Here is a 57671-nt window from a genome sequence, read left to right as displayed (position 1 = left end):
TGGCCAGAAGTTCAATTTGGAATTCGACATACTAACCCGGGACATGATCGAGACGTCGCGATCTGGCAACCCATTCAATGACAAAGACCGACTGATCGTCCGGCTTGATGTTCTGGCGCGCAACGAGGAGCTTCAGGAGAAGCTCATGAGCGCACGCGAATGGGACCTGATCATCTGCGACGAAGCGCATCGCATGTCGGCCACCTATTTCGGGGGTGATGTAAAGTATACGCGCCGCTACCAAGTCGGCCAGAAGCTCGGCCAAGTCTGCCGGCATCTGCTCCTCATGTCGGCGACGCCGCACAATGGTAAGGAAGAGGACTTCCAGCTCTTCATGGCGCTGCTCGACGGCGACCGCTTCGAGGGCCGCTTCCGAGACGGTGTCCACTATGCCGACACCGAAGACATGATGCGGCGGCTGACGAAGGAGGAGCTGCTCAAGTTCGACGGCAGGCCGCTCTTCCCCGAGCGGCGGGCCTATACCGTCAAGTATGAGCTCTCTAAGGGGGAAGCCGCACTCTACACCGCCGTTACCGAGTATGTCCGTACCGAGATGAATCGCGTGCAGCGGTTTGCCGAGGGGGACGGGAAGAAGCGCAACAATGTCGGCTTCGCCCTGCAGATCCTCCAGCGACGCCTCGCTTCCTCACCAGCAGCCATCTACCAGTCGTTGAAGCGCCGCCGCGAGCGGCTAGAGGCTGAGCTCGGCGAGGCGCGGCTTGCTGCCAAAGGACGCCGCGCTGGGATTGCGGAGCCCGCGGTCAGTCCCGACATGCTGGGAAACATCGAGGAATATGGTCAGGAGGAGATCGACGAACTCGAGGATCTGATCTCGACCGGCGCAACGACAGCGGAGACGGTTGAGCAACTCGCGTTGGAGGTCGAGACGCTGAAGGGCCTCGAGTCCAAGGCGCTGGGCGTGCTTCGCTCCGGTGTGGATACGAAATGGACCCAGCTCAATCGTATTCTCGACGACGACCTGATGATCGACGCCGCCGGGAATCGCCGTAAGCTGATCATCTTCACCGAGCCCAAGGACACGCTCCATTACCTGCTTGACAAGGTGCGCGCGCGCCTCGGCATTCCGGAGGCCGTGGACGTGATCCACGGCGGGGTGTCGCGCGAGGAGCGTCGCAAGGTGATCGAGCGGTTCATGCAGGACAAGGACCTGCTCGTGCTGATCGCCAACGACGCGGCCGGAGAAGGCGTCAACCTCCAGCGCGGGCACTTAATGGTCAACTACGACCTACCGTGGAATCCCAACAAGATCGAGCAGCGGTTCGGCCGCATCCACCGAATCGGGCAGACCGAGGTCTGCCACCTCTGGAATTTGGTCGCCGCCGACACGCGCGAGGGCGAGGTGTATGCCCGCCTCCTCGAAAAGCTGGAGGCCGCGCGCGAGGCTCTGGGCGGCCGTGTCTATGATGTGCTCGGCGAGCTGTTCGAGGGCACGGCGCTCAAGGATCTGCTTTTTCAAGCGATCCAATATGGCGAGCAGGAAGAGGTGAAGGCGCGTCTTTTCCGCCAGGTTGATGGCGCGGTTGATCAGGCGCATCTGCTCGAGCTGCTCCGCCGGAGGGCGCTGACCAACGACACCATGCCGGAGGCTAAAGTCGAGGAACTGCGCCTCGAAATGGAGCGGGCCGAGGCGTTGCGCCTTCAGCCCCATCATATCCAGAGCTTCTTCGTCGAGGCCTTCCAGCATCTCGGCGGCCGTCTCAGGCGCCGCGAAGAAGGGCGTTGGGAGATCACCCACGTTCCGGTGCGCATTCGCGAGCGTGATCGCCAAATCGGCACTGGCGCGCCCATCCAGAAGCAATATGAGCGGATCTGCTTTGAGAAGAGCCAGATCAACCAGCAGCCGGTCGCCGCCTTCATCTGCCCGGGCCACCCGCTGCTCGAGGCCGTGATCAGCCTCATTCGCGAGCAGTATGAGCAGATCATGCGCCAGGGCGCGATCCTGGTGGATGAGACTGATCCGGGCGAGGTGATCTCCGCGATCTTCCTTCTGGAGCACACGGTCCAGGACGGGCGCACTACGAGTGCCGGCAAACCGCATGTGATTTCGCAGCGGCTCCAGTTCGCAGCGATCAACAAGGCGGGTCAAGCACTCAACGCCGGAATTGCACCGCACCTCAACCTACGCCCGGCCACAGTAGAAGAGGTCGGGAGCGTACGCGACCTGCTCGAGGAGAGCTGGCTGACGAGCGAACTGGAAAAGATGGCCATCCGCTTCGCAACGGTGGAGCTAGCGCAGGCGCATGTCGCCGAAGTCAAGGCTCGCCGTTTGCCCGAGATCGAGAAGGTAGAGCAGGAGGTTCGATCCCGCCTCAAAAAGGAGATTAACTATTGGGATTCACGAGCTTTTGAGCTGAAGGAGGAAGAGAAGGCAGGCAAGAAGACGCGTCTCAACTGGCAGAATGCGCAGCGGCGCGCCGAGGAACTGGCGGAACGCCAGAAGCGCCGGATGGATCAACTCCAGCAGGAGCGGTTCATCTCTTCGCAGCCGCCGCGCGTCCGGGGAGGCATGGTGGTCATCCCGCGAGGTCTTCTGGACGCGCGAAAGACGCCTAACGTTCCGACCCATTTCGCAGAGGATCCGGCGGCCCGCAAGGTAATCGAGCTTGCCGCGATGCAGGCGGTCATGGCGACGGAACGCGCGCTGGGGCACGCTCCGGTCGATGTCTCTGCCCAAAAGATTGGCTACGACATCGCCTCGCATGATCCGAAGTCAGGGCATCTTCGCTTCATCGAGGTGAAGGGCCGGATCGACGGCGCGGATACCGTGATGATCACCCGTCAGGAAGTTATTACGTCGCTCCACGAGCCCGAGAAATTCATCCTGGCGATCGTTCCAATCAAGGACGGCTTCGCCCATGCGCCGCGCTACGTGCGAGGCCCGCTCGTCGAACGGGAGCCGTCCTTCCTCGAAACGGCGATCCAGTTCGACCTTCCGCGCCTGCTAGAGCGGGCGCAAGAGCCGGCATAGGGGGCGTCATGTTCGATATCCGAGACTTCTCCATTCCCGCGTCCATGCCGCTGGAGCACCTTCAATCGGGAGCACCGCGCGGACCTGACTTGGTCGCCACGCTGTCGACGCTGGAGTTACCTCTATGATGGCGGGGCGCGAACTAGAGACCATAAACGCTGCTCCTCCAGGCTATTTTCAGCCGATCCAGGAACGTGCCTCGAAGCGCTGGGACCAGCTTGAAGCGGACCCAGAGCTCGCGGGGCCCTGGCATCAGTTGTTCAAGCAGGTGCAGAGCCCGCGTCATGTCCTCTCCGAGCTGCTCCAGAACGCCGACGATGCCGGCGCCAGCGAAGCGCGCGTGTCGATCGAGAACGAACGCTTCGTGTTCGAGCACAACGGCGGGGACTTCATCGAGGCTCATTTCGCATCGATTTGCCGCTTCGGCTATTCCAACAAGCGCGCACTTCACACGATCGGGTTCCGGGGGATCGGGTTCAAGAGCACGTTCAGCTTAGGTGATCGAGTCGAGCTGTTCACGCCGACCCTGGCCGTCGCCTTCGAGCGAGCGCGGTTCACCCAGCCCTATTGGATCGACGGTCGTTACTTGACGTCCGGAACCACGCGCGTCGAAGTTGGGATCGCCAATCCGCTGCTGCGCCGCGAGGTGGAGAAAAACCTCGATGAATGGCTGAAGAGCCCGGTATCACTGCTCTTCTTCAAGAAGATTCGCCGGCTGCAGATCGGCGATAGCGAGGTGCATTGGCAGAGCCTTGGACCGGGTCCCATCGCCGGGAGCGAATGGATGACCTTGGGCGAAAAGGCGGACGGTCCCTTCCTTCTGGTGCAGTCGGATGAGGAAGCCTTTCCGGCTGATGCGCTCGACGAGATCCGCAAGGAACGCATGCTGGGGGCCGAGGACAGCAGCGACTTTCCGCCTTGCCGGGTCGAGATCGTGCTGGGCGCGAAAGGAAGACTCTACGTCGTGTTGCCGACCGGAGTCGAAACGACGCTCCCCTTTGCGTGCAACGCACCCTTCATCCAAGACCCGGCACGTCTCAAGATTAAGGACCCGGAGACCTCGCCGACCAATCGCTGGCTTCTGAATCGCGTCGGCGAACTCGCCGCCAGCGCGATGATGGAGTGGCTGGTGCAGACCGACACCAGCGCGCGGGATCGGGCTGACGCTTATGGCTTGCTGCCCGATGTGGACCGCGAGGCGACCACGCTCGAAGGGGCCTGTGGCTCGATCGTCGAGCTGGCGTTTGCCGACGCGATTGATGGCCGGCCGATCCTGTTGACCGAGGATGGCGCACTGGTCGCCGCTGATCGCGCGGTCGCCGTTCCGCAGCAGATAGTCGACATCTGGCCGGCCGACCAGGCCATGGCGTTGCTCGACACACAATCACGACCAGCGCTATGCCAGCATGTATCGGCCAAGGACCGGATCAAGCTCGTTCGTTGGGGCTTGGTCGAGGAGTTCTCGAAGGCTGACCTGCTTGAGCGGCTGCGCACCAACCACCTCCCTCGTCCGTCGACATGGCGGCACCTGCTGAACCTCTGGTCCTACATCGCGCCCGAAGTGGCAAGTTGGCAGTACCGTGATCCCGACCGGCTACGAATCGTGCCCGTCCAGGGCAAAGAGGTGCTCTACGCGGCGTCCGAAATCGTCCGGCTCGGCGAGAAGAAGCTCCTCCAATCGGAAGCGGATTGGGAGTTCCTCGCCAGCCACCTAATCGTCCTCAATCAGAATTGGCCCCGCTTCCTCGCCGAGCAGCGCCGCGACAGGGTCGACAGCGATGGTCGAGGTGACCCCATCCAAGGTGCTTTCGCGGTGCTCAAGAAGATCGGTCTGGATGACGCGAGCGACGTCAATGCCGTAATAGAGCGGGTTGCCGCGGACTATTTCGGCTCCGGGCAGCCGAAGCTGGCCGAGTGCGTCCAACTCACCCAGATCGCGGCCAAGCTCGGCGTCACCATCGGTGAATCCTTCCTATATGCCTGCGCCGATTTGAAACTTCGAGCAATCGGCAAGGGTGTCCTGTTCGACGAGAATGGCACGCTGGAGGAGTTGTTGCCGGAGTCGGTCCAAATGACACAACTCCTGCACGCTGACTATGTGGCGAATTTCACGTCCTGCTCGCGAGAGGATTGGCTGCGCTGGGTGTCGTCCGGCCGTTCCGGGCTTCAGACATTCGCGCCGCTCGTCCAGAAGCGGAATAGCATCTATGGGCGCCCGCGTGCCGCTGCGGAGGCGCAGGCACGCGGGCAGCGCCATGCGCTGTACTATTCCTACGTTACCAATAGCTTCGTCATCGAGGACTGGGATTTCCCTGCCGGCTATTGGGAGCATTGGGAGGGGCTGTCGAAGGCCGACCCCGGCATTTGGGCCAAGGTCGTCGGGAAAATTCTGGAACAGCGCGACACCTATTGGTCGCGCGCTGCGAGCGCCCGACTGTCGCAGGTAGCAACCACCGGATCGACCCGATCGACCACTTCGGAGCCTCTGCTGACAGATTGGCTGCTGAAGCTGCGGGCCAAGCCCTGCCTTCCCGACACGCGCAACATAGTCCGGTTGCCGGCGGACCTCGTGCGTAGGACGCCCGAGACGGAAGCGCTGATCGACGTTGAGCCCTTCGTCCACGGGCTGCTTGACCGCGAAACGACGCGCCCGTTGCTTGACCTTCTCGGCGTCCGCAGCACGCCGAGCGGGTCCGGACGTCTGCTCGACCGGCTGCGCGCCTTGGCGAACTCGGACAAGGCTCCAGCGCATGAAGTCGAGAAATGGTATCGCCGCCTCGACCAGATGCTCGACGGATGCTCGACGGCCGACGCCCAGAACATCAAGAACGCCTTCACGAGCGAGAAGCTGATCCTCGCCCAGGACGGGACGTGGGTGACGTCCGGCGGCGTCTTCCTGGCCGGCGATGAGGAGGATGTGCCGGGCGCGGCGGTTATCCGGGCCTCGGTGCTCGATCTCAGCCTGTGGCGCCGCATCGGCATCGCCGAACGACCGTCCGCTGATCTGGCTCTGCGATGGCTCGGTACGCTGGCGTCAGGCAAGGCGCTGTCGGCCGACGACGCCCGCCGTGTTCGCACTCTGATGTCGCGATACCCGACCCGTATCTGGGAGGAGTGCGGCCATTGGGTGAACATCGCGGGCGAATGGGTCGAAACCGACGCACTCACCTATGGGCTCAGCATGCAGAGCCTGTTCACCTATTCGCATCTCCATGATTGGGTGAAGCGCAAGACCGCCGATTTTCGCCAACTCTCGGCCGACATGGTGCGCAACCCGCCATTCTCGTCACTGCAGGCGCTTTCGGATCTCGTCAAGGAACGCTTCAACCAGCCGCCCCTTTTCCCAGGCTTGGAAGATCGGCGCACCTGGCTTACGGCCTTCGGAACGCAGCTTGCGCGGATCGAGCTGGCCGATCCCGTTGAGACCGAGCGCGTGCGGATGGTCGCAACAGCGATCGCGGCGACAAGCTGGGTCGTGGTGCCGAAACTGGAAGTCATACCCTATCTCGACGGGGTGCCCGCAGGCACGGCGCGGCTCACGGATATTCTCTGGCTCGACGGCAAGCTGTTTGTCAGCCCGCTGTCGAAGGCGAAGCTCGCCAAGCGCGTGCCCGAGGAGATCGGCAAGAGCCTGAGCGGGGATGTTCGTGCCGCGCTGGCTTATGCGTTCGAGCGGTCGCCCGAGGACATCAAGGCCTATCTCGAAGAGAACTTCACTCTGGGCCCCGAGCAGAAGGCGGCTGCGTCCGTCGTCGAGCCACCGCCTTCCGTTGCGCCTGTCGGTGCACATGGGGTCAGCGATCCGTCCCAGGATCCCGATAAGGTCGCCCCGCTTGTTGGTGAGGCACCACCAACGGGTGATCAGGACCTGTCAGAGGACGAGGAACCCGCGACCGAGCCCGAGCAGCCGCATCATGACCTCGAAGGCAGGCTGTTGGAGCCGGAGACCGTCAGCCGTCCGCGCACGTCGGCGAAACCGACGCGGCCCAGTGTCATCGCGCGTTTCGCGCTGGCCCTCGGCTACAAGCCGGATGGAGATGATCGCTTCTACCATTTGGATGGAAGTTGGATCGGCCGCGCCAACGGCGCACGCTTTCCGTGGGAGCGGCGCTCGTCGGGTGGCGAGGTGCAGCGTCACTACTATCCGAAGGACCATTGCCTGGAGCGCGAACCGCTTCAGATTGAGGCCGATGTCTGGAGCCTGCTCGACCAGAGGCCCGACGTCTATTCGTTCATTCTCGTCAACCCGGAGGGCGAACCTGTCGAAATGACGGGCGCTCGCCTGCGCGCGCTGCGTGACGGCGGCGAAATCACCATTCACCCTGCAACATACAGGCTGGTTTATGACCTCGACCAATAAGTACAAAAAGAAGCTCATTGAGGTTGCGCTCCCGCTCGAGGCGATTAACGCGGCGTCGGCGCGGGAGAAGTCGATCCGGCACGGGCATCCGTCCACACTGCATCTGTGGTGGGCGCGGCGGCCGCTGGCGGCGTGCCGGGCGGTTCTTTTCGCGCAGCTTGTCGATGACCCTTCAGAATACGCGGGCCAGTTGCTGGACGACCCGGAAATTCGTAAGCAGGCGGAAGCTGACTTGGCCATGCGCCTTAAGGTATGGCAGGAACGCACAGCCGATGCGCCGAGCAATGTGCCCGATACGCCCGAGCCTACGCTGGAGGACTGCGCGGCTGACATTGAGCGCAAACGGCTATTCGAGATCATTGACGAGCTCGTTAAGTGGGAAAGCTCGACGAACGAGGAGGTGCTGGAGCGTGCGCGCACGGAAATCCGGCGCAGCTGCGGCGGCGTTCTGCCGCCTGTCTATGACCCGTTCTCGGGTGGAGGAGCGATCCCGCTCGAGGCGCAGCGGCTGGGTCTGCCCGCTTATGGGTCCGACCTGAACCCGGTAGCGGTCATGATCGGCAAGGCGATGATCGAGATCCCGCCGAAGTTCAAGGACATGCTCCCCATCCACCCTGGCATCAAGGAGCGTTCGTTTTACCGCAACGCCGAAGGGCTGGCGGAGGATGTGAAACACTATGGCGAATGGATGCGCGAGAAGGCGTGGGCGCGCCTCGGGCACTTTTACCCGCAGGTGGACCTTCCTAAGGAACATGGTGGAGGCAAGGCAACAGTGATCGCCTGGATTTGGGCGCGGACAGTTGCTAGCCCAGACCCAGCCTTCGGTGGCGCCCACGTTCCCTTAATCAGTTCATACGTGCTTTCTTCCAAGGCTGGGAAGAAAAATATTATTTCGCCAGTTGTCGACAAAAACTCAAGAGCATATAGATTTGAAATCAAAACCGGGAATTTTGGTAGAGCTGAACTGGATAAAGCTGCGCTTGGAACAAAAGCTGGCAAGGCGCAAGATTTTCTTTGCTTGCTATCTGGCTACCCTATTCCTCGTGATTATATTCGGGACGAGGGTCGATCTGGTCGATTGGGTCTGCGCTTGATCGCGGTTGTCGCTGAGGGAAAGAATAGCCGAATATATCTTCCAGCATCTGAAGAAATGGAAAAGGTTGCAGCCTCCGCAGGAAAGCTTGCGGAGGTTGCTCGTGCGCGCCAGACGTTCTTGTCTGGTAATACTCCGACGAGAGCAATGATTACGGGTGGTGTTTGCTCCGCCTACGGATTGGATGAATGGGGAAAGCTGTTCATTGATCGTCAAATACTCTTGTTTCTGACGCTGGGAGATTTCTTGGATGGCGTACGAAAGCAAGTATTGGCGGATATCAATGGATCGTGGCCCGCAGATGACGACGTTGGCCTTGCAGGCGGCGGCAGTGGTCCCAGCGCTTACGCTGAAGCAGTGAGTGTATATCTGTCATTTGCGATCAATCGTTCAGTCGACAGAGGCTCCTCTATTTGCACTTGGGACAGCTCACCTAAAATGGAGGCTCTCCGCAATACCTTCGCTCGGCAGGCCCTGCCGATGACATGGGATTTTGCGGAAGGTAATCCATTCTCTAATGCCAGCGGTAATTTCCTTGGGAATGTTGATTGGGTCGCAAAAGCTTTGGAGAGGTTCTCACCTGCTGCGCCAGGCACAGTATCCAACGCGGATGCTCAAACTGTTATCATGCCGAAGGAAGTGGTGATCTCCACCGATCCTCCATATTACGACAATATTGGGTATGCCGATCTTTCGGATTTCTTCTACTGCTGGATGCGGCGTAGTCTGCAAAATGTGTTCCCTGATGCCTTTGGGGTCCTGGCAACACCAAAGGCAGAAGAGCTGGTTGCAACTCAGTTTCGTCATGGCAGCAAGGAAGCGGCAGATGCATTCTTCTTGGATGGCATGAGGCGCGCCATTACAAATATGGTCAATTACTCCTCAACAAACTTCCCTGCAGCTATCTACTACGCCTTTAAGCAAAGCGAAATTGATCAGGAAGGCATCAGCTCCACCGGATGGGCTACCTTTCTGCAAGCTGTGGTTGAGGCGGGCTACGCCGTGGTCGGCACATGGCCACTGCGCACCGAAATGGCGAACCGGATGATCGCGTCGGGCACCAACGCCCTCGCCAACTCAGTTGTCCTCGTCTGTCGCAAGAAGGAGGCCACGGCCGAGGTGATCACCCGCGCCGAGTTCATCCGTGCCCTGAAGCGTGAGCTGCCCCCGGCTATCGCCGAGCTTCAGGCCGCCAACATCGCCCCAGCCGACATGCCGCAATCGGCCATCGGCCCCGGTATGGGTGTCTTCTCGCGCTATAAGGCGGTGCTTGAGTCCGACGACAGCCCGATGAGCGTGAAGACCGCACTTCAGCTCATCAATCGTGAGTTGGACGAGTACCTTGGCGGCATCCAGGGCGAGTTCGACGCTGACACCCGCTTTGCTATCACTTGGTTCGAGCAGAATGGCATGGGTAAGGGCGACTATGGCGCCGCGGACAACCTTGCGCGCGCCCGTGGCATCTCGGTCGAAAGCGTGAAGCATGCCGGGATTGTTGAGAGCGCTGCCGGCAAAGTACGCATCCTGGCGCGTGACGAACTGGACGACGACTGGGAACCGGAAGGCGACGCCCACCTGACCGTGTGGGAGTGCCTTCAGCACCTCGTCCGCAAGTACGAGAAGGACGGCATCTCGCACGATACCGCCGTCCTATTGAAGAAGATCGACGCGAAGGCGGAGGCCGTGAAGGACCTTGCCTACTGCCTCTACGACATCAGTGCCAACAAGCGGAAGGATGCGAAGGAGGCCACGGCCTACAACGCCTTGATCGCTGACTGGACGGAGCTGACACGGCAGGCGGCGGCGATTCATGACACGAGCGGGGATCGTCAGATCCGCCTGGATCTCTGAGGGGGAGCGGGACAATGGCCAAGAGCACGCGCCAATATGTTTTCGAGGGCATGGAGCTGCTGCCCGCAGCCCTCATTCCATTCGTCGAAAAGCGGCTGGAAAGCTCGCTCAAGGGGCCTTGGCAGGTTCAGGTTCTAGAGAAGCTGCCGAGTCTCCGCCCCAACAGCAACGGAGAGGTCGGCTGGGACCAGGCCGCGTTGTTCAATGCGATGGACCGCTTTTGGAGCGAAGCGTTCAAGGCCGTCCTCGGCCGCGCGGAGCGGTCGCTGGTCAATGAGCTTGGCGATGTCCGAAACAAGCTCTCGCACAATGAGACCTTCACCTATGACGACGCAGAGCGCGCGCTCGATTCCATGCGTCGGCTGATGGAAGCGATCAGCGCGGGCGAGACCGCTGAGCAGCTCTCGAAGATGCGCGACACGATCCTGCGCACGAAGTTCACCGAGCTTCAGCGCAATGAGGAACGCCGGAAGACCCAGCGCCTTGAAATCTCCGTCGAGACCGTGGCGGGCCTGCTTCCATGGCGCGAAGTGGTGGAGCCGCACCAGGATGTCGCCACCGGCGAATTCCAGCAGGCCGAGTTCGCGGCCGATCTCGCCAAGGTACATTCGGGCAGCGCGCCCGCCGAGTATCGCGACCCGCGCCAGTTCTTCAGCCGCACTTATCTAACTGAGGGTCTGAGCGCGCTTCTGGTCGGCGCGGCAAAACGGCTGTCCGGCAGCGGCGGCGATCCGGTCGTCGAACTGCAAACCAACTTCGGCGGCGGCAAGACACACTCGATGTTGGCCCTCTACCACATGGCAGGGCCGACGCCGGTCCAGGACCTGTCAGGCCTGGATCAACTGCTGGAGAAAAACGAACTGAGCGTGCCCAAGGGCATCAAACGTGCGGTGCTGGTCGGCACCTCGCGCGGGCCGCAGGACGTCCTGAATGCTGAAGGTGGCCGCAAGATCCGCACGACCTGGGGCGAGCTGGCGTGGCAGCTCGGCGGCACCGAAGCCTTCGACATGATCGCGGAGAATGATGCGAACGGCATCGCGCCGGGATCGCACTTGCTCGAGACGATTTTCAAGAAGTTCGCGCCGTGCCTGATCCTGATCGACGAGTGGGTCGCCTATCTGCGGCAGATCTATCGGGTCGAGGGGCTGCCGTCGGGCTCGTTCGATGCCAACCTTTCGTTCGTCCAGTCGCTGACCGAGGCGGTCAAGGCCAGTCCCGGCACCTTGCTGGTTGCCTCCTTGCCGGCTTCGCAGATCGAGGTCGGCGGCGAAGGCGGCCAGGAAGCGCTCGCACGTCTCAAGCAAACCTTCAGCCGTGTCGAATCCTCATGGCGACCCGCGAGCCAGGAAGAGAGCTATGAGATCGTTCGGCGGCGGCTGTTCAAGGATATCCCCGGCGACAAGTTCCATCACCGCGACAACACACTGAAGCAATTCGCGAAGCTCTATCGGGATAACGCCAACGACTTCCCGCAAGGCTGTGCGGACGAAGACTATCGGCGCAAGCTGGAGAAGGCCTACCCAATTCATCCCGAGTTGTTCGACCAGCTCTATACATGCTGGGGATCGCTTGAAAAATTCCAGCGCACGCGCGGCGTGCTGCGCCTGATGGCGCAGGCCATTCACGAACTCTGGATGAACGGCGATCCCTCGGTGATGATCATGCCGGGCAGCGTTGCGATCAGCTCACCGCGCGTCGAGCCGGAGTTGTTGCACTATCTCGACGTGAGCTGGCAGTCGATCATCGCCGCGGATGTCGATGGCACGACGTCGACGCCCTACAAGATCGACCAGTCTGCGCCCAACCTGAACCGCTATTCGGCGACCCGGCGGGTCGCCCGCGCAATCTTCATGGGCACCGCGCCGACGCACCAGCAGCACAACACCGGCCTCGACGACAAGCAGATCAATCTGGGCGTCGTGCAGCCTGGGGAGCGTCCGGCAATTTTCGGAGATGCACTCCGGCGGCTGACCAACCAAGCCAAGTTCATGCATGCCGATCTTGGCCGCTACTGGTACTCGATGTCGGCCAGCCTCAACCGCATCGTGACCGATCGTGCAGCACAGCTCGAGAATGCGCTCGTGTTGATGACGATTGACAGCGAGCTGAGCAAGTACGTGAACGGTCTGGCGGACCGGGGCCATTTCGATGCCGTGCAAGTGGCGCCCGCTTCATCGTCCGAAGTGCCTGATGAAGCCGGAGGCGTACGGGTCGTGGTGCTGGGAGTCGCGCATCCGCACAATGGGCGTGACAGCTCGGAAGCGTTGACCGAGGCGAAGGACATCCTGACGCAGCGCGGCAGCACACCACGCGTTTACCGCAACATGCTGGTGTTCATCGCCGCGGATGCGCGCCAGCTCGACAATCTGAAAGACGCCGTGCGCGCGTTCCTAGCGTGGGGTGAGATCGTCCGCGACACTGACCGGCTCAACCTTACGCAGAGCGACAGCGCGCTCGCCAAGGCAAAGCTGGCCGAATCAAATGAGACGATGAAGACACGCCTCAAGGAGGCGTGGTGCTATCTGCACTATCCGGCGCAGGAGAGCGCGCAGGCCGATGTGGAATGGGTCTCCGGCAAAATTCCGGCGCAGGATGGATTGTTGGCGCGGGCGAGCAAGAAGCTCGTGGCCGAGGAAGGTCTGCTCACCGAATTGGGTCCGGCGCGGCTCGATCGTGACCTTCAGAAATACATCTGGAACGACAAGACGCACCTGTCGCTGAAGGACCTGCGGGAGTACCTCAATCGCTACGTCTATCTGCCGCGAATGAAGAATCAGGATGTCCTGATCAAGGCCGTGCAGGCGTCCATCGGCGGCATGCTGCCCGGCCCCTTCGCCTATGCTGAGCGGTGGGACGAGAAGGCAGATACCTATGTGGGGCTGGCGATCGAGCGTGCCGTCAATGCGGTCGTGGTCGTCGACAGCGATAGCGTGATTGTGAAGCCTGACGTTGCCGAGGTGCACAGGCCAGCCCCCGCGCAGCCCGGCCCGACCAGTGGCCCGGAAGCACCTGGCGAGAATCCGCCGGAGACTGGAGACGAGCCCACGGGAGGAACGCCGGGTTCGCCTCCGTCAGAGAAGAAGCCGACCCGTTTCACAGGGGCTGTCATGATCTCGCCGGAACGGCCTGCAAGGGACATCCATCAGATCGTCGAGGCGATCGTCGAGCAGCTCACGACGCTGCCGGGCAGCCAAGTGAAGCTCAGGCTCGAGATTGACGCAGAAGTGCCGGGTGGTCTTGAACGTTCAAAGGTGCGGACCTTGGTCGAGAACGCCAACACGCTCGGGTTCGTCGAGAAATCGATCGAATGATAGCGATGCACCTCCATCATTCGTCAATCCGGAGGTGTTCGCCAAGTTGTAAGCGGTGGAAGCGGAGATCCGCGACCCTGACGGCGCGGCGTGGGGAGCGACAGGCCCGTGCCGCGCCGCTGGGTGCGGAGCTGAAAGCGTGGCCAGAGAAGCAGCTCGTGGCAGTGTCGCGCAAATCGACGCGGGCCGACGCGATCCGTCATGCGCTCAGTCGTGGGGGCTGACGCTGTTCTTCGGCGACGTGGTCCTGTTGCTGATCCGCCCCATCGCCACGCTTCATAAGCGTCGTCTGGAGGCTGCCTTGCGGGACCGGTGGGCGGCGTGCTGAAAGCTGGAGGTCGGCGCCGCCTCTGGGCGTGGCCGGCTTGGCATCGTGGCAAGCGGCGTGGTTTGCACCGTGGCGGTCCAGCGTATTGAGGTCATCACCGGCGCCGGAGGGCGGCGCAGCGTACGCATTCGGTGAGCCTTTCAGTTACCCACAAGCTGCGGCGCGATCTCCGAACCCAAGGCAATGTCGATCAGGCGTAAGCATCCGCTGAGCGCCGCGATCAGGCTGCTTTCGCCTGCTCGCGAATAGCCTTCCATTCCCAGGGCAGGAGTTCGTGCAGGCGGGTCTGGGGGATGTCGTTGATGCGCGCCAGAACGTCGGCGAGCCGTAAGCGTCCGCCGAGCTACGCGGCGTCGGCGTTTCCGGTGCCGTCGGCGGCCTTGACCCAGTTCCAGGGCAGCAACTCGTCGATGCGGCTGATCTTGTGATCGGCGATCCGGGCGATCACGTCGCGCAGGTACGCCTCGGGGTCGAGGCCGTTGAGCTTGGCCGTCTCGATGAGCGTGTACATCGCCGCGGCTCGTTCACCCCCGACGTCGGCGCCGGCGAACAGCCAGTTCTTCCGCCCCAGCACGACAGCCCGCAGCGCCCGTTCGGCGGGGTTGTTGTCGATCTCCAGGCGGCCATCCTCCAGGTAACGCGTCAGCGCCGTCCAGCGGTTGAGCATGTAACGCACCGCCTTGGCGGTGTCCGACTTGCCGTCGAGCCGCCCCAGCGCGTCCTCCAGCCACGCCTTCAACGCGGCCATCTTCGGGGCGGCCTCGGCCTGACGCACGCGCCGGCGCTCGCCGGCATCCCAGCCGGCGATCCTGGCCTCCACCGCATACAGCTCGCCGATCCGTCGCAGCGCCTCAGTCGCGATCGGCGCCTTGCCCTTGGCCGAGACCTCCACGTCGTGGAACTTGCGACGGCCATGGGCCATGCAGGCCACCTCGATGATCCGGGCCCGCCCGTCGGGGCCCGGTTCGTACAGGCCGTTGAACCCGGCGTAGCCGTCGGCCTGCAGCGCCCCGTGGAAATCCTTCAGGTGGCCGCACGGGTGCTCGCCGCTGCGCCCGGGGCTGTAGCGGTACAGCGCCGCCGGAGGTGATGGGCCGTTCCAGGGGCGATCATCGCGCAGGTAGACCCACAGGTAGCCGGTCTTGGTCCGCCCGGCTCCTGGGCTCAGCACCGGGACCGGCGTGTCGTCGGCGTGCAGCTTGGCGGAGCCGGTGACGCTGGTCGCGATCGCCTGGATCAGCGGGCGCAGCAGCCGGACCGCGTGGCCGACCTGATCGGCCAGGGTGGAGCGGCTCAGCTCCAGGCCCAGGCGGGCGAAGATCTCCGCCTGACGGTACAGCGGCAGATGATCGTCGAACTTGCTCACCAGCAGGTGGGCCAACAGCCCCGGCCCGAACAGGCCGCGTTCGATCGGCAGCGACGCCGGCGCTTGGGTGATCGCCTCGCAGCGCCGGCACGAGAACTTCGGGCGGACGTGCTCGACGACCTTGAAGTGCGCCGGCACGTATTCCAGCTGCCGGGCGCGGTCCTCGCCCAGCCGACGCAGCGCGCCACCGCATTGCGTGCAGGTGCAGGTCCCGCCTTCGGGCTCGTGCACCCGTTCCTCGCGCGGCAGATGCTCGGGCGGCAGCGTGCGCTTGGGCCGGCGCCTGGTGTCGGCGTCCACCGGCGGCGCGTCGGCCTCCGTGACGATGGCGGCCTGCTCGCCTTCGGCGGCTTCCAAGTCCTCCAACGCCAATTCCAGCTGAGCGATGGTCCGGCCCAGCTTTTCCGAGGACTGGCCGAAGTGCATGCGGCGCAGCCGGGCGAGCTGAAGCTTCAGCTTCTCGATTTCCAGCGCCTTGCTCTTGATGCCCTCCAGCGCCGCCCCGAGCGCCGCCTCCTGGGCGTGCAGCCGGGCCGCCTGCTCGGCAACGAGCTGACGCAGCGCCGCGTTGTCGGCGAGAAGCTGGGCGGGATCGGGAGCCATGGCGCGATCTTACCAGGACACCGGGATCCCGACGACCGGTCCGAGGGCGGCTGAGTTACCGTGTCGCGCCCGGCCCGCGCCGGGTCAGCCGGCCAAGTCGGGCTTCCAGGTCCGTTCCGCCGCGCGCCAGTCCAACCCTTCCACGAGCATCGCCAGCTCCGCCGGGGTCAGCGTCACCACGCCCTCGCGCGCCACCGGCCAGACGAAGCGGCCGCGCTGAAGGCGCTTGGCGAACAGGCACAGGCCGTTGGTGTCGTAGTAGAGAATCTTGATCTTGTCGGCGCGCCGGCCCCGGAACAGGAAGAGATGGCCGGAGTAGGGATCCTTCTTGAGAACCTCCTGGACCAACAGGGCGAGGCCGTCGAAGCCCTTGCGCATGTCGGTGGCGCCCATCGCCAGGTAGATCCGCACGCCGGCGGGGACCGGGATCATCGGCGCTCCAGAACGGCGAGGACCCGACGCAGGGCGCCCGCATCGACATGGCGATCGACGCGCAGGCAATGGCCGCTGGGCAGCACGATCTCGATGATGCCGGTTCCGGCGGGCGGAAGGGGCGCCATCTTGTCGTCCGGGATGGACGGCGGGGCGTCGGCGATCCGCACGGGCACGAAGTTCACCGCTGGTTCGGGCGACGGGCTCGCCCGCTCCTCCTCGATCTGCCGGCGCCAGCGGTACAGCAGGCTGACGTTGAGGCCGTGCCGACGGGCCACTTCGGAGGCCACCACGCCGGGCCGGAACGCTTCCGCCACCAAGCCCGCCTTGTCCGCGGCGCTGTAGAACCGGCGCTTCTCCGACCCGGTGATCACCTCGACGCGCTGGTAAGTCATAAGCATAGCCATGGGGCTGGACATAGGACCAAGCCGCGGCCATCCGCGGCGTCCTCACTCAGCCCGCTTCGTCCACGCCCCGCAAGGCGGTCATCGTCGGACGGTTACGGCGAGCCACGCCTGGGGATCGACATCGTTCAGCTTGGCCGTGGTGATCAGGCCATAGAGAACAGCCGCCCTCTGGCCGCCGCGATCGGAACCGCAGAACAGCCAAGCCTTCCGGCCCAAAGCGATCCCGCGCAGGCCACGCTCGGCGGCGTTGTTCGTGAGACACAGCCGGCCGTCGCCGAGGAAACGGGTGAAGCCGTCCCAGCGGGTCAGCATGTAATCCATCGCCTTGGCCACGGGGGCATGGCGGGAGAGCCGGGCACGCTCCGTCCGTAGCCAAGTCTCCAGGGCATCCGCCAGGGGGACGCCGAGTTCCTGGCGCGCGGCCAGCCTCTCGGCCGCCGTTTTGCCGGTCAACGCGCGTTCGAGATCGAAGATGGCGTCGATGCGCTTCACCGTTTCCAGCGCCAGCGGCGAGATCGGCGGGGCATCCTTGCCGCGTTTCGTGTTCGCGGCGATGTCGGCCAGCTTGAAGAAGCCGCGCCGGGCATGCGCCCAGCACAGCGCGGCATGGATCGGCCCCGGCCGGCGGTCGGGTTCGTACAGCCGGTTGTAGCCGGCGAACGCATCGGCCTGCAGCCAGCCCTGGAAGCCGGCCAGATGCCGTTCGGGGTGCTCGCCCTTGCGGTCGCGCGAGTAGTGGAACAGCGCCGCCGGCGGGGCTTGGCCGGAAAAGGGCCGGTCGTCGCGCACGTAGACCCACAGCCGCCCGGTGTCGGTCTCGCCTTTGGCCAGCACCGGCACCGGCGTGTCGTCGCCGTGCAGCCGCTCGGCCACCATCACATGCGCGGCAATCAGGTCGTGCAGCGGCTTCAGCACCGCGGCGGCGGTGCCCACCTGGTCGGCCAGGGTGGACAGGCTGAGCGGCACGCCCTCCCGCGCGAAGCGCTCGGCCTGTCGGTTCAGCGGCTGATGCTGGCCGAACTTCTCGAACAGAATGGTGGCCAGCAGGTTGGGGCCGGCCCAGCCGCGCGGGGTGGCGTGGAACGGCGCCGGTGGCTGGGTGATCGTCTCGCAGGCCCGGCAGGTGAACTTCTCCCGCACCGTCTGGATCACCTTCCACTGGCGCGGGATCACCTCCAGCGTCTCAGTGATCGTCTCGCCCAGTTTGCACAGCTTGTCGGAGCCGCAGCACGGGCAGCTCGCCGGCGTCGGCACAACGACGCGCTCGCGCGGCAGGTGGTCGGGAAAGGGTTGGCGCGACGGCCGCTTGCGGGTGAAGGCCGCCACCGCGGTGGTTTTGGCGGCGGCCTGTTCGGCCGCCAACTCGTCCTCGCTGGCCGTCGCTTCCAGTTCTTCGAGCTGGAACTCCAGCTGGTCCAGCAGGCGCGCCTTGCGCTCGGAGCGCGTGCCGTAGAGCTCGCGCCGGAGCTTCTCGATTTCCAGCTTCAGGCTGGCGATCAGGGCCTCGGTGTTCGAAGCCACCGCCTTGGCCCGGGCCGCTTCGGCTTCCGCCGCGTCCGCCCGCGCCTCGGCCTGCGCCAAGGCGGCGCGCAGGCTGGCGATGTCGTCGGCCAAGGCGGCAGGAGACGTAGCGGCGGTCATGGCGCCAGTTTACCCAGGATCGCCCCTTCGAGCCGCCGCAATCTCCCCTGAACCGGCCCGTCGATTCACCGTGTCGCAGTCACCCCGCGGACTCGGGGCGCCAAGTCTTCTGCGGGTTGCGCCAGTCGATGCCTTCGAGCAGATAGCCCATCTGCCCGACCGAGATCGCCACCGCGCCGTCCGCCGGCGTGGGCCAGGTGAAACGGCCCCGCTCCAGCCTCTTCATGAACAGGCAACTGCCCTGGCCGTCATACCAGATGATCTTCACCAGATCGCCCGATCACGTGACATAGTGCATCCCTCCCTTCAAATTCCGGGCAACCTCATGGTGTCATCTCGTTGATAAGACACGAAATTCCTTGGTCGGCGCTTCTGAATTTCCCGCACGCCTGTCTGCACGGCCTCGGTGCTCAGCGCGTCGACCGGTATCTTCCAAGGGGCCGAGGGCATCAACTGGGTCGCCGGTAGAATGCCTTGGCGGATGAGCCGCTGCACGGAGCCGACGCAGATCCCCAACCGGCTTGCCGCTTCATCGGCGCCGATCGTCGGTGCTGGGTGATCCGCAGGATCGAACGGCGCGATGCCGAGCCGTTCGCGCAGGGCGCACACCTTCACCGTCGTCCAAGTCTCCCCGTCCTCCGTCTTGCAGCGCATCCGGTTCATCGTCACGGCAAGTTCCCGGTCCGGCCATTGACCGCCAAGCTTGCGCATCACCTCCACGGGGCTGGGCCGCCGGTCGGCGGGATAGCGCCCGGTCTTCACCCTGGGAACCCGCACCTCCGTGTGACAGCCTCCCACCCAGTGGATGAGGACGACCGCCTCGTTGGCCGCATCATCGAGGTCGATCACCACCTCATGGACGAGAATATGCGTCAGGCGCTGCCGCGTCCGGGCATCCGTCGTCGGCGCATTCCACGCCGCCGGCAGGTCGTGGGCCAGCCTCATCAAGGCCTCGCGGTCGATCCTGGGGCGTGCCGCTGCTTGCGCGTCCAGGTCGGCGAGGCGCCGCTCGATCTGGGCGACCCGTTCCAGCGCCGTGTTCCACCGCGCCTCCAGTTCGCGCACGACATGGCGCTTGGCCGGATCCACCAGGTCGTAGCGTCGGGCCGCCAGCGAAGCGTCATAGCGCGCGCCCTCGAGGTCGCGCTGCAGCGCCTGCCGGACATCGTCATCGGCTTTGGCCATCTGGTCGGCGGCGAGCAGGGCCGCCTCCACCGCCCGGCCCGACACCGCCTCCAGCATCTGGGCCACCACGGCGCGGTCGATCCGCACGCCGCCGATGCCGATGCACAAGCCGGCCCCGACGTGCGCGTCGTCGCCTCGGCACTGGTAACGGTGGGCGTGGCCAGATCGCATGCCGTAGAACACCCGCATCATCCGCCCGCAATGGCCGCAACGGACAAGGCCGGTCAGAAGAGCCCGCCCGCCCCGGGCGGCTTTCCGGGAAGCCCGCTTCTGCATGTGGGCATTCTCCTGGAGCAGGCGCTGGTTTTCCTCGAACTCGCGCCAAGTGATGTAGCCGTCATGGTGGTCGTGCAGCAGCGCACCCCAGTCCGCCATGGCGCGGTGATGACCGCTGGTCTTGCGCGCGCGCCCGTCGACGGCCGTGGTGCGGTTGCCCGTGCGACCGAACGCGTAGGCCCCGGCATAGATCGGGTTCCGCAGAATTTGCATCACCGAGTGATACGCCGGCGCCCGCCAAAGGATTTTGCACGTGCTCAGGTTGCGCTGCACGACGGGCAGCATGAGCTGCTCTTGGCGGCTCCATAGGAAGACTTGGCGGGCACTGCCCAGTTCGCGGAACTTGGCGAGCACCATGTGGATGGCGCCGGAGACCCGCTCGTCCGGATCGACCTCGATCCGCCCGGCCTCCGTCCAGCAGTAGCCGGGCGGCAGGGTGAAGCGCAACTCGCCCCGACGGGCCTTGCTGTCCCGAGCCTCGAGACCCCGCTGGCGCAGCAAACTCAGTTCGTACTCGGACATGGTGCCCTTCAGCCCAAGCAGGAGGCGATCGTTGACCAGACGCGAATCGTAAACGCCGTCCGGATCGATGACCAACGTCCCAGCGAGGGCGCAGAGGTCGACCAAGTGGTGCCAATCCCGGCCATTGCGGGCCAGACGGGAGGCTTCGAGGCATAACACCGCCCCGACCGAGCCGGCGCAGACGGCCGCCACCAGCCGCTGGAAGCCAGGCCGCTCGACGAGGCCCGAGCCGGATCGCCCCAAGTCGTCGTCGATCACGGTGACGGACACGAAGCCGGCGGCTCGGGCTTGCTCCACCAGGGCATACTGGCGCTTCTGGCTTTCCGTGTTGCCGACCACTTGGCTCATGGTGGACTGGCGCACGTACACGATGGCGCCGCGGCCGAGATGGTCAGGTGTGATCTTGGAATTCATCACCGCCCTCCCTGCTGGTCGTCGACGCTCTGCCGCCCAGAGCCTCCAGAAGCAGATCCGCCAAAGCCTGAATGGCTTCGTGCGGCACCGCCGGCATCGGCAGCGGTGCTGGAGTAGGCGCGAGGTCCAGCGCCAGTTGCCCCCTGGGCGATGCTCGTCTGCTCATCGGCAGCCTCCTTGGCAGGTGAGGTGTCCGATGATGCGCTTCCGTCTTGCCCAGGCATCCGGGCCGAGAGGACTGCCGCCAACGCGCCCAAGGCCTCGACCCGGACCATGGGTGGGCCAAGCGTCACCATGGGCCGGCAGGCGACCGCGTCGCACATCCACGCCGGCAGTTCGCGGTTCTGCCCCGGCCGTTCCTCGAGCCAGACGATATCGCACCCTCCGCGTGTCTGACGCAAAACGATGGGGAGCCGTCGCCCGAAGAGCGGATGCCACGGGTACTCAACTCGGACCGACTCGAATTGGTATGCGGAATGACGGTTGATGTCCGCGGCGGCCGCGGAAGATGAAGAGATGGCCGCTGTGCGGGTCTTGGGCGAAGCGTTCCTGAACCAGCAACGCCAGGCTCGCCCAGCCCTTGCGCATGTCGGTGTGCCCGGTCGCCAGCCACACCCGCACTCCGCTCGGCACCGGGATCATGCCAGGGCACCGATGACGGCCGCCGCCAGGGCCGGGTCGACCGGCCCTTCCAGACGTAGGCGTGCCCCACTGGGCAGGATGACCTCGAGGATCGCCGGGCTCGTGGCTGGCGTCGCTGGAGGCGGCACTGGTCCAGGGGGCTCCGCCACCGGCGGTTCCGTTACGGTCGGCTCCGGCGTGAGGGTCACCGCGACGAAGTTGGACGGTTCGGCCATGGCAGTCCCGGTAGCCTTCATCAGCCCCCGCCAGCGGTACAGCAGGCTCTCGTGAACACCCAGCCGGCGGGCCGCCTCCGTCACCACCACCCCGGGGCGGAACGCCTCCTCGACCATCCGCACCTTCTCCGCCGGCGTGTAGTTGCGCCGCCGCTCCGTCCCCGTCAGAACCTCGACCCGCTGGTAAGCCATGACGTTTGCAACTCGTTTGCGTCCGCGCGATGACGCGCCACGCAAACCTCAGACGCCGGCCCCTACTTTGCCAAGGCGGTGCTCACCGGATGCGCACGATCAGGCGAGACATACCCCGCCACATGGGCGAGGACCGCGCCCGGCAGCTGGAGTACGTGCCGGCACACTTCAAGGTGGTCGAGCACGTCCGCCCGAAGTTCTCGTGCCGGCGCTGCGAGGCGATCACCCAGGCGCCGGCGGCGCTGCCGATTGAGCGGGGCCTGTTCGGGCCGGGGCTGTTGGCGCACCTGCTGGTGAGCAAGTTCGACGATCATCTGCCGCTGTATCGCCAAGCGGAGATCTTCGCCCGCCTCGGCCTGGAGTTGAGCCGCTCCACCCTGGGCGATCAGGTCGGCCACGCGGTTCGGCTGCTGCGCCCGCTGATTCAGGCGATCGAGACCAGCATCACCGGCTCCGCCAAGCTGCACGCCGACGACACGCCGGTCCCGGTGCTGAGCCCGGGGGGCGGGCGGACCAAGACCGGCTACCTGTGGGTCTACCTGCGCGATGATCGACCCTGGAACGGCCCGCCGCCTCCGGCGGCGCTGTACCCCTACAGCCCCGGGCGCGGCGGCGAACATCCGTGCGGCCACCTGAAGGATTTCCACGGGGCGCTGCAGGCCGACGGCTACGCCGGGTTCAACGGCCTGTACGAACCGGGACCCGACGGGCGGGCCCGGATCATCGAGGTGGCCTGCATGGCCCATGGCCGCCGCAAGTTCCACGACGTGGCGGTTTCGGCCAAGGGCAAGGCGCCGATCGCGGCCGAGGCGCTACGGCGGATCGGCGAGCTGTATGCGGTGGAAGCCAAGATCGCCGGCCAGGATGCCGACGAGCGCCGGCGCGTGCGTCAGGCCGAGGCCGCCCCGAAAATGGCCGCGTTGAAGGCATGGCTGGAGGACACGCTGGGGCGGATCGACGGCAAGTCGGACACCGCCAAGGCGGTGCGTTACATGCTCAACCGCTGGACGGCGCTGACGCGTTACCTGGACGATGGCCGCCTGGAGATCGACAACAACGCCGCCGAACGGGCTCTGCGGGCGGTCGTGCTGGGGCGGAAGAACTGGCTGTTCGCCGGCGCCGACGTCGGGGGTGAACGAGCCGCGGCGATGTACACGCTCATCGAGACGGCCAAGCTCAACGGGCTCGACCCCGAGGCGTACCTGCGCGACGTAATCGCCCGGATCGCCGATCACAAGATCAGCCGCATCGACGAGCTGCTGCCCTGGAACTGGACCAAGGCCGCCGACGTCACCGGAAACGCCGACGCCGCGTAGCTCGGCGGACGCTTACGATCTTCCTCTTCAGGGCGGCGGTGCCCTTGAACTTGGTCCGGGTCCAGAACTTGACGGCGCCGGGGCCCAGCGGCAGGCCCTCGGTCGTGACCGCCAGACTCGCGTGCATCAGCGTGCATGCGGAACCGTCCCTCTTGGTCCTGACCGCTGTTCACCCGGACGGTCTGACCGATCTTCTCGGGATGCTCGCGCTGGAAGGAGAACTCCGTGGTGTCCTGAATGACCAGGAGGGGGCCGGTAGTCGCGGCGACCCGCTGGCGGGTCGAGCCGAAGTGGCCGGCGAGAATGACCGCTTCGCTTACCCGGTCATTGGCAAAGAACCGGTAGGCTGCCTTGGTATTGGCCCAGTCCTGGCAGGCCAAAGGGATGCTGTCGCCCATTGCCCCGGCCATCTGATCGAGCAACGTGCTCAGGCGTCGGCCCAGACGCTCATCGGCAAAGTGACAGCCGGCGAGTTCATCCTCAATCCACGCGTTTGATCCCGTGGCCATCGGCACCTCCCGAACATCGTTCGATGCCAACAGGCTGGAGACCGCCCGGGTTCGAGGCGGGGGCCGCCGTCACCGACTGCGCGGCCGGATGTGGGTAATTGAAAGGATCACCGGATGGATACGCAGGGTGCGGCGCCGGAACTCGACAATAACGGCCTCCTCCAGCTCCGTGAGCACAGTGCTGCGTGGCCGGCGCGGCCCCATGGGGAGATCCGCTGTCGTGGTGCGCTGGCGCCATTTGGCCACCGTCTTCGGGTTCAGCCCGTAGCGGGTGGCCAGGGCGCGGGTCGTGTCTTGCGCCGCACCTGTCGTGGTCGGACACGATACTGTCAAACCTCTTAAGGAACTGGACTGAGGCCGACTTGGCGAACATCCGCAAGCCTGCCGTGCTGATTAGCCAAGCGATCGTGACTATCAACATCATTTGGCGCGAGTAGATCCCTGCGGCGGCAACTCCGGTGGCGATCGTGCCAAGCCATATACCGGATAGGTTAATATTTATGGCCGCACTCTCCACTGCTAGTCGTCGGAGGCTGAATGTGCGATGCTTATGCCCGCTTTGATAGGGGGCATTATGGCTGACGGTTACGAGCAGAGAAATCGCAAGCGTGCGCATCTGGAACGGGTTTTGTTGGTTTGCGGCGGACAGAATGCCGGAAAGAGTAGCCGCCTGCGGAACATGTTCGTCGATCCGAGATTCGGCACCAAGGGGCACATCCCCGCCCATTCGCGGGTAGTTCCTGTTCGTCTGTCCAGAGAACGGGGGTTGGTCGTTCGGTTCACGTCTCCTCACGAAAGAGGGGAAACTCTGGAGATCTTCCTGGGCAAGATCGACCGCGACCTGGAGCGGGCTTGGTGGAATTTCGGCTTCTGGCGCGCGAACTTCGCCGCCGCAATCCAACCAAACGCGGCGAACCAGATGCCCGACGCGGTTGCCACCTGCAAAGCCATTCGCGACGCTTTCTGGCCGGAACGCGTCCGCCTCGTCCAAATCCATCCTCGGCAAGATGGCGACCCTGGGGACCTGCTCTCGGAAGCTCAGGTGAACGAACTCCGAAATCAGAGCGTTGAAGTGGTCACCATCGACGGGCGGCGACCGGGCGAAAAAAAGCTCGATCCCAACGCCTTTTTCCTCTCTGATTTTTTCGACTTCTCTTGAGATGGCAGCGTGTGGGAGCGGACCTTTGTGCGTGTAATTGGTGACAAAACCTCACCGCTGCACCTGGGTGTGGGCTCGATGTGCGGACTTAGACCAAAGAGATATGATGTTGAGAAACATGCTCGGAGAATTCTTTTCTCCATATGTCCGATTTCTCATCGGAGCTGCGTACAACATCCAGCAGACGTTGGATGGCCTCCATATGTATTCGTCTAATTTTGTGGAATATGACTCTGATGGGATGGTCGCCCACAGCTATTGGTCAGCATCAGAAGCAATGTTCCTTCCTTTTGGCATGTTGCTGATACTCTTCGTCATCATGAGTTTTTGCATCTTTCTCTCCGGTTACGTTATCGGTCGCTGGAAGGGAATGGTAATTTCAGCTCTTGTAATTTGCTCGCCGGGGCTTGCTTCATTGGTGGGAATTATCCCGCGATTTAGCTTTGTTCCCGACGAGTATGTTGTTGGCGGCACGGGTGTCCTGGGCGAGGTTCCGGGAATGGTTCCACTCGTCATACTCGCTCTGTGTATGGGATGGTCGACGGCCATCATTGGCATGGACCTTTTCAGCCTCGGCGAGAGGTACAGGAACATTTTTGACCATCTCTGGTACTCAATGGCGATCATCGCCGGACTTTTTTTCGTAGGAGACAATGCTGCCAGCAGAATCGAAAAAAGCTTGGTAGAGGTTTCGGACTCTAGAAGATTTGCCGCGGGATATCTCGCTCGGCAATTGCGGGACTACAGTGCAGAGTGTCGGGAAAGGGGCAATGTTTCACACATTTCTTGTGCGTGGGCCAGCTTTTCACAGGAAAAGTTGATTGAGTATTCGCTATGGCCGTCGGTCCTGTATCATGACCTTGGTCCGAAGACTACGGCAGAGCTCTATCAGATCGGCTGGAGACACCTGAACGAAGACGAGATCGTTACGTTGCGCAGGGAGATCCAGGAAGGCAATAATGAGAAATGTCCGATCGTCAATCTAGGAAATGGCGTGCGTCAACTATCTAAGCCATCTGATTCATGCCAAAGGCCGCCTTCTGAGATTTGTCGATCATTTCCAGAACCTCTGGATGGATACGACGGAAAGGATGGTTTGACTGCCACCTTGTACGTAGCAAGCGAGTGCATTGTTCCAACCCTGGTCCAGCTCCGGGAGCGCGAAGCGAAGCTGATCGCCAAGCAGCAGGACATGGCGAAGAGCAAGCACATACGCTGGTTGTTCTACATTTGGTTTTCGATATTGGCTGGAGCCAAGGTGGCTAACGCTACGGTCAAGACTTTTGATTTCGACAAGAGGCCAGAGCCGGAAAAGCGGCGGCTTTTTCGGATCGTAAGAGGTGGACTTGGCCGCTTGTGGAGGCTTGGCGCTTCGTTGCCCTTGTTGCTCTGGAAATCTGCGCGCCTCGCTGTGGTATTGTGGCGTCGTTAGGGTGAGGGGCCATGGACTTCCGCATCGCCGATAACCTTCACCGCCAGCGTGATGCAGCTGACCGGGGCCGGGCAGAAGGCGGTGAAGACGTCCGCTTTTGACCTTCAGTCCGCTTTTGACCTTCAGTCCGCCTTTGACCTTCAGTCCGCCTTTGGCCTTCAGATTGAGTTTCCGGCGCTGGGGAGTGAGTGGCTTCGTCCAAGACGTCCGCCGACGAGCGCTCCGCCTCTCGACGCCGTCGCGTCTTCGCCCAACGTCATTCGACGCAACAGCGTCGCTGCGCCGACGCATTCGTGACTGGGTGTCCATACTGGGTGTTGTGATGACGGGGCGGCAATTCACCCGGCAGGAGCTGTACGACCTCGTCTGGTCGCAGCCGATGCGCACGCTCGCGGCCGCGGTCGGTGTGTCCGATGTGGCTCTCGCCAAGGCCTGCCGGCACGCCGGCATTCCCGTGCCGGGGCGCGGTCACTGGGCCAAGACGCGGACGGGAAAGCCGACCACCCGGCGCCCGTTGCCCGCTCGCTTCCCTGGCGCGTCCGAGATTGTCGACGTGGGCGGAAAGCCGTGGCGCGGCTTCGCACCGGAGGTCAGCCTCGAGACGCCGCTGCCGCCGGCGCCGACCTTCGACGAGGACAGGACCGCGCTGACCGAACGCGTCCGCAAGATGGTGGGCACGGTGACCGTCCCACGGCTCGCGACCAAGCCCCATCGGCTGATCGCAACGCTGTTGGAGAAGGACCAAGCGCGCCGTGACGAATACCTCAGAACCGGCTACAGCTTTGACGCGCCACGCCACGATTCCCCGGTCGAAAAGCGACGGCTGCGCATTTTGAACGCCATCTTCCTTGCTGCCGCCCGGGCGGGCTGCCCGGCCTCGCTGGACACCTCCAAGTATCCGCGCAACCCGAACGAGGCGGGCCTGCAGGTGGGCAACCAACACGTCTCCTTCGTCTTGGAACCGATTGGACCGCGGGGGAAGCCATCCTCCGCGAGCCCGCGCGCGCCGCGCATGCGGTTGGTCGTTCCGTCTCGTTCCTACGGAGCTCCGGTGCTGAAATCCTGGGAGGATTCCGACACGGCGCCGCTCGAGAGTCTCATCGGCGCCATTGTGATCGACCTGATCGTCGCCGGCGAAACTTTCCACCGCGAGAACGCCGTATACCGTCACCAATGGCTCGTGCAACGGAAAGCCGAGCTGGAGGAGGCGGAGCGCCGCCGGAAAATCGAGGAGGAGCGCTTGGCCCGCGAGCGGCGGGAAAAGGAAGCGCAAGAGCGGATCGAGCGCCTGGTTGGTCAAGCAACCACACTGCGTCAGGCCGACGCGATCAGGGCCTACGTCCGCCTGGTCATCGACCGTGCCTCCGACCTGCCGGTCGCGCGTGACGACCTGGACCGGTGGGCCGCCTGGGCGTTGACCGAGGCCGATCGGATCGATCCGCTGAAGAACGGAACTCTTTTGGCCGAGCTTCACACCCTTCGCCAACGGCGGTGATCGCGGCACGGACGTGGAGGGAGCGGCTTGGCGGCGGCGTCCTCCGGCGCTGATCTCGCGCCGTGCGGCTTCGACCGAGGCGACGCACGCGCGACAGACTCTCGCCGATGGACATAGAATAGAAATCTGACATACCATGGCGTGTGGTTGGCGGTCTGGCGCGCCGGTTGTGCGCGTTGTGGGCTGCTGGATTTTCAACCCTGTTTACGAGCTGGGGAGCGCACTGATGCCGCGGAAGTCGCGAGGGCAGAGTGAAGCGGGGCCGGATGCGGTTGACCAGCATGTCGGGGCCCGCATCCGGCTGCGGCGCGCGTTGCTCGGGATGAGCCAAACCACGTTGGGGGCGCGGCTCGATCTGTCCTTCCAGCAGATACAGAAGTACGAGAAAGGGGCCAACCGCGTGTCCGCCGGGCGCCTGTGGGCCTTCGCGGCGGCGCTCGACGTGCCGGTGTCCTTCTTCTTTGACGACATGCCGGACGTCCCGCGCGCCGCTCCAGGCGGTCCCGCCGCGGCCGCAGACGGGTGTCCAGCGGACGCGGTGGACGTGCTGGCCAAGCGCGAAACGCTGGAGTTGGTGCGGGCCTACTATGACGTCGCGGATGCGGAGGTGCGGCGCCGGCTGTTCGATCTGGTGAAATCCATGGCGTCAACGCGACGGCGGGTGCGGCACGCCGCCTAGTGCGGATGCTCCTGCCGCTGTGAACAGGTTTGGGGAAGCGCCCAGCATTCGGCTCTCCCCTCCGTCACGAGCCGGCCAATGTTGCCCGGTCCTGCGTTATACGGTCACGACGGCCGCGCACCGGGGCGGCGGTGCCCGCCGCCGTGGTCGCGCTTGCCATTCCGTGTGGCACTGACGGCTCTTCATTCTCGGGTGAAACACCGACATCGATGACCGTGCGCCCATACGGCTTGGCGTCCCAGCCTTCGCGCTGTCCAGGGCCGGCAGCGGACGTGAACAAGTTCACAGACGCCCGTCCCCCGCGCGGTGCACACTCCAAGGTGCGCCGCGCGGGCGGGCCCGCAACCGCCAGCCGGCGCGGTCGCCGCCAAGCCCCACTCCCCCGCGATCCTAATCACTTGGGTTTGGACCGGCGCATGACGGAAGGCGGGGGGCCGAGACACGCAGCGCGACCAGAATGAACGGGCGGGCCTTGGGTGCACCAAGCGCAAAGCGGCGCAGGCCGCGTGTTCGCGCGCGGCGGACGACGGGGCCGGGCGCCGCTCCAGCGTTGTCGGCAACAACGAACGCTCAGGCGCGCCGCCCTGGAGGGCCAATCGCCTTCGCTCAGCGGTGTCGGCTGGCGGCGGATCGCCCGTGAGCCCCGTCGCCGGCCGGTGCGTGGCGCCCCCAGGCTCCGCATGCTTCACCCTTGAAGCTTTTCCTCGCACATACCCCATTTGGGGTATGAAGCCGGACGTCCGCTCCGTCACCTTGAATACACAAGGATGTTGATCGTGCCGAAACGGACCCTGATGCAGTTCGAAAGCTCAATCTGGCGTTTGGCGGATGCCGCTCAGGCAACGGGGGCCGGTTTGGTCGTCTTCGACCAAGAGGATCGCATCATCTATTCCAATGAGGCCAACAATATCCTCTACGAATTCGTCGACTTTGCTCAGCAGCCCACCTACGAAGACGTCTTCCGCGCGTGCCTGGCGCACAAGCGGTTTGTCGAGGCCGAGGCGTATCAGGACCCGGAGCGCTGGCTGGCGGGCGCCCTGCAGTTCCGCCGGTATCATCAGTTCGCTCAATTCATGAAAATCTACCCGGATCAGCGCTCTTACATCGTCACGCACGAGGTCATTCCCGGGGTCGGCAGCTACTTCTCGCGAATCGAGGTGACGGAAAAGGCGAGCAAGCGGGGAGCTCTGTTCGGCCCGATCGCCTGGACGGGCCTGGCGGAATCCCGAGCCGTGTCGACCGCCATCGACACGTTGCCGATCGCCTCGGCGGTGACCACCGCAACCGGGGTGATCCTGGACGCCAACGACGCGATGGCCGCGCTGCTCGACGCGCGCGACGGCCTGCTCGAGGTGGGGGGCCGCTTGTCGGTCGCGCGGCCGGCCGAGCACGACGCGTTCCTCCGGCTGCTCGCCGAGGCGGCCAACGCGACCGGGCATCGCGAACTGGTCATGCGGGTGACGCGCGAGCGCGCCGACACGGCGTATCTGGTGAATGTGTCGCACCAGCCGTCCCCGTTCGGCCGCACCGCGCTCGCCAACATCGTCGTGCTCGACCCCGGCATCACGCCGCCGATTTCGCCGACCATTTTGGCGACGCTCTTCGGCTTGACCGCGGCGGAAGCGCGGGTTGCCGCGGAAATCGGCCGTGGCGCCCGGATCGACGAAATCGCCGAGCGCTACGGCACGTCGCCGCAAACGGTGCGCACCCAGTTGAAGGTCGTCTTTCAGAAAACCGGCCTCGTCCGGCAAGGCGAACTGGTCCGGCTGATCGCCCAGATATCCGCCTTTTTTCGCCCCGTGTTCGAAAAATAACGCAGAAAGGACGCACCCGTCATGCTGAACACCACCGCTGCCAGCCAGCGCGAAACGCTCGCCGCCCTCGACCTGTCCTGGCTGGAGCCGCAATTGATGCGCCGGCACGGCTTCGACGCGGCGCGCGCGGCGCGCGCCGTCCGCCACTACCGGTGCTTCCTGGAGATCGCCGCCGACCACCCGGAACGGCCGGTGGCGCCGCCCGCCGGCGCGGACAAGGCGTGGCACGTGCACATGCTGTACAACGAGCGCTACAACGAGTTCTGCCGCACCGTGTTCGGGACGATCCTCCACCACGACCCCGAGGCTTTCGGGACGCCGGCGTTCGCCCAAGCGTGGGAGTTCACCCGGGCGCAGTTCGCCGAGCGGATGAACGTCGCGCTGCCGGGGCTGGACGGCGCCGCACCGTCCGACGCGGACTTGCGGGCGGAGCAATGCTGGTTGGCCGAACGGAGCAGCGCCGCGGTGACCGATCCGGACCTGCAGGCCGAGCAGTGCTGGGTGGTGGCGCGCGACGTTCGTCACTGAGCCACGCCACCCCCGTGTGCCGGGTTCGCCGCGGCGGACCCGGCGGTTGCCTCACCGGAGCCTGAGATGTCCGAAAACGCCCCGCGGCACAGCCTTTCGTTGCCCGACCTCGGTCCCCTGCGCAGCCAGAACGTCATGATCAACGGGCGCCGCACGAGCATGCGCCTGGAGCCGTTCATGTGGACGGCGCTGGCGGAGATCGCACGGCGGGAAGACCTGTCGATCCACCAGCTCTGCTCGGAAATCGACCGGCGCTTGCACGACGGCCGGCCGGCGCCGGCCGAAGATGGCGGCCGCCCGGGAAAGCGTGCGCCCGACCACTCCTCGCTGACGAGCGCCGTGCGCGTGTTCATCGCCGATTACTTCCTGACCGCGGCCAAGGCCAGCCCGGACTGGAATCAGCCCCCCGCCGAGGCGCCTCACGCGCCGGCGGCGACCGACCGGGCAACTGGACCAACCGGCGAGCCGCGGCGGCCCGTCGTCGGACGCCCGCGGTCGAGCGACGGAGCGCGCGCCGTGGCCTGAACGTGCGGCGGCGATCACGCCTTGCCGCTCACCGGGAAGCGATTACAGTGGTGTCGCGCTCCCCGTGTGCCATCTCGCAAGAGCTTCGCCCCGATGTTCGCCGTCTCTGTTTCGCACCGTTCCGCCGCCGTCCGCCCATCGTTTGTGCGCGCCGCGGCGCTCGCCCTGGCGTTGCTGATCGGCCCGGGGGGCGGGCTGGGCGCGGCCGACCTGCGCGCCCCGGTGCTGCGCACCAACCTGCCCGACGACCTCCCCACCGCCGACCCGGCGGCCTTTCTCGGCGCCACCGGCAGCCGGGTGCTTGGCCTGGTCTACGAGGGGCTCACCGCGGTCGCGGCCGACGGCGAGCTGGTGCCGGCGCTCGCCGTGGGCTGGGAGCCGCTCGACGGCGGTCGCGGCTGGCGCTTTCAGCTGCGCCCCAACGTCCGCTTTCACAGCGGCCGCCCGCTGAGCGCCGCCGACGTCCGCGCCACGTTCGAAGCGCTCCTGACAACGCCGCGCCCCGGCATCGGGGCGACCTTCCTGGTCAAACTGGTCGGCGCGGAGGCTTTTGCCCAGCGGCGGGTTGATCGGCTGGCCGGCTTCACCGAGATCGATCCGCTCACCTTCGAGGTGCGCTTCACCGAACCGGTGGCGCTGTTCCCCCACTACCCCTTCTTGATTTTTGACCGTGCGGCGGTTGGTCCCGACGGGGCCCGCCGCGCGTCCGCCGGCACTGGGCCGTTCCGCCTCACCGACTGGCGGCGCGGCCAGGAGGTGCGCCTGGAGGCCAACCGGGAGCACTGGGGCGGGCCCCCGGCCATCGACGGGCTGCGCTTCCAGATCATCCCCAGCGCCGACACGGCGCTGCTGATGTTCGAGACCGGGGCGCTCGACTTCGTCAGCGTCTCCGACACCGCCCTGCGCCGGGTGGCCGACACGCCGCGTTTGCGCGCCGCCGCGGTGGCCGTGCCGCGCCAGCAGGTCCGCTTTCTCGGCATGAACCAGGGCCTGTACCCGCCGTTTGCCGACCCGCGCGTGCGCGTGGCGCTGGCCCTCGCCCTCGACCGCGCCGCGGTGGTCGACGGGCTCTACGGCGGCTACGCCACGCTGCCCGGCTGGTACCCCCCGCGCGTCCCGGGGCACGGCGCGGACCCCGAGGCGCCACCGCCGACCGACGCCGTCGCGCGGGCTCGCCGCCTGCTCGCCGAGGCCGGCTACCCCGACGGGCGGGGGCTGCCGCCGCTCGACCTCGTCGCCATCGACGCCGGCCGCGACGAGGCGGCCTACTACGCGCACCAGCTGCGCCAGGGCCTTGGGCTTCCGGTCACCGTCCGCACGCGCGACCGCAGCGCCTTCGTCAGCGCCGCCAACGCCGGGGCGCTGGCCTTCTTCTTCGGCGGCTGGTCGGCGGACTATCCCGACCCGATGACGCTTCTCGGCTCGCTGTGGCACAGCGCCAGCCCCTACAACCAGACGCGCTGGCGCGACGACGCGCTCGACCAGCTGCTCGACGGCGCGCGCGCCGCCCTCGATGGCGCCGAGCGCGACCGGCTCTACAAGCAGGCCGGGCGGCGCCTGACCGAGACGGTGCCCGCGGTGCCTTTGGCGGTGCCGATGCACGTGCTGCTGCGCCATCCCCAGGCATCCGGCGTCGCGCCGACGCCGTTTGGCCTCCTCGCGGTGGCCGGCGTGCCGGGGCAACGCCCGGCCCCCGGCCCCTGAGACGGCCCGCGCGGCGAGCGACACGGGACATGCTGAGCTACGCGGTGCGCAAGGTGCTTGGCGGGCTGGCGCGGCTGGCGGCGGTTACGGTGCTGCTGGTCCTCGCCTTCGAAGCCATGCCCGGTGATCCGGTGAGCGCGGCGCTCGGCGCGCACGGCGCTGATCCCGCGCTGGCCGGGCCGGTCGGCGGCGCGCTGGGGCCGGACCGGGCACTCGGTGCCCGTTTGGTTGCCTTTGCCGCGGGGCTGGCCCGCGGCGAGTTGGGGCAGTCGCACCGCTACGTCGGCACCCCGGTCGCCACGCTGCTGGCCGAGGCGGTGCCGGCGACGGTGACGCTGGCCGCCGGCGCCATGGCGCTGTCGCTGCCGGCTGGCGTGGCGCTCGGGCTGTGGGCGGCGGCGCGGGCGGGGCGGGCCGTGGACCGCGTGATCACCGCCGGGCTCACGGCCGCGCTGTCGTTGCCGGCGGCGGCGCTGGCTGTGGCGCTGATCGCCGGCTTCGCCGTCGCGCTCGACTGGCTGCCGGTGGCCGGGTGGGGCGGGGCGGCCTCGGCGGTGCTGCCGCTCCTCGTGCTGGCGGTGCCGGTGGCCGGCCTGCTCGGGCGCCTCGCCCGCGCTCTGGCGGCCGACGCTCTGGCGCGGCCGCACGTGCGGACCGCGCGCGCCAAGGGCCTCCCGGAGCACCGGGTGCTCAGCGCCCACGTGCTGCCGCTGCTGGCGGGGCCGCTGCTGGCGGCGGCCGGTGCGGCGTTCGGCGGTCTGCTCGGCGGCGCCGTCGTCGTGGAAACCGTGTTTGCCATTCCGGGACTCGGCCGGGCGGCGGCCGAGGCGGTGCTGGCGCGCGATCACCCGGTGGTGCTGGGGTGCGCGCTGCTCCTGACCACCATCCACACGCTGGTCGGCCTCGGCGCCGACCTGGCGGCGGCGGCGGTCGACCCCCGCCCGTCGCTGCGGCAGGGCCCCCCGTGACCGGCGGACCAGGACGGCGGGGCGGCGGGGCCGGGGCGCGGGCGATGAGCGCCGCCGTCCTGCTGGCGCTGGCCGCCGTGGCCGTCGCGGCGCCGCTCATCGTGCCTCACGACCCGGCCGCGGTCGATCTGGCGCGCGCCTGGGCACCACCGTCGCCGGCGCACTGGCTGGGCTGCGACGCCCTCGGGCGCGACGTGGTCAGCCGGCTCCTGCTCGGCGCGCGGGCTTCGCTGCTCGTGGCGGCGGCGGCGGCGGTGCTCGCCACGCTGCTCGGCGTGGCGCTGGGGATCGTTGGCAGCCTCGCCGGCCGCTGGGCGGAGGCCGTGGTCGGCCACGCCGTCGACGTGGCCTTGGCCTTCCCAAAGCTGGTGCTCGCCCTGGTGCTGGTCGCCCTGCTCGGGCCGGGCGTGCCGGCCACGGCGGCGGCCATCGGCCTGGCCAGCTGGCCCGACGTGGCGCGCTTGACGCGGGCGCTGGTCGCTGCGGCGCACCGCGAGCCGTACGTCCGCGCCGCCGCCGCCTGCGGGGCCGGGCGCCGCTATGTGCTGTGGCGGCACGTTCTGCCGCACATCCGCGCGGCGCTGCTGGCCCGGGCGGGGGCGCTGGCGGCGCAGGCGGTGCTGGCCGAGGCCGCGCTCGGCTTCCTCGGCCTTGGCGTTCAGGACCCGCTGCCGAGCTGGGGCGGGATGATCCGCGACGGCTTGCCGGTGATCGCCGCCCGGCCGGCGATGGCGCTGGCGGCGAGCCTCGCCGTCTTCACGACGGCGCTGGCCGTCAATCTGCTGGTCGATGGCGTGCGCGACGCCGCCGACCCGCAGCGCATGCGCTGACCGCGGGAACTCAGCCGGCGCTGGCCATCGCGTCGTCGAGCGCCGACGGCCGGAGATCGCCGCGCCCGTGGCCGGCGCGGCGGTGCCCGTCGTCGGTGGCGGCGGTCTGGAAATAGGCGGTGGTGAAGACCCGCAAGGCCGCTGCCGCCCAGCGCGACGGCGTCATGCCGACGCGCGTCCAGGGCCGGATGCCGGCCGCGCGCTCCAGCACGGCGGCGCACAGGTCGTCGACCGGCAGCGCTTCGCGCTGAGCGATGTCCTCAAGGAACCGCCAAAACGCCGCCTCCAGGCGAACGGCGGTCGAACGGTCGTGGTGGTGGATGAGGCGGCGAACCAGCATGCGGGCGTGAACCGGGAGCGGTGGTGCGCCGCGGAGAGCACCACAATCGCGGACCGAAATCAAGGCCGCCGGTTACGCCCGTATGGTGCAGGTTGGTGGGCGTCGGCCAACCGCAGGTCATCCCGGATCAGGCATATATCACCATCAGGAGCAAAGTGTCGGGCGGCGCGCCAAGCCCCCTTGCGTGGGCTCGCGCGCCGCCGTCTCGCCGGGCCGCCCCTTTGCCTCCGTCCACCGACCCCAAGGACCGCCGCGCCGGCGCGGTGCCCTCCGCCCTGCTGCGGGACCCGCTCGACGCGCGCCAACGATTCCGGAGCCGATCATGACCGATGCCTCATTCCCTTCGACGCCTTCCGACCACTCCCGTCCGCGATCCGCCGGCACTGGTCCGACGGTCTGGCTGGTCAGCGGCGTGCTCACCGTCACCGACACCAGCCTGCCCACCGCGCTGCACAAGCTCGCCGATCACGCTCAGCTCTGCGCCGCCGGTTTCGCCACCGCCAACATCGCCGGCGTCATCCTGCACGGCCGCCTCAAGCTGGCTTGGAGCATCGCCGTCCCGGCGGATGAGCAGCTGCCGGGGCTGGTCGACAGCCCCGATCCCGAGGCCAACTACCGCCTGTTGACCATCACCGTCACGCCGAGCGACGCCTGACCGCCAGTGCGCCCGTGGCACGCGCCGGAGACGCCGCCCGTGCCACGACGAACATCGCAATCATTCGCAGCCGTCGGCGACGGGTCGTCGACCGCGGCGCTGGCGACCGAGCATGGTCGTGTCAGGGGAAAGACCTTGTCACCGTCCGCTAGGCGCCCTGCGTCCTCCGCGGCGTCCTCGCTTGGCACGTGGCCGTCGCCGAGCCTGAACACGCCTGGAGAGGCCCGGCCGTCGCGGCAGGCCAAGCGTAACACCGCGTTGCAACAAGGAGACGAAAAGCATGCCTGAGAGCAATGGGGATCAGAAGCGGCGTTCGACGTACGGCGTCGATCCGAAGACGGTCGCGGCCGTCGCCGGCTTCGGGGCTGTGTATGGCGCGATCAAGGCCGCGCTGCTTGGCAAGACCGCCGTCGACATTCTTGGAGCGGCGGCGATCGCCGGCTGGGCCGGTGTCATCGTCGGAGCCGTCGCGACCGTGCACCGAAAGGAGGCTTCCCACGACGGGCCGGTCGCCGAGGCCGCACAATCGGGATGATCGGTGGCCAGGGCCGGCGCCAGCCGGCCCTGCCTTGGACCGCTGAAGGTTTCTCAGCAAGGTGAACGATTGGCCCGCCGGAGTGGCCGACAGTGATGCGCTGGAAACAGCGTCTGTCCGTCACCGTGCGCAATCACCGAAAGGCACTGTAGGCGAGAGGGCGACGTGCAACAGATTCGTCCGACAATCTCAAAGGCCCGCGCACCGCGGCCTGCGTTGATCCGCACCCACACGGCAACTCCGCACGCTGCACGGAGCCAATGTCGCGCCATTTTCCTTTTTTGAGTTAACTCTCGGATTCGACATTCCTCGTAAAAACAGAACTTTTCTGTTTTTCGCCCCCGCGGTGTCGGGGTTTTGTTCTCTAATATTAGCTCGGTTATTGGTAATAAATAACTTTCTATATCATAGTATTGTACGAGAGTTAACCGCAACCAAGACACCAAGAGGAATACATGTTTAGTCAGCGTTCTCACAGGCAGGACATCATGGACTGCATTAACGCCCGAGTGGAGCACATGATTGACAATCACAGCAAGGTCCTGGCGATCCGCTGCGATGTCCGGTATCCCCAGGGTTATCCGCACGACGGCACCAACGGCGATGTGTCGAAACTCATGAAGCTCGTGAAGGAATCGCACACGGAGCGGAAGGTGGGCATGCACTATGTCTGGGTCCGGGAGCAAGCAACCAGCGAGGTTCCTCATTATCACGCGCTTCTGCTTGTTAATGGGGATCGTGTTCGAAGCCCCTACGGAATTCTGAAGAAGATGGAAGACGTCTGGGGGCGCGTGATCGGCAGCGATCCATCCGGGCTGGTCGATCACTGCAACCACGCACACGATGGGAAACCGGGGATCGGGCACGTGCCGTTGAAGCGGCCCTCCTCCAAGGCGCAGGGCGAAGAGCGCACCCGCCAAGAGGAGCGGTTCAACGCGGCCCGTGCCGAACTCGACGATCGCGCCTCCTATCTCATCAAGACGCACACCAAGGGCGGGGCCCCGAAACGGGTGCGGGAATTTGGAGCGTCGCAACTGAAACCAAAGCGTGGGGAGGCTCCCCAGGACTAATACCAAGTCTCACCGATCCCAACCCATGCCCCGGATCGGGTGTCCGGTCGTGGCGGCTCACGCCAGGCCACATAGGTTCTGATCACTGGGACTTGGTATAAGCGCTCTGTTACAGCGCCGTTGACGCTTTATGGTACTCGGTCACCGGCGCCGATGCGCCGGGGCCGGACCTCAGCCCGCGTCGTGCCGGTTACGGTGGTCCTGCCCGATGTCTGATCTTTTTCAAAGACCACATACTGCATCGTTGCGACGGTGGGCCGCCTCTTCCGGACACCGGAGATTTCCGTTCACGCGACCTCCAAGGGGAGCGTGATCGTCCGTCGTGCTTGGGCGCCATGGATAGGCCGCCGTTTTCCACGCCCTCACTATCAGCCTTCTCGTGGTGAGCGCACGCTCGGCGACTGTGTCGGTTTTTGTCCCTTTTTGTCGGAATTTTCTGACCTTGCTTTCATGCCGGGGAGCAAAGGATTCGACCTTCTGGCGCAACGTTCTTCAGCTGGCTGCTGAAGCAAGGGGAACTGGAAGGAGGCGGCTATGGGCACCGCGCCAAGCATCCAAAATGATCTGTCGCCGGGCGACTTGAGGGGCTGGCGCGGCTCGGACAGGATGTGAAAACGGCCGAGTGGGTGTACGCGATTGCCGCCGCCCTGAAGGGAGACAGCCGGGCGCCAACGCCGGGCTGATGGACTGGGTCGTCGCTCGCTTCACCGCCACACTGCCGATGGAGGTGCGCGCTGTCCTCGTCCGAGATTGTGCCGGCTGACATGCCTCCAGGGCGCGGCACGTTTCGGACAGCCTCACACTTTTGCCCTTCAACGCGGAACTCGAGCGCGTCTCGCTCGATCTGCGCGAACGCTTGACCTGCTCCCCTGAAACTCCTCCGCGCTGAGTTAGAGTCCGTCGAGCAAGGAGACGGACCTGAAGAAGAGCCGGTTCAGCGAGGAACAGATCATCGGGATCCTGCGCGAGCAGGAGGCCGGTAGGCCGACGGCGGAGGTCTGCCGCAAGCACGGGGTCAGCGAGGCGACGTTCTTCCGGTGGAAGGCGAAGTACGGCGGCCTGGAGGTGTCGGAGGCCAAGCGGCTGAAGACGCTGGAGGACGAGAACGCCCGCCTGAAGCGTCTGCTGGCCGAAGCGATGCTCGATAACGCGGTGCTCAAGGACTTGGCCGCAAAAAAATGGTGACGCCCGCGGCTCGACGAGCGGCTGTGGCCCATGCGCAGGCGGCGCATGGGATCAGCCCGCGGCGGGCGTGCGCCCTTCTTGGCGTGGACCGATCGTCGGTCCGCTACCGCTCCCGGCGTATGGACGACGCGCCGTTCCGAGTTCGCCTGCGGGAGTTGGCGGCCGAGCGGCGCCGGTTTGGCTATCGGCGTCTGGGGCTTCTGCTGACGCGCGAAGGGGTGAAGGTGAACACCAAGAAGCTACTACGGATCTACCGCGAGGAGGGGCTGCGGGTGCGCCGGCGCGGTGGCCGCAAGCGTGCCCTGGGCACACGTGCCCCCGTCGCCGTGCCGCAAGGACCGAACCAGCGCTGGTCGCTGGACTTCGTCAGCGACGCCCTGAGCGACGGCCGTCGCTTCCGCATCCTGGCGGTGGTGGACGACTTCACGCGCGAATGCCTGTGCTTGGTGGCGGATACCTCGCTGTCGGGCCGGCGCGTCGTGCGGGAACTGGATGCCATCGCCGCGCGCCGCGGCTGGCCGGCGGTGTGCGTGTCGGACAACGGCACCGAGTTCACCAGCATGGCCATTCTCGCCTGGGCGCAGGAGCGCCGGGTGGAGTGGCATTACATCGCGCCCGGCAAGCCGTTCCAGAACGCCTTCGCGGAGTCGTTCAACGGGCGCCTGCGCGACGAATGCCTCAACGAGACTCTGTTCACCTCGCTCACCCATGCCCGTGCCGTCCTGGAGGCGTGGCGGAGCGACGACAACCACGTCCGACCGCACTCCGGCCTCGGCGGCGCCACGCCGATCGAAGTCGCCACGCGGACGTCGCCGCAACCGGGGCCGGGGCATGCCCCGGCCCCGGTTGCCATCAACGCCCGTTCAGGGCATCACATGAGGGGACTCGCACTCTGAGTGGAGGAAACTTGGGGAGCAGGTCACGCTTCTTGTCGCTGCGGCTCCTCAATGACACCGACGCCGTCGTCCAAGCCTGCATGCATGCCTGGCACACCGTCGCCACGGAACCGGCGGTGTCCGCTCCCTGTGCGCCTATCCCTGGATCATAAAGGCCAGTTCATAGCCTCGCCGGTATCGTCGCCCTCATCGCTGCTTCCGGTGGGATTTCGCCGTTGGGTGTTCGGCGGCTTTGGGACAAGAGGCGGAGATGTGGTGGGAGAGGGCCGGTGTTGCATGTGCGAAATCGCCCGACACGGGCGTGAGAGCCTGGCGACCCGGTGCTCTCACGTCAATCAATGGCTGTTACGGCGCCAAAAGCTGCGATCGGGAATATCATCTGGGCAACTGCCAATTGTCGCTTGAGGAGCCTCGATCCGCTCGGCCAAAGGACCCAACGGGCCATAACCCTGCGATCTACAGGTGCAGGTGGTTGGAACTGGAGCGGCGTGTGCGTGACATCACCAAATCGAAAGGTGTGGGCAGGTCAACGGTGCGGGATTCTGCGGTGTCTCGGTAATTGCCCGCAACTCGCTGGGTATGTCGATAACCCGGCATGAAACAGGGCGGGCTGCCGTGGCCACCCGCCCGCTTCAGGCTGTGCAGCCCAAGCATACGAAGGGATGGGGAGGGGAGGTTTTGGTCCCGGCATTGGAACAGCGTTGATAAGCGCCCTGCCAACACATCTGATACGGACGGCGGGTGGAGGGTTCCATCGATGGGATGTCATGCGCGTTGCTGCCACCAATGGAACCAAGTGATGGCCTTGAGGCGGCCGGGGGCATTGGCGAGCGCGCAGCAACGGTCGGCGAGGGCCTGATCGACCGCCGAGAGATCCTCGAAGAGGGTGTTGGCGACCGCCTCGTTGGACAGCGGCCAGAGATGCTCGGCTGGGTGCAACTCGGGTGAGTAGTGGGGCAGGAACTCCAGGGTGGTGCCCGCCGGGATCTCCACCTCGCCGGCGCCATGCCAGCCCGCCCCATCGAGCACCAGCAGGATGCGCTTGTCCGCTCCCGCTCCGACGTCGCGGGCAAACGCGGTGAGGATTTTGCTGAACAGCGCGGTGCCGACGCCGTCGGCTAGGAACCACACCACCGCTCCGGTGCTCGGGCGCACGAAGCCGTAAATGGACATCCATTCGAAGCGGTGATGCCCATGGACGATGGGGCCGCAGTCGCGCGGCGCCCAAACCCGGCGCAGCACCGGCTTGAGGCCGACGCGATGCTCGTTCATCGCCCACACCGCCAACGGTGTGCCGGGGGCCTCCTGCTGGAGCGCCTGCACGCGGCGGCGGAAGCGTGCCTTGTAGACCTTCCTGTGCCAGCGGATCGGCTTCGGCATGGCGCGGCACTTGGCGCGTGAAGCCGAGGCGGCGCAGGTATTCGGTGCCACGCCGCGACGAGATCAGGCGCCGAGCATGCCGGCGATCCACTGCGCCATCGAGCGCCCAGTCCAGAAGCCGTAGTCGGGCGGCGGCGCCTCCAGGCTATCCCCTAGGCGGCGCTGCTGGCCTGCGTCGAGCGGCGGTCTGGCGCCGGGGTGGAATTAGCGCTGGTCACCCAGCCCCGCAACCCCGGCCTCGTTATAGCGCCCCACCAGAACGCTGATCCAGCGCGGCGTATAGCCCGTCACCTCGGCCACGAACTGCGCCGAACGCCCGCTGCTCAGCAACCAGATGATCTGAAGGTGCGTCCGCTCCGTCGCGTCTTTCGCTTCCTTGTACAGCCGATGCGATTCATCGGCCTCAAGGTGATGAACCAGGTGAACCTTGCGGCCCATCCTCAGACAAGTGGGCCGCCAGCACCTCAAAGGAAGCCTTCACCCGCCGTCCGTATGCGAAAGCAGCGCGATTCATGCCGCGGAAAAAACGGCGGGGTTTACAATAAACCAGGGTGACGCTCTCTTCCCCGGATAAGAATAGGGTGGAAACGGGCACTCTTTCAGATGGCCATGCGCAATCAAGACGGTCAATGCATCAGCCACTCCCTTGTTCAACGTGAATGTACCATCGACGGCACGCAAGGCATCCCGGCGGCGAAACTCAGTCACCCCGCACGATCGCAACCACGCCACCAATTTGATGGCGCACCTCACCGTTCGCTCGGGAAACGCAGAGCTGCACGCGGAGACGCCCGACGCATCAAGGAGCGGTATCAGCGGGCGCCACGCTCGGCAATCGCCGGTCGTGGCGCTGAAAGCGGTGGTGTCCAAGCGTTGGCGCTTCGAAACTGCGGATAGTGCAATTGTGACCAATTCGCATTTGTTCGCCGAACCGATGTGGTGACGGCACGGAATGCCCGGTACAGGCCGGGGAACATCCAGTGCAGAGCCAATGCCTTGCGCCGACAGCGAGCAGAACTCATCCCACGGCATGGAGATCGCGCGGCGTCCATCCGGCTGTGTGCAGTTGTCAGCGACAACGCATGGCCTATGTTTGATGCACACATCGCCGAATCCCAAATCACGTGCCCAAACCTTAAAGCTTTCCGCAAAAGCTTTGTGGAACTCTGCCAGGTGCTGGAAATTTTCTTCGAGCGAAAAGAATGCATGAGGAAATCCGATTTCCACATCCTGTTCTCCAATATACGTTGCCCTTAGAAATGAGGTCTCGGGAACGTTGAGGCGACGGCGGAGCACTGTGTTTAGCATTTCGGAAACGCGGGCTGTTAACACCGGAAGCCGATCGGGGTAGCGGGAAACCCGGAAGGAAAAGTTTCCTGGACCCCAGCGTTGAGGCGTTCCATCCACCTCAAACCGATAGAGCGGGACGGCATCGAACAGCCTGGCACCTTGCTCAACGGCCCACTGCCGCGCCTTGGGCGTATCGGGTATCAGCCCGTTGCCCCAGTTGACGTTGCGGTAAAAATAGAGGTATCGCGGCGCCCCTCGGAGGATTCTCGTTTGGTGTGGCGTCATCGCTGAGTCCCTGCGTTATAGTTATAGGCTAGGCGAAAGCGCGGTGCGCGGGGCCGGCCTCTGCGCCAGCGCTCCTGCTGATGCGCGTAGATCATGAGATCCTCGTGGATCACTTGGAGCCGAAGAAGCAGGTCGACCGCTGCCTGAATCTGCTGCCTCGAATGCCTGGACAGGCAACTTTGGACGTCCTGCACGGAAAAGCCCGCTGTGGCGTACGTGGATGCCCACCTTACGATCTCATCGGCAACCTCCTGGACCTCCCCGTGCTCCGCATGCCAGAAAAAGTTCCGGGTTTGAGCCGCAAAGAAGTGTGCCATGCAGATCGCTTGGCCCATGACGTCGGTGTCGATGCGAGCGCGGCGTGGATCATCGTGCGCAATGCAATGCAACAAACCCGCCAGCCGCAGGACTTTTCCCGGAAGCTTCGCTCCCCACCCCGTGTCGAAGTTCAACGATCGGCAAGGCAGGAGTTCCAGTTCCGCCCAACGCGCAAAGCCCGCGAACAGGGCCTCTGCATTGTCGGTCAGTTCCAACGCGTGGCGGGCCATGCCCGTTGGCAGCGCCGGGATGTCGAGCAGGCGCCTGATCAGAGCGTTATAGAAGTCCAGAGAATGCTGAGGAATAGGGGGAAGTCCAACGCGTCGTGTTCCCATGAGGGACGGAATGCGGACAACGAGGAGCCGCGCCAGCAGCCCGCAGCTGCGAACACGATGATTGCGTGCAAAGCGCAAGGCAGCTTCGGGTTGAGCTGAGATGCAGAGCGAAAAGGCTGGCGCCGGAATCTCCAACAGTGGTTTGTTGACTCGGTCAACCACGATCGGTTCGTGATCATAGCCGTTGCAGAAGAGCGACATGTGAGCGCCTGAGCGTGCGAGCATGTCGAGCAGGCCGGGCTCAGGTTCGTGGCAGGACAGGCGCCCTTCAGTTTCGGCCAGCGCGCGCTTTAACGCAGCAGCGGTTGTATCCTGGAAATAGAGACGAATGGCCGGCCGGCTCTTGCCGTCGTGGCTCCACTGACCGTCCTGCGCGCGCCTTTGCTCCAACCAATTGTGAAGGGGTTGCTTTGCGAGTTTTACAACGGCAGACTTGCGTCCTCCCGGTTCTTCAACGACGACGATGTAGAGGGACAGCGGCTCACGGTGGCCGCAATTCCGGATGATTTCGAATTTGCCATTGACTGCTGTGTTCACCGCGCCGATGGCGTTCAGCATCGTCATGTCTTCAGACACCTGAAGGGTGTGCGCCGCGTATTGCAAAAAAACTTTGAACGATGATGCCGGAAGTGCATCGATCAACTTGGGCCCGGCAAGCGCAAGGCGCCGGTCTTCCAATGGATAGGGAGACACGCTGGGCACGCTTACGGGCAATCCGGCGGTTTTGGCGACACCGAGACGGTCAACGTCGGCCGGCACCACAAATGGCATGCGGTTCATTAGCGCTCTCCTCCGGCCTGGAGCTTGGCCAGAAAGGCCGCAACATCGGTGGCCAGAAACAGGGTGCGCCGGCCGCACTTGGTGGCCTTGAGTTCTCCGGACTTCACGAGTTCATAGATGCTGGTGCGGCCGAGCGACAGGAGGGACGTGGTCTCCGTGACGCTGTAGGCGGCCTTCATAAGGTTGTAGGTGTGGGGGTGCATGGTTTTATAGCCCGTCATCAGGTTGCGGATGACGGGCTAGTGTTCACATGAATGCGCTCGGCGGTATGGGAATATGTCGCCCAAAATCGTTTTCCGTGGAGCGTTACTCCTCGTAGGACAGAATTTTTGACGGGATGTCCAGCCTTGGGATGCCTCCCCCGCGTTTTTGGTCAGCCGGTCGCAGAGGTCGGACGTGTCGAACACGCATTCGTCGCATCAGAGCCGCCCACTGTGCGGTCAGCCTTGGATGTCTGAGGTGGTCCCCGTTTCCCGGACAGTTTAGCGGCTGGGATAAGCTTGGTTCAGGTCTCCATCACGCCGCCAATTCGATGCCGTCCAGGATGCCCATGTAGGTCTCGTCCGGCGTCCTGCCGCCGAGCGCCGAATGCGGCCTCTGGGAGTTGTAGTAGGTGATCCATCGGCCGAGCCCGGCCCGTGCCTCGCTGCCGGTCTCGAAGGCCTGAAGGTAGACGCATTCGTACTTCATCGACCGCCACAGCCGCTCAATGAACACGTTGTCCATCCATCGCCCGCGCCCGTCCATGGAAACCCGGACGCCAGCCTCGGTCAAGAGGCCGGTGAAGCGCGGGCTGGTGAACTGGCTCCCCTGATCGGTGTTGAAGATCTCCGGCCGGCCATAGCGCGCCAGCGCCTCCTCCAGCGCGGCGATGCAGAACTCCACGTCCATGGTGTTCGACAGCCGCCACGCCAGCACCTTGCGCGTTGCCCAGTCCATCACCGCAACCACGTAGAGGAAGCCGCGCCGCATCGGGATGTAAGTGATGTCGGCGCACCAGACCTGGTTGGGGCGGTCGATCACCAGGTTGCGCAGCAGGTACGGCCAGATCTTTTGCTCCGGGTGGGGCACCGTCGTCCGTGGCCGCTGGTAGACCGCCGCCAAGCCCATCTTCGCCATCAGCCGCCGGACCCGTTTGCGGCCGACCTCGTAGCCCTGTCGGCGCAGATGGTGGGCCATCTGCCGCGAGCCGTACCACGGCGTCTCCAGAAACTGCTCGTCGATCAGGCGCATCAGCGCCAGGTTCAACGGCCCCTCGCCACGGATTGGCCCGTAGTACGCGGAGCGGCTGATCGACACCAGTTCGCACTGCCGGACGATCGAGAGCCGAGGGTGCTCGGGCTCGATCATCTGCCGCCTCCGATCGACATTCATCGACCGGAGGCCTTGCGCAAAAAATCCCGCTCCACGACGAGCTGGCCGATCTTGGCGTGCAGCTTCTCGACCTCGGTGGCGTGCGATGCCTCGGCCACCTCCGCCTTGTCCGAGAACACCGCCGCCATGCCCTCCACGGCTTGCCGCTTCCAGGCGTTGATCAGCGTCTGGTGCACCCCGTGCTTGGCCACCAGCTGCGACACGGTCAGATCGCCCCGGATCGCCTCCAACGCCACCTTCGCTTTGAACTCCGCTGAATACCGCTTTCGATTCCCCGTCATCGGGTCCGTCCTTTCCGTCGGGCGAACCAAGCTTATCCAACTGTCCGGGAAACGGGGACCACCTCAGGGCGAACCAAGCTTATCCAACTGTCCGGGAAACGGGGACCACCTCAGTCCTCAGAGCGGGCGAGCTTGACCCATTCTTGAATGGCGGATTTTGAAAGTTTATGCACCTTAACCCCATCAGCGAGCAGGCCGCGCTGACCAAGGTGTCGCTCCGCAATGCGCGCGGCAGCATGGATGAAGCTGTAAGGTCCTTCCGAGTGCACGCGAACATCGGCAATGGCGTTGTAGATGTGCAGTAGGTCGGCAACGAGTGTCGAGAAAAAGGGATCGCCTGGCCGGCCCGTTTTTTTTGTAAACTTTTCTGAAAGCGAGTCGGCGGCTCCTTGCAAAATATCGAGGCTGCGCGCAAAATCCTCTAGACTAAAGGCTTTATCGTAGGTAAACAACGCTTCCTTTTCTATAAAGGCGAATGCGGTTGCAAGGAGATCTGCGTTTTCCACCGATTGCACTGCATCTTCGGCTTCTTCTATGGATTCAAACTCTTCGGCCAAGGAACCTAAATGCCGGGCTGAGAAATTCTCTCCTGTTAGTTTTTCTAGCTCATTGCTAAAGCTTGAAACGGCGTCCCGAATGGCCGCAAAAGTGTTCTTTAGTTCCTTGTGTGTTCTAGCTTTGACATGGCCGTCAATGGCCTGCAGATAAACGTTAATGACATACTCAATGGCCTCTTCTTCAAATTCGAGTAGTGGTCTGCCGATAGCGTCAAACAAAATGACGCGATCTTCATCGTTGAGCTTAGCGTATAGAAACAGGTTTGTTTCCGGGTAGAGTTTCTGAATAGTTTGGGGTTTAAGCATTGAGGTGTCCTTGTTGCTCGGTTCGGCAGCCTTCGCCGGCTGCAAGCATAATACAGGGTGTGGACGTTGCAAATGAACCCTCGTCGTAAGCTTGGAATTCCATCACCCCGTTCGTGCATCGAGTCGCAGGCTTCCGGCCCGCTCGACGCGGTCCCAAAAATCGCTGGGTTTCACCACCGTGACGGAGCGCCCCCAGGTGTACAGGTGCCACGCCATCTCCAGCGCGCCTCCGGCGCGAAAGCGCACGGTGACGCCGCCGTCCGGCTCGTCGTCCAGTCTCTGGCTCGGAGGGAACAGGAACTGGCGCGCTTCGGCGGCGACCGCCGGCGCGAACCGCCAATCCACGTCGAAAGGCTCCTCCTGAAAGACACCGCAGCTGCGCGCGGCCCAATCGTTGTGCGCAAAGTCGTCCCGCCGGAACGGCTGTCCGGTGTCTTCCACCTCCAAAATGTTGGCCAGGCGAAAACTGCGGTAGGCAAAGACGCCCGGGTTGAGACTGAAGGTGAGATAGGGGCGGCGACCGTAGAGGAAGCCGTACGGACACACCCGGTGCCAAGCCTCGCCCGTGTGGCTCCGGTCGCGGAGGCGCACGCGCCGGCAGGCGATCGTCACGGTGCGCAGCGCGCTGACGATGTCCGGGGCGACGGCTTGAACGTCGCCGGCCACACGGCGTGTCGCCGGCGCGTCCTGCTCCTCGACCGCGACCACGACGCTCGCCCGGTGGTGGCCCAAGCCTTCCGTCACCGGCGTCGGTGCGCGCGTTTCCGAGTTGGAGTGGAGGACGCGCGTGTTGCGTGACCCCGCTGGTGCGCCGGATCGCGCTAGCGGGGTCACAACGCGCTGGCGGCCAGCGCCGTGGTTGGCGCTGGCACGAGGAGGCGCAGGTGGAAGGCCGCCACGCCGCCAAGCCACGCCTCCACCTCAGCCGCCAGAGCGTCAGCGGCTTGGGCGATCGCGTCGCGTGCGGGATCAAAAGCCACATCCCACTCTGGATCGCCAACGCGGGCGCGTCCCCAGGGGGAGGGCAGCGCGAGCGACACCGGTACCCACACGGGCGGGGCGGAGAGGGTGGCCATGGCGTCCAACGCGCGACGCGCGAAGGCGGTGACGGAGGCGGCACCGCACACGGGATTGGCCGGCGGCACGGCCGGGCGGAGCACCGTCACCTCCACGCTCGTCAGCCGCACCGGCGCCAGCGCGGCGGCGAGCACGCCGCGCCAGTCGTCGAGGGCCGCCTCCAAGGGCGGGCAGGTCAGCGTCACCAGCGAGTGGCGCAACGACCAGCCCTCCTCCCCTTGGTCCCACCGGGCGCGCACCCGCGGGGTGCCGAGTGCCGCCCAATGGGCGGCGAACACCCCGCTGGGGGACACCAGCGGTCGCCCCGGCCCGGTGTCCGGTTCGGCGTCTCCGTCACGCCGGGGCATCGGCGGGCGCCTTGGCGAACGTCTCCCCCTTGGTGCTCCACAGCCCCAGGCCGAGACGGTGAATCTCGATCTGATCCGCGAACGGCAGCTTGCCGATCGCCTTCAGGTCCAGCAGCTTGCTGTGCGGGTTGTAGTCGACGAGCGCCTGAACGATCTTGGTCTTTTTCGGATCGCGCGACACCGGCAGCGTGGCCAGCTTGCTGAGCGCGTTCGGCGACGCGCCGGTGATGAGGCCAAGCTTCAGCTTCAACCGCAGCAGATACTCCGCGTCGTCGGCGATCGCGTCGATGTTGCGGACGAGAGCGTCATGGTAGCGCTTGACCTGTACGGCGATGTCATCAACCCCGCCAGCCAGCGAGAACTTCACCTCCATCAGCGCCAGAGCGACTTCCGTGTCGTTGTGCCGCCGGGACCGCGGCCAGCACACGCCGAGGACGTCCAGCCGATCCTGGCCTGCCTCGAGCGTGTACTGGCGATCAACCGCAAAGTACTCGGTGTTGAGGCTCGGTTCGTTGTTGTTGGCCCGGATCAGAAACTGTTCGTACTCAATCTCAAGGCCTTTGGCGCTCGCGTCGCCGCCACCGCTCTTCGCGTGCACGGCGATGGTCTGCTTGATGAACGGCAGCTGGGTCGCGACGTAGTCGGACGCCTGCGCCGCCGACGTCAGCACAGGAGGGCCGTCCTTCCAGAACGCCTTGGGGCTCCAGAACGCTTGGTCGGCGGTGATCGCGTAGCCACCGCCGTTCGGCTTGATCGACGCCAGGCATTGGCCTTTGCAGTAAATCGTCACGCACCCGTCCCGGACCTCCAAAATGAGGTCGCGATCGGCGCGAACCACGTCCAGCAGCGGCCGGAGCGTTCCCGTCAGCAGATCGGCATCGAACTGAGGGCTGATGCGGCGTTGCTTGCCATTCATAGGGACCACCATTCACCGTCGTTGTGACGCGCGACTTTGGAAAAGAACTCGGCGTAGCGAGCGGTTTCGAAGGAATGGATCGGGACAACGCGCTTGGCCGTCAGCGCCGCGGCGAGGCGCTGCAAATCGGCCACCGCCGCGTGTCCGGAGGTGTGCAGGTGATCGAACGGCAGGCTCAGGCGGTTGCACCACGCGACAAGCCCCGCCGCCGCCGGCTCGTTCAGGTAGCCGCCCCACTGCGACCACACCAGGCGAGCGCCCGCCAAGCCGTTCGCCTCCTCCCAATCTCTCGCCATGGAGGCGCGGAACAGGACCATCGCGTTGGGCGCCAACCCCGCCAGGTCTTCGGGGAACACCCGGCGGCGCGCGTGGCGCTCCAGAAGGTCGAACAACCGCTGCCGCTTGATCGCGCGCCGCTGCCACGCCGGCACGAAGAGGCGCACACCATCCCAGTGCGACTGCGGGATGTTGGGGTTGCCCGTCGCCGCCAGGATGGCGGCCGCGTACAGGTCGATCACCAAAAGGCGCCCGGTGCGTCGCGCCGCGCGGAACACGGTGACGACCCGGTCAATGTTTTGCGCCGAGGCGCCGACAAGCACGGGGCCGCTGGTGGCCTGCGCGAGGGCGGCGAGCGCCGTCTCCAGGTCCGCTTCGGTGGGAACGCGATCCTCCGCGGGCCGCCGGCCGATGCTCGACCCCTCGAGCAACAGGGCGTCGACGCCGCGCGGCGCCCGCGCCAGCAGCCGTTCGAACAGCGCGGCCTTGCGGCCATGGGCCCGCAGGTCGCCACTGTAGAACAGCCGCCGGCCGCCGGCTTCGACCAGCAGCGCGTAAGCGTCGTAGGCGGAGTGGTCCACCAGGTAGGGCGTGACGCGAAACGGGCCGATCTCCAGCGGCACGCCGTCGCGGAGGTGGCGGGCGGCCCGCAAGACCACACCGCCCGGTACAAACGGCGCGGCGGCGGCGATGATGCGCTCGGCCGCGGCCCCCAGGACCAGCGGGGTCGATGCGGGCAGCCGCCGCGCCAGCCCGTAATGGTCTTGGTGCGGGTGCGACACCACCACGCCGAGGAGGCTGGCGTCGGCGTCGCGGCAGCCGGCAACCGGCGGCAGCAGGTCCGGTAGGGCGGCGTCCGCGTCGAGCGGCAGCCCAAGGTCGAGAACCAGCCGCGCGCCCTGGTGCTCCAGCTCGATGCACAACCCGCCGATTTGCTTGGTGCCGCGGTGGATGCACACCTTCATCGCGCCACCGTCCGCGTCACCGCCGCCGTCCTCGGCGCCACCGCCGAAACGCAGCCGCTTGTGACGCGCCGCGTGCGCGGGCCCACGCCGCTGGATGGAGCGTGTGTCGGCCCCACCGTATGTTCCAGACCGTGTCGGCCCATCACCCCTCTCATCGCGCACACTCGCCCAGCCGAGCCAAACCCAGAGTAGCACACTGCGGGGGCTGAGGAGACGGCCAGGGAGTCCGCGTTGTGGCCGGAGGGCGCTGCGGACACGTGGGCCGCGATGCGCCCCGGCGACGACGCGCCGCCGACCCGCAATTGGGGGGCCACGGGCTTACGATGGGGGCGCGGGCGGTCACGCACGGCGCCCCCGTGGCGACCAGCGCCTCCGCCAGCTCCAGGGCATCGTCGGGCCAGCACTCCCGCGGCCTTGGCTGGCGCGCGCCCGTCTCGCGTTGGGCGCGGCACGTTAGGATGGCGTGCGTCCAGCGGGCCGGCACGGCGTCGCGCCCACACGCCGCTCCGGGCCGCTCGGCGTGACCGTTGCCCAGCGCCCGGCCAACCCCGCGGTCGCGTGGCCGGTGGGGGGCATGAGAGGCATACCCTCACCACCCTGGCGCCGGCCGGAGCGACGCCTGGCGCCTCAGGTGTGTGGGGTGGGGCGCCGCATCATGAATCGGGGTCCTGCCACGGCCACACCGCCGAGCCGTAATGCTCGTTGCGATGGCAATTCGGGCACAGAGCGACCGCGTTTTCGACGGTGTCGTCGCCGCCGGCGGCGAGGGGCACCTTGTGATGAACCTCCAGGTACGGCGTCCCGTCGCTGCGGCGCGCGAAGGGCGCGGCGTGTCCGCAGCCCTCGCACGTCCCAGCCGCGCGCTCCAGCACCTCCGCCACAACGTCGGGGTTTCGGATAAACGCCTTGGTCACCACGGTGACCGTGACCGGCGCGCGTGGCGCCGATGCCAGGCGCTGGCGCCGTTCGGCGGTGGAGGAGCGTTGGGCCCGGCGGACCTCGCGCTCGTGCGCGTCCCGCAACGCGCGCGCGTCAAGCGCCACGTCGGTTTCGGCCGGCGAGCGGAGGACAAGCTCAAACCATTTGGAGCCATCCTCCTCGGTGTGGACGCCTGCGTTTTTGAACAAGCCCGCCAGTCGAAACGGCCCTTCCGCCTGGTGGCGAACAAAGGCGTACACGGGCACATGGGGATGGTTGATGATGGCGGCGTTCTCGGAGTAGCTCTCCTTGAAGACGTTGTTTCGGCTCTTCAGGAAATACTTGAGGCGCTGGCCGTCTTCGAGCCACTGGTTGCCATACTTGCCGCCCGACAGCGTGGCCTTCACAAACACAGCCTTGTGGTGGTCCTTGGGACCGATCGGCAAGATGCCGCCGCTGCGGTTGTCATACTTTTCGGCGAAGATGACGAGCTCGCTCGATCCGTACGTGCCGCCAACGACGAAATCATCCAGGCGTGTGCGGTCGGTCTGCCACGCGCCGAACTGCGCGAGCAGATCAGCCCGGATGTCTTCGAAGGTCGACAGGCCCGCCGCCTTCAAGCCCGTGTAGACGGCGGTCTCGGGAGCGCCGCGGAAACGATCCATGTAGTGCAGCAAGTCGCCAACCCGTCGGAACTGGCGCAACCACCGCGCGGAATTGCGCACGGTGCTTTTCACATCCTCAGGCACCTCTGAGTGTACCAAGGCCGGGGCGAACACCCGGCGGTCAATGTACCCGCGTACCGCGTCGATCACGTCCGGCATGAGGTCCAATCCTGGCAGCGCCGCGAGCTCCCTTCCACCCGCGTCAGAAATGAGGTATATCTATTTTGGCATACACGCATTCGGAGGGCGAGGACAACATCCCCCGAAAGCAGGTTGAGTCGCAGACGAAGTCGTGCCGTTGCCGTTTGCCAGACAGCCCAGTTGCCCGGCCGCTCAAGGGGCCCGTGACCGCCGACGGTCGGCGCTTCCACGCTCGCGCAGGCCGAGAAGCCGAACAACGAAGGCGATTGATCACGCCACGACGCTGCCGAGGAACGCCGAGGAACGCCGATCTGCGCCGGGCATGGTCTGTTTGCGTCTTGTTGAGCGCGTGGCCATTGGATCGCGCACAAGATGCTTCGGTGACGGAAGTGGCGAGAAAATTGACTTCGTGCACGAAGTATCTGCAACCTTACGGTTGCGCGATGGCGAGAAAATCGATGATATATCCCCCAGCGCCACCCCCACCATGAGCTTAAGCGTGAATCGCGCCGGCCCGTTGAAGCCATCGCAGGAATCAACCGCCCTCCCACCGGAGGGGGCCGGGGGCAGGCTCACGCTCCTGTGGCAATCTCAGGCCGCCGCCCCGCCAAAGCGACGGGCGGCATCGGTGGGAGAGGGCGACGGGCCGGTCGAACCTGAATTTTTTTATGAAGCCGCAGCGAAGGCATTGTCGCAGCGCACGACGCACCTTGGTGCGCGTGGCCGCCACCGGTTGGGTGGAGAGGTGCGGGCATCGCTTCAGGTCGCGGCACGCGTCCGCCCGGATGCGCTCGTGGACATCGATCGGCGGCCGCACGCCAGGGCGCTGTTTGGAGTGACCGGCCCCGTGGATGACGTCAGCCGCGATGCCCCCGTTCGCCTGTGACCGCTGTGGCGCCTGCTGCCGAAGTCTGGCGCTCCATGCGCTGTACCAGCCGCTGGATCGGGGCGACGGCGTTTGCCGCCACTTCGACGACGCGTCCGGGTTGTGCGCGGTCTACGCCGAGCGTCCACTGCAGTGTCGGATCGACGCCGCGTACGACGCGGGCCTGGTCGGTGGGCTAACACGGTCGGAATACCACGCGGCCACCCGCGCCGCCTGCGATGCCTTGAGGGCACGCACCGCACCATCACCGCAGCAAGAAGGGGAAACCGGACGTGTTCCTGGCGCAACTTGAAGAACGGCAGAAATCAGCGTTCCTTGTCCTGGCCGACACCATCATCCAGGCCGACGGTGCCGTCGCCCATCAAGAAGCGGCCATGCTTGCCGCCATGAAGGCGGAAATGGGGCTTCCCGCCGCCGTGCAGCCGGACGGGCGGTCCATCACGGACGCGGCGTCGGTGTTTGACACCCGCGCCACCAAGGTTGCCGCCGTGCTGGAACTGATCGGTCTCAGCTTGGTCGATGGCCATGTCCACGACCGCGAAGCATCGGCCCTGGAAACGATCGTGGCCGCCTTCGGCCTTCCGCCGACCGAGTTTGAGGTCCTGCGCAACTGGGTGGTTCGCCAATTTGCTCTGATGCGCGAAGCGGCCGCCCTGATGGCAGTGGAGGCCTGAGATGCCCCTTCCCGCAATCCTGATCGGCGGAGCCGTGGTCGCTGGCCTGTGGGGCGGCAAGAAGATGCTCGACGCCAGCAGCGCCAACAGCGAAGCGCAATCCCTCGGCGAAGAAGCCGCCGACCTGTTTGATCGCGCCAAAGGCGAGCTCGAGGGCGCGCGTGAGGCCGCCAACAGCGCGTTGGAAGACCTTGGTCGGCTGAAGATCGATGTCTGGCAAACCGACATCAAAGACTTTGTGCGGCTGATGGAACGGATCAAAGACGTGGAACTCACGGGCAATGTCCACATCGACGACCTCGCCAAGACGCTGGTCCGCCCGGACCAGTTGGGGGCCCTGAAGGAAACCTCCTTGCGCCTTGCCGAACTCGGCGGCGCGGCCGTGGGCTCCATCGCCTCCGGCGCGCTGGCCGGTGTGGCGGCGTACGGCGGGGTTGGCGCGCTCGCCACGTCCTCGACCGGCGTGGCGATCGGCTCTCTTTCCGGGGCGGCGGCCACCAACGCGACCCTCGCTTGGCTGGGCGGGGGAAGCCTTGCCGCGGGCGGCGCCGGCGTGGCGGGCGGCATGGCGGTTCTCGGCGGGGTGATCGCCGGTCCCGCGCTCCTGGTCGGTGGCTGGGCGATGTCGGCCAAGGCGGACGCGAACCTCGCGAAGGCCCGGGCCAACCTCGCCGAGGCGCGGCAGGCCGCCGAGGACATGGCGCTGGCAACGACCGCCGTCCGGGGAATCACGCGCGTCTCTGGGCAATTCGAGGCGGCCATTCTCCAGTTCCAGCGGACGTTCCGGATGACCCTTGGTGCCCTCCAGGTCGTCATCGCGGCGGCGCCGGTCCATCGGCCTCCTCTGCTGGTGCGCCTGCTCGACGCCCTCCGCGGGAAACGGCGAGGGCCAAGCACGTCCTACAAAGACTACACGCCGCAGCAACAGCAGATCGTGTGGCTTGCCTACGAGTGCGCCAGCGTGATGAAGCGGCTGCTCGAAACGCCGCTGCTGCGCGAAGACGGCGCCATCGACGCGCGTTGCACCGACGTGCTGTCGCTGCCGCGCGCGGTCGAAAGCAAAGCGCGCCGGATCACGGCCTAAACGCAGGAGCGGACCATGTTCGGCTGGCTTTCGAAGAAGAAGCGCGGCGCCGTCGCGGACGGCGTTGCCCAGGGCACCACGCAGTTCGCCGCCCACGCCGGCGCCAACGCCGCGCGAGCCGCCGACATGGTCGATCCGGGGTGGGCGGCCGTGAAGCGGATGCTGGAGAGCGAGGCCGGCAAGCTCAACAGCGCCGATCCCCGATGGGCACAGGTTCATCGCGCCCAAGCGTGCGGCAATGTCTTTGAGACACTCAATGACCTGAAGGACAACATCGGCCGCGCCGAGGCGGGCAAGCCGGGCACCTGGCAAAACACGCGCCTCCAAGGGGCCAACACCGCGCCACAGGACTCCGTCCTCGTGGTCGACGGCAAAGTCATTCTCGCCCGCCAGGACAAGTTGCTGTCCGGCCCCACCGTGCAGAACCTCAAGTCTTTGGCCAACGAAAAGTACGCCGGCATGGACCTGGCCGTTCCCGACGGTGAGGTGTCGGCGTGGAAGGAGGCAATGCTAAAGCTGGCTGAGCGGAGCTCGGACCCGGAGGCCAAAGCGCGCTACCTGGACGCCGCCAAGCGTCTGCGCGCCGGTGTGAGCCGGGACGATGTCACGCAGACGGTGAGCGACGGGAAGCGCTATCACCTCGAGCTTCAGCTGAAAGCTTATGGCAAGGAGGTCGTGGTGACGGCCGGGTCGGCGGCCCTCGGCGCCGCCGTCATCGGCGGCACGGTCTCGGTGATTCGCCACTCGGTGCAGCTGGCCCGGGGACAAACCGATGCGTCCACCGCCGCCAAGGCCATCGCGGCGGAGACCGGCTCCGCCACCGCCCGGGCGGCCGGCCAGGCGGCGCTGGCCGTCACGATCCGGACCGCCGCCGAAAAAGCCGGGGTGCAGGCGCTGCGGACCGGCGCTCCGGCCGCGGTGGCCGCCACGGCGGTGGTCGAGGTCGGCCGATCCATTTATCACCTTGTCAAAGGCAACATGACGCCCGACGAGGCTGCGGAGGCTCTGGGGCAAACCGGCTGCACGACGCTGGCCAGCTTTTACGCGGGTGGAGCAGCCGCGGCGGCCTTCGGACAAGCCGGCGCGGTCACCATCACCGTCGCCGGCGTCAGCGCGCCGATCAGCGTGCCCGTCATCCTGGCGGCCACCGCCGCGAGCATCGTGACCGCCGCCGTGTACCAATCGTGCATCGCGATCTTCAAGACGGCCCGTCTGGACAAGGCGGAAGCGGAACGGGTGATGGCCCTGGCCGAGGCGGCAGCGGCCGAGCTTCGTCGGCAACGGATGGACCTGGAAGCGCGGATCGACAGCGTTCTGGCGGAACGGGACCGCGCTCTGGCGGGGATTTTTCATGTCCTGGACTACGGCATCGACCGCGGTGACCCGTCCGCGGTCATGGCTGGGCTGGGTGACTTTGCGGGGTTCCTTGGCACCCGCCTTCGGTTCGCCACGCTTGATGCGTTCACCCACGCGATGGCAGCCAATGAGCCACTGGTGCTCTGACGCGGCCCAGCACCCCGGTGCGGCCGGCCGCGGTGCGAATCGTCCCTTCGGTGTTCTATGGGGGCCGACCGCGCCGAGCGCCATGGCACGCCGCCGGCGACCAGCGGCCAACGCTCCCGCGGTCAGGCGCTTGCGCCGACACTTGGCACAATAAGGGGGCATGCGGTGGGATCGCCCGCGCGCTGGAGCCTTGGCGCTGCTCAGCGGGTGCTTGCCGTCCACCACAGCGGCACACGCGTTCGAACGTTCGGCGCGGGCCGGCCAGGGACCGTGCACCGCCACGGCCGCCGCGCCCCCTTCGGGGGCTCTCCCCCTGCGCAGAGCGCAGGGGATACCGTCAGCGAAGCGCCTGCGGGTCTTCTGGGGAAAACGGACATTGGCATCATCAGCGTCGCGACGCCCGCCATCCACGGGGCGTGCGAGGCGGAATCAGCCCGCGCTCTGCTCGCGTTGCAGACGACCAAGGCGTTGCTGATGATGGAACCCGTCACGGTCTATGACGTGTCGCCCGGCCCGCAGGGAAGCCGGTTTAAGGCCCGGGTCATGAACGGGGCGGGTGTTGATGTCGGAGCGACGCTCGCTCGCAGTGGCTATGCACAATCGGACGACGACGCTCTGGATGTGACCAATCCATGGTGCCGCTGAACCGTGTCGGGGCGGCGGCCAAGGGGGCCACGGTCCTCGCGGACATCACGCATGGACCGAGTCGAACCGACTGTCGCGCAGCGGGCAAACCGTTGCAAAGCCGCTTGACGTCAACGGTTCCTCGCGGCCCGTTTCCGCCGCAGTTTGGCCTTGCGGCTTGCCTTCCGCTTTTCGGCCCGTGAGTCTCGAGCGGTTCGCATCGACATCGTCCATCCTCCGATTCTCGCCGCGCGGGGCGGCGTGGCCTCCACGTGAGATGGGCGCCGGGCCAAGTGCAGACAGACGTCCAGAAGGGCAATGAAAGGGCGCGGACGGCCTCCGTGCACCCCTTACGATCCGTTCTCCCGTCGGTTGCCAAGCTCAGGCAACGTGGATCGTTCTTGCGCACACCATTGGCCGGGGACCTTTCCATGTCGCAGCCCTCCACCAGCATCGCCGACCTGACCGCCGCCGTTGTCGCGGCCTCCGTCGGCAACCACACCGTTGCCGTCGGCGCCATGCCCGCCCTCATCGCCGCGGTCCGCGATGCCGTGGCGGGGCTTGGGCAACCGGCGGTTCCGTCCGCGCCGGCGGTGAAGCCGACACCGGCCGTCCCGATCCGCAAGTCCGTCACCCCCGACCACATCGTCTGCCTGGAGGACGGGAAGACGCTGACGATGCTCAAGCGCTCTCTGCGCTCGACCCACAACCTGTCGCCGGACGAGCACCGCGCCCGCTGGGGCCTGCCGCCGGAGTACCCAATGGTGGCGCCGAACGATGCGGCGGCCCGCTCGGACATGGCGAAGTCCCTCGGCCTGGGGCGGAAGCGCTGAACGGCCGGCTTGGCGGTCGACAATACGCCTATCCCGGCACCTGCCCGTGCCCCTTCAACACGATGCGGAACGGGCGGCGGTGCGGCGGCACCAGCGCCTACAGCCGGCCGGGCGGGCGGGCGCCCCTGTGCTTTCCCAAGGACGTGCCGCCGGGCAGGGTGGAGAGCTATCGGCGCCGCCACGGCGTGGCGAAGCCAAACTGAGCCGCGCGCCGCGATCGTTGCGGACCCGCGAGGACCGGAACCTTCGCTCCCTCTCCGGCCGCGCGGAGGTTCGTGCTTGCGTCCACGGCACCGGCTCCGTATAAGCCGGCCTCCGTTCCGGATTAGCTCAGTCGGTAGAGCAGCGGACTGTTAATCCGCGTGTCGCTGGTTCGAGTCCAGCATCCG

Annotated in this window: 45 protein-coding genes and 3 pseudogenes (1 of these 48 running past the window's edge); 25 read left to right on the top strand and 23 right to left on the bottom strand. The window is 65.7% G+C overall.

Annotation, left to right across the window (positions count from 1 at the left end; all coding sequences use genetic code 11):
* The 4 genes from J2852_RS11375 to J2852_RS11360 form a co-directional block, all read left to right on the top strand.
* Window positions 1-2989, top strand: partial view of a helicase-related protein gene (locus J2852_RS11375; RefSeq protein WP_209875403.1) — the 3' portion only. 515 nt of this gene lie to the left of the window's left edge; 2989 of the gene's 3504 nt are visible here — the last part of the coding sequence; its start codon lies off the left edge, out of view; its stop codon occupies window positions 2987-2989.
* A gap of 124 nt (window positions 2990-3113) precedes the next feature.
* On the top strand, window positions 3114-7349 hold the full coding sequence (locus J2852_RS11370) for a sacsin N-terminal ATP-binding-like domain-containing protein (protein ID WP_209875401.1): 4236 nt from the start codon (window positions 3114-3116) through the stop codon (window positions 7347-7349).
* Complete coding sequence (locus J2852_RS11365) at window positions 7333-10293, top strand: DUF1156 domain-containing protein (protein WP_209875399.1); 2961 nt, start codon at window positions 7333-7335, stop codon at window positions 10291-10293. The genes J2852_RS11370 and J2852_RS11365 overlap by 17 nt, the downstream gene beginning before the upstream one ends.
* Window positions 10294-10307: 14 nt before the next feature.
* Window positions 10308-13604: a DUF499 domain-containing protein gene (locus J2852_RS11360; protein WP_209875397.1), complete on the top strand. Its 3297-nt coding sequence runs from the start codon at window positions 10308-10310 to the stop codon at window positions 13602-13604.
* 671 nt (window positions 13605-14275) lie between these two features.
* Here J2852_RS11360 and tnpC (J2852_RS11355) read toward each other — a convergent pair.
* The 8 genes and pseudogenes from tnpC (J2852_RS11355) to tnpA (J2852_RS11315) form a co-directional block, all read right to left on the bottom strand.
* Window positions 14276-15901, bottom strand: a complete 1626-nt coding sequence (gene tnpC / locus J2852_RS11355; RefSeq protein WP_209875395.1) for an IS66 family transposase — start codon at window positions 15899-15901, stop codon at window positions 14276-14278.
* Window positions 15902-15985: 84 nt separating this feature from the next.
* The gene (gene tnpB, locus J2852_RS11350; protein ID WP_209875386.1) at window positions 15986-16333 is read right to left on the bottom strand and encodes an IS66 family insertion sequence element accessory protein TnpB; all 348 of its coding nucleotides are present in this window, start codon (window positions 16331-16333) and stop codon (window positions 15986-15988) included.
* Window positions 16330-16728 carry an IS66-like element accessory protein TnpA gene (tnpA, locus tag J2852_RS11345; protein WP_209875384.1) on the bottom strand — a complete coding sequence of 133 codons (399 nt, stop codon included), beginning with the start codon at window positions 16726-16728 and terminating at the stop codon, window positions 16330-16332. Before tnpA (J2852_RS11345) ends, tnpB (J2852_RS11350) begins: the two co-directional genes overlap by 4 nt.
* A 93-nt stretch (window positions 16729-16821) precedes the next feature.
* A pseudogene (gene tnpC / locus J2852_RS11340) lies at window positions 16822-18381 on the bottom strand (IS66 family transposase); the annotation flags it as partial.
* Between the two features lie 79 nt (window positions 18382-18460).
* Window positions 18461-18649, bottom strand: a complete 189-nt coding sequence (tnpB, locus tag J2852_RS11335; protein ID WP_209875382.1) for an IS66 family insertion sequence element accessory protein TnpB — start codon at window positions 18647-18649, stop codon at window positions 18461-18463.
* Between the two features lie 38 nt (window positions 18650-18687).
* Window positions 18688-20778 carry a recombinase family protein gene (locus tag J2852_RS11330; RefSeq protein WP_209875380.1) on the bottom strand — a complete coding sequence of 697 codons (2091 nt, stop codon included), beginning with the start codon at window positions 20776-20778 and terminating at the stop codon, window positions 18688-18690.
* Window positions 20779-21222: 444 nt separating this feature from the next.
* Entirely contained in the window at window positions 21223-21366 is a 144-nt protein-coding gene (tnpB, locus tag J2852_RS11320) for an IS66 family insertion sequence element accessory protein TnpB (protein WP_425514371.1), read from the bottom strand.
* A gap of 50 nt (window positions 21367-21416) precedes the next feature.
* The gene (gene tnpA, locus J2852_RS11315; RefSeq protein ID WP_209875376.1) at window positions 21417-21827 is read right to left on the bottom strand and encodes an IS66-like element accessory protein TnpA; all 411 of its coding nucleotides are present in this window, start codon (window positions 21825-21827) and stop codon (window positions 21417-21419) included.
* 116 nt (window positions 21828-21943) lie between these two features.
* Here tnpA (J2852_RS11315) and tnpC (J2852_RS11310) point away from each other — a divergent pair.
* Window positions 21944-23143 (top strand): annotated as a pseudogene (gene tnpC, locus J2852_RS11310) (IS66 family transposase); the annotation flags it as partial.
* On the opposite strand, the gene J2852_RS11305 reads toward tnpC (J2852_RS11310), so the two are convergent.
* Window positions 23059-23652: an IS4/Tn5 family transposase DNA-binding protein gene (locus J2852_RS11305; protein ID WP_209875374.1), complete on the bottom strand. Its 594-nt coding sequence runs from the start codon at window positions 23650-23652 to the stop codon at window positions 23059-23061. The pseudogene tnpC (J2852_RS11310) and the gene J2852_RS11305 sit on opposite strands and share 85 nt — an antisense overlap.
* A gap of 123 nt (window positions 23653-23775) precedes the next feature.
* Window positions 23776-23937 (bottom strand): annotated as a pseudogene (locus tag J2852_RS31510) (IS481 family transposase); the annotation flags it as partial.
* A 289-nt stretch (window positions 23938-24226) separates the two neighbouring features.
* Between J2852_RS31510 and J2852_RS11300 the strand changes: the two are divergent.
* From J2852_RS11300 to J2852_RS11255, 10 genes are all read left to right on the top strand, one after another.
* Complete coding sequence (locus J2852_RS11300) at window positions 24227-24811, top strand: P-loop NTPase family protein (RefSeq protein WP_209875372.1); 585 nt, start codon at window positions 24227-24229, stop codon at window positions 24809-24811.
* Window positions 24812-24929: 118 nt separating this feature from the next.
* A complete protein-coding gene (locus J2852_RS11295; protein ID WP_209875370.1) occupies window positions 24930-26243 on the top strand; it encodes a hypothetical protein in 1314 nt (437 codons plus the stop codon).
* Window positions 26244-26565: 322 nt separating this feature from the next.
* Entirely contained in the window at window positions 26566-27738 is a 1173-nt protein-coding gene (locus J2852_RS11290) for a hypothetical protein (RefSeq protein ID WP_209875368.1), read from the top strand.
* A 226-nt stretch (window positions 27739-27964) separates the two neighbouring features.
* Window positions 27965-28417 (top strand): helix-turn-helix domain-containing protein, encoded by a 453-nt coding sequence (locus tag J2852_RS11285; protein ID WP_209875366.1) that lies wholly within the window; start codon window positions 27965-27967, stop codon window positions 28415-28417.
* A 767-nt stretch (window positions 28418-29184) separates the two neighbouring features.
* Window positions 29185-30231: a helix-turn-helix transcriptional regulator gene (locus J2852_RS11280; protein ID WP_209875364.1), complete on the top strand. Its 1047-nt coding sequence runs from the start codon at window positions 29185-29187 to the stop codon at window positions 30229-30231.
* Between the two features lie 21 nt (window positions 30232-30252).
* Window positions 30253-30759: a glycine-rich domain-containing protein gene (locus tag J2852_RS11275; RefSeq protein ID WP_209875362.1), complete on the top strand. Its 507-nt coding sequence runs from the start codon at window positions 30253-30255 to the stop codon at window positions 30757-30759.
* Between the two features lie 66 nt (window positions 30760-30825).
* A complete protein-coding gene (locus J2852_RS11270) occupies window positions 30826-31284 on the top strand; it encodes a ribbon-helix-helix domain-containing protein (RefSeq protein WP_209875360.1) in 459 nt (152 codons plus the stop codon).
* A 93-nt stretch (window positions 31285-31377) separates the two neighbouring features.
* Window positions 31378-32988 carry an ABC transporter substrate-binding protein gene (locus J2852_RS11265; protein WP_209875359.1) on the top strand — a complete coding sequence of 537 codons (1611 nt, stop codon included), beginning with the start codon at window positions 31378-31380 and terminating at the stop codon, window positions 32986-32988.
* A gap of 29 nt (window positions 32989-33017) precedes the next feature.
* Entirely contained in the window at window positions 33018-33956 is a 939-nt protein-coding gene (locus J2852_RS11260) for an ABC transporter permease (RefSeq protein ID WP_209875357.1), read from the top strand.
* 44 nt (window positions 33957-34000) lie between these two features.
* On the top strand, window positions 34001-34786 hold the full coding sequence (locus J2852_RS11255; RefSeq protein WP_209875349.1) for an ABC transporter permease: 786 nt from the start codon (window positions 34001-34003) through the stop codon (window positions 34784-34786).
* Window positions 34787-34796: 10 nt separating this feature from the next.
* Here the strand turns inward: J2852_RS11255 and J2852_RS11250 are convergent, their stop codons facing one another.
* Window positions 34797-35126: a ribbon-helix-helix domain-containing protein gene (locus J2852_RS11250; RefSeq protein ID WP_209875347.1), complete on the bottom strand. Its 330-nt coding sequence runs from the start codon at window positions 35124-35126 to the stop codon at window positions 34797-34799.
* A 322-nt stretch (window positions 35127-35448) separates the two neighbouring features.
* On the opposite strand from J2852_RS11250, the gene J2852_RS11245 reads away from it, so the two are divergent.
* The 4 genes from J2852_RS11245 (at window position 35449) to J2852_RS11230 (ending at window position 39467) form a co-directional block, all read left to right on the top strand.
* Window positions 35449-35781 (top strand): hypothetical protein, encoded by a 333-nt coding sequence (locus J2852_RS11245; RefSeq protein ID WP_209875346.1) that lies wholly within the window; start codon window positions 35449-35451, stop codon window positions 35779-35781.
* A 280-nt stretch (window positions 35782-36061) separates the two neighbouring features.
* Window positions 36062-36316 carry a hypothetical protein gene (locus J2852_RS11240; RefSeq protein WP_209875344.1) on the top strand — a complete coding sequence of 85 codons (255 nt, stop codon included), beginning with the start codon at window positions 36062-36064 and terminating at the stop codon, window positions 36314-36316.
* A gap of 518 nt (window positions 36317-36834) precedes the next feature.
* Window positions 36835-37386 carry a YagK/YfjJ domain-containing protein gene (locus J2852_RS11235; RefSeq protein ID WP_209875342.1) on the top strand — a complete coding sequence of 184 codons (552 nt, stop codon included), beginning with the start codon at window positions 36835-36837 and terminating at the stop codon, window positions 37384-37386.
* 918 nt (window positions 37387-38304) lie between these two features.
* A protein-coding gene (locus J2852_RS11230; RefSeq protein WP_425514370.1) for an IS3 family transposase occupies window positions 38305-39467 on the top strand; the annotation gives its coding sequence in 2 pieces (ribosomal slippage) (window positions 38305-38563 and window positions 38563-39467; 1164 coding nt in all).
* 765 nt (window positions 39468-40232) lie between these two features.
* Here the strand turns inward: J2852_RS11230 and J2852_RS11225 are convergent.
* The 12 genes from J2852_RS11225 to J2852_RS11170 form a co-directional block, all read right to left on the bottom strand.
* Window positions 40233-40847 carry an IS630 family transposase gene (locus tag J2852_RS11225; RefSeq protein WP_209875340.1) on the bottom strand — a complete coding sequence of 205 codons (615 nt, stop codon included), beginning with the start codon at window positions 40845-40847 and terminating at the stop codon, window positions 40233-40235.
* A gap of 204 nt (window positions 40848-41051) precedes the next feature.
* Window positions 41052-41285: a helix-turn-helix domain-containing protein gene (locus J2852_RS11220; protein ID WP_209875338.1), complete on the bottom strand. Its 234-nt coding sequence runs from the start codon at window positions 41283-41285 to the stop codon at window positions 41052-41054.
* A gap of 72 nt (window positions 41286-41357) precedes the next feature.
* Window positions 41358-42422 carry a hypothetical protein gene (locus J2852_RS11215; RefSeq protein ID WP_209875336.1) on the bottom strand — a complete coding sequence of 355 codons (1065 nt, stop codon included), beginning with the start codon at window positions 42420-42422 and terminating at the stop codon, window positions 41358-41360.
* Entirely contained in the window at window positions 42419-43855 is a 1437-nt protein-coding gene (locus tag J2852_RS11210; protein WP_209875335.1) for a DUF3987 domain-containing protein, read from the bottom strand. The genes J2852_RS11215 and J2852_RS11210 overlap by 4 nt, the downstream gene beginning before the upstream one ends.
* Window positions 43855-44058, bottom strand: coding sequence for a helix-turn-helix domain-containing protein (locus J2852_RS11205; RefSeq protein ID WP_209875334.1), 204 nt, complete (start codon window positions 44056-44058; stop codon window positions 43855-43857). Before J2852_RS11205 ends, J2852_RS11210 begins: the two co-directional genes overlap by 1 nt.
* Window positions 44059-44371: 313 nt before the next feature.
* Window positions 44372-45510, bottom strand: a protein-coding gene (locus J2852_RS11200; protein ID WP_209875333.1) for an IS3 family transposase whose coding sequence is annotated in 2 segments (ribosomal slippage) — window positions 44372-45255 and window positions 45255-45510 — 1140 coding nt in all. Because the reading frame shifts where the segments join, the coding sequence is not laid out codon by codon here.
* A 110-nt stretch (window positions 45511-45620) separates the two neighbouring features.
* Window positions 45621-46373, bottom strand: a complete 753-nt coding sequence (locus J2852_RS11195) for a hypothetical protein (RefSeq protein WP_209875332.1) — start codon at window positions 46371-46373, stop codon at window positions 45621-45623.
* 102 nt (window positions 46374-46475) lie between these two features.
* Complete coding sequence (locus J2852_RS11190) at window positions 46476-47081, bottom strand: helix-turn-helix transcriptional regulator (protein ID WP_209875331.1); 606 nt, start codon at window positions 47079-47081, stop codon at window positions 46476-46478.
* Between the two features lie 122 nt (window positions 47082-47203).
* Window positions 47204-47797: a hypothetical protein gene (locus tag J2852_RS11185; protein ID WP_209875330.1), complete on the bottom strand. Its 594-nt coding sequence runs from the start codon at window positions 47795-47797 to the stop codon at window positions 47204-47206.
* On the bottom strand, window positions 47784-48713 hold the full coding sequence (locus tag J2852_RS11180; protein WP_209875329.1) for a hypothetical protein: 930 nt from the start codon (window positions 48711-48713) through the stop codon (window positions 47784-47786). The genes J2852_RS11185 and J2852_RS11180 overlap by 14 nt, the downstream gene beginning before the upstream one ends.
* Window positions 48710-49954, bottom strand: a complete 1245-nt coding sequence (locus tag J2852_RS11175; protein WP_209875328.1) for an MBL fold metallo-hydrolase — start codon at window positions 49952-49954, stop codon at window positions 48710-48712. The genes J2852_RS11180 and J2852_RS11175 overlap by 4 nt, the downstream gene beginning before the upstream one ends.
* Window positions 49955-50607: 653 nt before the next feature.
* Window positions 50608-51696 (bottom strand): HNH endonuclease, encoded by a 1089-nt coding sequence (locus J2852_RS11170; protein WP_209875327.1) that lies wholly within the window; start codon window positions 51694-51696, stop codon window positions 50608-50610.
* 833 nt (window positions 51697-52529) lie between these two features.
* Between J2852_RS11170 and J2852_RS32330 the strand changes: the two genes are divergently transcribed.
* From J2852_RS32330 to J2852_RS11140, 6 genes are all read left to right on the top strand, one after another.
* On the top strand, window positions 52530-52856 hold the full coding sequence (locus J2852_RS32330) for a YkgJ family cysteine cluster protein (RefSeq protein ID WP_209875326.1): 327 nt from the start codon (window positions 52530-52532) through the stop codon (window positions 52854-52856).
* On the top strand, window positions 52837-53238 hold the full coding sequence (locus J2852_RS11160) for a hypothetical protein (protein ID WP_209875325.1): 402 nt from the start codon (window positions 52837-52839) through the stop codon (window positions 53236-53238). Before J2852_RS32330 ends, J2852_RS11160 begins: the two co-directional genes overlap by 20 nt.
* A gap of 1 nt (window position 53239) precedes the next feature.
* Window positions 53240-54322, top strand: a complete 1083-nt coding sequence (locus J2852_RS11155) for a hypothetical protein (RefSeq protein ID WP_209875324.1) — start codon at window positions 53240-53242, stop codon at window positions 54320-54322.
* 15 nt (window positions 54323-54337) lie between these two features.
* The gene (locus J2852_RS11150) at window positions 54338-55825 is read left to right on the top strand and encodes a hypothetical protein (protein WP_209875322.1); all 1488 of its coding nucleotides are present in this window, start codon (window positions 54338-54340) and stop codon (window positions 55823-55825) included.
* A gap of 165 nt (window positions 55826-55990) precedes the next feature.
* Complete coding sequence (locus tag J2852_RS11145; RefSeq protein ID WP_209875320.1) at window positions 55991-56470, top strand: hypothetical protein; 480 nt, start codon at window positions 55991-55993, stop codon at window positions 56468-56470.
* 410 nt (window positions 56471-56880) lie between these two features.
* Window positions 56881-57282 (top strand): Ros/MucR family transcriptional regulator, encoded by a 402-nt coding sequence (locus J2852_RS11140; RefSeq protein ID WP_209875318.1) that lies wholly within the window; start codon window positions 56881-56883, stop codon window positions 57280-57282.
* Window positions 57283-57671: the final 389 nt, after the last annotated feature.

Origin of the sequence: Azospirillum soli (genome assembly GCF_017876165.1) — a bacterium.
Taxonomy (GTDB): domain Bacteria; phylum Pseudomonadota; class Alphaproteobacteria; order Azospirillales; family Azospirillaceae; genus Azospirillum; species Azospirillum soli.
The sequence above is the reverse complement of the archived record's forward strand: the minus strand, read 5'-3'. Positions and strand labels throughout refer to the sequence as shown.

Bases quoted from the DNA above. Each gene is read 5' to 3' on its own strand.
- J2852_RS11285 (WP_209875366.1), top strand. From the start codon at position 27,965: ATGCCGCGGAAGTCGCGAGGGCAGAGTGAAGCGGGGCCGGATGCGGTT.
- J2852_RS11280 (WP_209875364.1), top strand. From the start codon at position 29,185: ATGTTGATCGTGCCGAAACGGACCCTGATGCAGTTCGAAAGCTCAATC.
- J2852_RS11295 (WP_209875370.1), top strand. From the start codon at position 24,930: ATGCTCGGAGAATTCTTTTCTCCATATGTCCGATTTCTCATCGGAGCT.
- J2852_RS11255 (WP_209875349.1), top strand. From the start codon at position 34,001: ATGAGCGCCGCCGTCCTGCTGGCGCTGGCCGCCGTGGCCGTCGCGGCG.
- J2852_RS11290 (WP_209875368.1), top strand. From the start codon at position 26,566: ATGACGGGGCGGCAATTCACCCGGCAGGAGCTGTACGACCTCGTCTGG.
- J2852_RS11245 (WP_209875346.1), top strand. From the start codon at position 35,449: ATGACCGATGCCTCATTCCCTTCGACGCCTTCCGACCACTCCCGTCCG.
- J2852_RS11185 (WP_209875330.1), bottom strand. From the start codon at position 47,797: ATGCCCCGGCGTGACGGAGACGCCGAACCGGACACCGGGCCGGGGCGA.
- J2852_RS11170 (WP_209875327.1), bottom strand. From the start codon at position 51,696: ATGCCGGACGTGATCGACGCGGTACGCGGGTACATTGACCGCCGGGTG.
- J2852_RS11155 (WP_209875324.1), top strand. From the start codon at position 53,240: ATGCCCCTTCCCGCAATCCTGATCGGCGGAGCCGTGGTCGCTGGCCTG.
- J2852_RS11250 (WP_209875347.1), bottom strand. From the start codon at position 35,126: ATGCTGGTTCGCCGCCTCATCCACCACCACGACCGTTCGACCGCCGTT.
- tnpB (WP_209875386.1), bottom strand. From the start codon at position 16,333: ATGATCCCGGTCCCCGCCGGCGTGCGGATCTACCTGGCGATGGGCGCC.
- J2852_RS11180 (WP_209875329.1), bottom strand. From the start codon at position 48,713: ATGAATGGCAAGCAACGCCGCATCAGCCCTCAGTTCGATGCCGATCTG.
- J2852_RS11225 (WP_209875340.1), bottom strand. From the start codon at position 40,847: ATGCCGAAGCCGATCCGCTGGCACAGGAAGGTCTACAAGGCACGCTTC.
- J2852_RS11330 (WP_209875380.1), bottom strand. From the start codon at position 20,778: ATGAATTCCAAGATCACACCTGACCATCTCGGCCGCGGCGCCATCGTG.
- tnpA (WP_209875384.1), bottom strand. From the start codon at position 16,728: ATGACTTACCAGCGCGTCGAGGTGATCACCGGGTCGGAGAAGCGCCGG.
- J2852_RS11220 (WP_209875338.1), bottom strand. From the start codon at position 41,285: ATGGGCCGCAAGGTTCACCTGGTTCATCACCTTGAGGCCGATGAATCG.
- J2852_RS11275 (WP_209875362.1), top strand. From the start codon at position 30,253: ATGCTGAACACCACCGCTGCCAGCCAGCGCGAAACGCTCGCCGCCCTC.
- J2852_RS11235 (WP_209875342.1), top strand. From the start codon at position 36,835: ATGATTGACAATCACAGCAAGGTCCTGGCGATCCGCTGCGATGTCCGG.
- J2852_RS11305 (WP_209875374.1), bottom strand. From the start codon at position 23,652: ATGGCCACGGGATCAAACGCGTGGATTGAGGATGAACTCGCCGGCTGT.
- J2852_RS11215 (WP_209875336.1), bottom strand. From the start codon at position 42,422: ATGACGCCACACCAAACGAGAATCCTCCGAGGGGCGCCGCGATACCTC.
- J2852_RS11195 (WP_209875332.1), bottom strand. From the start codon at position 46,373: ATGCTTAAACCCCAAACTATTCAGAAACTCTACCCGGAAACAAACCTG.
- J2852_RS11140 (WP_209875318.1), top strand. From the start codon at position 56,881: ATGTCGCAGCCCTCCACCAGCATCGCCGACCTGACCGCCGCCGTTGTC.
- J2852_RS11270 (WP_209875360.1), top strand. From the start codon at position 30,826: ATGTCCGAAAACGCCCCGCGGCACAGCCTTTCGTTGCCCGACCTCGGT.
- J2852_RS11240 (WP_209875344.1), top strand. From the start codon at position 36,062: ATGCCTGAGAGCAATGGGGATCAGAAGCGGCGTTCGACGTACGGCGTC.
- J2852_RS32330 (WP_209875326.1), top strand. From the start codon at position 52,530: ATGACGTCAGCCGCGATGCCCCCGTTCGCCTGTGACCGCTGTGGCGCC.
- J2852_RS11265 (WP_209875359.1), top strand. From the start codon at position 31,378: ATGTTCGCCGTCTCTGTTTCGCACCGTTCCGCCGCCGTCCGCCCATCG.
- J2852_RS11205 (WP_209875334.1), bottom strand. From the start codon at position 44,058: ATGCACCCCCACACCTACAACCTTATGAAGGCCGCCTACAGCGTCACG.
- tnpB (WP_425514371.1), bottom strand. From the start codon at position 21,366: ATGCGCAAGGGCTGGGCGAGCCTGGCGTTGCTGGTTCAGGAACGCTTC.
- J2852_RS11360 (WP_209875397.1), top strand. From the start codon at position 10,308: ATGGCCAAGAGCACGCGCCAATATGTTTTCGAGGGCATGGAGCTGCTG.
- J2852_RS11260 (WP_209875357.1), top strand. From the start codon at position 33,018: ATGCTGAGCTACGCGGTGCGCAAGGTGCTTGGCGGGCTGGCGCGGCTG.
- J2852_RS11150 (WP_209875322.1), top strand. From the start codon at position 54,338: ATGTTCGGCTGGCTTTCGAAGAAGAAGCGCGGCGCCGTCGCGGACGGC.
- tnpA (WP_209875376.1), bottom strand. From the start codon at position 21,827: ATGGCTTACCAGCGGGTCGAGGTTCTGACGGGGACGGAGCGGCGGCGC.
- J2852_RS11175 (WP_209875328.1), bottom strand. From the start codon at position 49,954: ATGAAGGTGTGCATCCACCGCGGCACCAAGCAAATCGGCGGGTTGTGC.
- tnpC (WP_209875395.1), bottom strand. From the start codon at position 15,901: ATGGCTCCCGATCCCGCCCAGCTTCTCGCCGACAACGCGGCGCTGCGT.
- J2852_RS11210 (WP_209875335.1), bottom strand. From the start codon at position 43,855: ATGAACCGCATGCCATTTGTGGTGCCGGCCGACGTTGACCGTCTCGGT.
- J2852_RS11370 (WP_209875401.1), top strand. From the start codon at position 3,114: ATGATGGCGGGGCGCGAACTAGAGACCATAAACGCTGCTCCTCCAGGC.
- J2852_RS11365 (WP_209875399.1), top strand. From the start codon at position 7,333: ATGACCTCGACCAATAAGTACAAAAAGAAGCTCATTGAGGTTGCGCTC.
- J2852_RS11300 (WP_209875372.1), top strand. From the start codon at position 24,227: ATGGCTGACGGTTACGAGCAGAGAAATCGCAAGCGTGCGCATCTGGAA.